This is a genomic window from Candidatus Eisenbacteria bacterium, assembly GCA_035577985.1.
Classification (GTDB): Bacteria; Desulfobacterota; Binatia; order DP-6; family DP-6; genus DATJZY01.
Map to the genome: position 1 here is coordinate 1 of DATJZY010000043.1, position 56723 is coordinate 56723.

The 56723-nt window shown below is 69.3% G+C and carries 49 protein-coding genes; 22 read left to right on the forward strand and 27 right to left on the reverse strand.

Features of this window, described 5'->3' with window-relative positions:
• The 6 genes from VMS22_07140 to VMS22_07165 form a co-directional block, all read left to right on the forward strand.
• Positions 1–237 (forward strand): DUF1993 family protein (locus VMS22_07140; protein HXJ33802.1); only part of this gene is annotated, 237 nt, incomplete at its 5' end.
• A gap of 23 nt (positions 238–260) precedes the next feature.
• On the forward strand, positions 261–503 hold the full coding sequence (locus tag VMS22_07145) for a hypothetical protein (GenBank protein ID HXJ33803.1): 243 nt from the start codon (positions 261–263) through the stop codon (positions 501–503).
• Positions 504–558: 55 nt separating this feature from the next.
• The gene (locus VMS22_07150) at positions 559–1773 is read left to right on the forward strand and encodes a cytochrome P450 (protein HXJ33804.1); all 1215 of its coding nucleotides are present in this window, start codon (positions 559–561) and stop codon (positions 1771–1773) included.
• Positions 1770–2948, forward strand: coding sequence for a lipid-transfer protein (locus VMS22_07155; protein HXJ33805.1), 1179 nt, complete (start codon positions 1770–1772; stop codon positions 2946–2948). The genes VMS22_07150 and VMS22_07155 overlap by 4 nt, the downstream gene beginning before the upstream one ends.
• 6 nt (positions 2949–2954) lie before the next feature.
• On the forward strand, positions 2955–3389 hold the full coding sequence (locus VMS22_07160) for an OB-fold domain-containing protein (GenBank protein ID HXJ33806.1): 435 nt from the start codon (positions 2955–2957) through the stop codon (positions 3387–3389).
• A 124-nt stretch (positions 3390–3513) separates the two neighbouring features.
• Positions 3514–3786, forward strand: a complete 273-nt coding sequence (locus VMS22_07165; GenBank protein HXJ33807.1) for a hypothetical protein — start codon at positions 3514–3516, stop codon at positions 3784–3786.
• A gap of 3 nt (positions 3787–3789) precedes the next feature.
• Here the strand turns inward: VMS22_07165 and VMS22_07170 are convergent, their stop codons facing one another.
• From VMS22_07170 to VMS22_07210, 9 genes are all read right to left on the reverse strand, one after another.
• Positions 3790–4974, reverse strand: coding sequence for a lipid-transfer protein (locus VMS22_07170; GenBank protein ID HXJ33808.1), 1185 nt, complete (start codon positions 4972–4974; stop codon positions 3790–3792).
• 1045 nt (positions 4975–6019) lie between these two features.
• Positions 6020–6217 carry a hypothetical protein gene (locus tag VMS22_07175; protein ID HXJ33809.1) on the reverse strand — a complete coding sequence of 66 codons (198 nt, stop codon included), beginning with the start codon at positions 6215–6217 and terminating at the stop codon, positions 6020–6022.
• Between the two features lie 254 nt (positions 6218–6471).
• The gene (locus tag VMS22_07180; GenBank protein HXJ33810.1) at positions 6472–7494 is read right to left on the reverse strand and encodes an alcohol dehydrogenase catalytic domain-containing protein; all 1023 of its coding nucleotides are present in this window, start codon (positions 7492–7494) and stop codon (positions 6472–6474) included.
• Positions 7495–7574: 80 nt separating this feature from the next.
• Complete coding sequence (gene gcvA, locus VMS22_07185; GenBank protein ID HXJ33811.1) at positions 7575–8456, reverse strand: transcriptional regulator GcvA; 882 nt, start codon at positions 8454–8456, stop codon at positions 7575–7577.
• Positions 8457–8630: 174 nt separating this feature from the next.
• Positions 8631–10268, reverse strand: coding sequence for a hypothetical protein (locus tag VMS22_07190; GenBank protein HXJ33812.1), 1638 nt, complete (start codon positions 10266–10268; stop codon positions 8631–8633).
• Between the two features lie 616 nt (positions 10269–10884).
• On the reverse strand, positions 10885–11820 hold the full coding sequence (locus VMS22_07195; protein HXJ33813.1) for a lysophospholipid acyltransferase family protein: 936 nt from the start codon (positions 11818–11820) through the stop codon (positions 10885–10887).
• Positions 11821–12141: a hypothetical protein gene (locus VMS22_07200; protein HXJ33814.1), complete on the reverse strand. Its 321-nt coding sequence runs from the start codon at positions 12139–12141 to the stop codon at positions 11821–11823. It abuts the gene before it with no gap.
• Positions 12142–12164: 23 nt separating this feature from the next.
• Positions 12165–13268: an acyl-CoA desaturase gene (locus VMS22_07205; GenBank protein ID HXJ33815.1), complete on the reverse strand. Its 1104-nt coding sequence runs from the start codon at positions 13266–13268 to the stop codon at positions 12165–12167.
• A gap of 10 nt (positions 13269–13278) precedes the next feature.
• Entirely contained in the window at positions 13279–14337 is a 1059-nt protein-coding gene (locus VMS22_07210; protein HXJ33816.1) for a ferredoxin reductase, read from the reverse strand.
• A 167-nt stretch (positions 14338–14504) separates the two neighbouring features.
• Between VMS22_07210 and fabR the strand changes: the two genes are divergently transcribed.
• From fabR to VMS22_07265, 11 genes are all read left to right on the forward strand, one after another.
• Positions 14505–15128: an HTH-type transcriptional repressor FabR gene (fabR, locus tag VMS22_07215; protein ID HXJ33817.1), complete on the forward strand. Its 624-nt coding sequence runs from the start codon at positions 14505–14507 to the stop codon at positions 15126–15128.
• A 187-nt stretch (positions 15129–15315) separates the two neighbouring features.
• Positions 15316–16020 (forward strand): nitroreductase family protein, encoded by a 705-nt coding sequence (locus VMS22_07220; protein ID HXJ33818.1) that lies wholly within the window; start codon positions 15316–15318, stop codon positions 16018–16020.
• Positions 16021–16136: 116 nt separating this feature from the next.
• The gene (locus VMS22_07225; protein HXJ33819.1) at positions 16137–16769 is read left to right on the forward strand and encodes a cytidylate kinase-like family protein; all 633 of its coding nucleotides are present in this window, start codon (positions 16137–16139) and stop codon (positions 16767–16769) included.
• Positions 16770–16954: 185 nt separating this feature from the next.
• On the forward strand, positions 16955–17662 hold the full coding sequence (locus VMS22_07230) for a PTS sugar transporter subunit IIA (protein ID HXJ33820.1): 708 nt from the start codon (positions 16955–16957) through the stop codon (positions 17660–17662).
• Positions 17663–19645 carry a proton-conducting transporter membrane subunit gene (locus VMS22_07235; GenBank protein HXJ33821.1) on the forward strand — a complete coding sequence of 661 codons (1983 nt, stop codon included), beginning with the start codon at positions 17663–17665 and terminating at the stop codon, positions 19643–19645.
• The gene (locus VMS22_07240) at positions 19642–20544 is read left to right on the forward strand and encodes an NADH-quinone oxidoreductase subunit H (protein ID HXJ33822.1); all 903 of its coding nucleotides are present in this window, start codon (positions 19642–19644) and stop codon (positions 20542–20544) included. Before VMS22_07235 ends, VMS22_07240 begins: the two co-directional genes overlap by 4 nt.
• Positions 20541–21197: a hydrogenase gene (locus tag VMS22_07245; GenBank protein ID HXJ33823.1), complete on the forward strand. Its 657-nt coding sequence runs from the start codon at positions 20541–20543 to the stop codon at positions 21195–21197. Before VMS22_07240 ends, VMS22_07245 begins: the two co-directional genes overlap by 4 nt.
• Positions 21194–22660, forward strand: a complete 1467-nt coding sequence (locus tag VMS22_07250) for a proton-conducting transporter membrane subunit (protein ID HXJ33824.1) — start codon at positions 21194–21196, stop codon at positions 22658–22660. Before VMS22_07245 ends, VMS22_07250 begins: the two co-directional genes overlap by 4 nt.
• 2 nt (positions 22661–22662) lie before the next feature.
• Entirely contained in the window at positions 22663–24135 is a 1473-nt protein-coding gene (locus tag VMS22_07255) for a hydrogenase (protein HXJ33825.1), read from the forward strand.
• Positions 24136–24144: 9 nt separating this feature from the next.
• On the forward strand, positions 24145–24927 hold the full coding sequence (nuoB, locus tag VMS22_07260) for an NADH-quinone oxidoreductase subunit NuoB (GenBank protein HXJ33826.1): 783 nt from the start codon (positions 24145–24147) through the stop codon (positions 24925–24927).
• Positions 24928–25432: 505 nt separating this feature from the next.
• On the forward strand, positions 25433–32977 hold the full coding sequence (locus tag VMS22_07265) for a nuclear transport factor 2 family protein (GenBank protein HXJ33827.1): 7545 nt from the start codon (positions 25433–25435) through the stop codon (positions 32975–32977).
• Between the two features lie 487 nt (positions 32978–33464).
• Here VMS22_07265 and VMS22_07270 read toward each other — a convergent pair whose 3' ends face one another.
• The 6 genes from VMS22_07270 to VMS22_07295 are packed head-to-tail and all read right to left on the reverse strand — an operon-like array spanning position 33465 to position 38973.
• Positions 33465–35012 (reverse strand): acetolactate synthase large subunit, encoded by a 1548-nt coding sequence (locus tag VMS22_07270; protein HXJ33828.1) that lies wholly within the window; start codon positions 35010–35012, stop codon positions 33465–33467.
• Positions 35009–35764 (reverse strand): helix-turn-helix domain-containing protein, encoded by a 756-nt coding sequence (locus VMS22_07275; GenBank protein HXJ33829.1) that lies wholly within the window; start codon positions 35762–35764, stop codon positions 35009–35011. Before VMS22_07275 ends, VMS22_07270 begins: the two co-directional genes overlap by 4 nt.
• Positions 35664–35972: an amidohydrolase family protein gene (locus VMS22_07280; protein HXJ33830.1), complete on the reverse strand. Its 309-nt coding sequence runs from the start codon at positions 35970–35972 to the stop codon at positions 35664–35666. The genes VMS22_07275 and VMS22_07280 overlap by 101 nt, the downstream gene beginning before the upstream one ends.
• The gene (locus tag VMS22_07285) at positions 35969–36883 is read right to left on the reverse strand and encodes a TIGR03564 family F420-dependent LLM class oxidoreductase (GenBank protein HXJ33831.1); all 915 of its coding nucleotides are present in this window, start codon (positions 36881–36883) and stop codon (positions 35969–35971) included. The genes VMS22_07280 and VMS22_07285 overlap by 4 nt, the downstream gene beginning before the upstream one ends.
• Positions 36884–36885: 2 nt before the next feature.
• On the reverse strand, positions 36886–37785 hold the full coding sequence (locus VMS22_07290) for a VOC family protein (GenBank protein HXJ33832.1): 900 nt from the start codon (positions 37783–37785) through the stop codon (positions 36886–36888).
• A gap of 18 nt (positions 37786–37803) precedes the next feature.
• A complete protein-coding gene (locus VMS22_07295; GenBank protein HXJ33833.1) occupies positions 37804–38973 on the reverse strand; it encodes an acyl-CoA dehydrogenase family protein in 1170 nt (389 codons plus the stop codon).
• Positions 38974–39200: 227 nt separating this feature from the next.
• On the opposite strand from VMS22_07295, the gene VMS22_07300 reads away from it, so the two are divergent.
• Positions 39201–40337: an AraC family transcriptional regulator gene (locus VMS22_07300; protein HXJ33834.1), complete on the forward strand. Its 1137-nt coding sequence runs from the start codon at positions 39201–39203 to the stop codon at positions 40335–40337.
• Between the two features lie 102 nt (positions 40338–40439).
• On the forward strand, positions 40440–40814 hold the full coding sequence (locus VMS22_07305) for a hypothetical protein (protein HXJ33835.1): 375 nt from the start codon (positions 40440–40442) through the stop codon (positions 40812–40814).
• Between the two features lie 293 nt (positions 40815–41107).
• Here the strand turns inward: VMS22_07305 and VMS22_07310 are convergent, their stop codons facing one another.
• On the reverse strand, positions 41108–41308 hold the full coding sequence (locus VMS22_07310; GenBank protein ID HXJ33836.1) for a hypothetical protein: 201 nt from the start codon (positions 41306–41308) through the stop codon (positions 41108–41110).
• 228 nt (positions 41309–41536) lie between these two features.
• On the opposite strand from VMS22_07310, the gene VMS22_07315 reads away from it, so the two are divergent.
• From VMS22_07315 to VMS22_07325, 3 genes are all read left to right on the forward strand, one after another.
• Positions 41537–41986 (forward strand): hypothetical protein, encoded by a 450-nt coding sequence (locus VMS22_07315; protein HXJ33837.1) that lies wholly within the window; start codon positions 41537–41539, stop codon positions 41984–41986.
• Positions 41987–42388: 402 nt separating this feature from the next.
• Positions 42389–43651: a DUF4056 domain-containing protein gene (locus VMS22_07320; protein HXJ33838.1), complete on the forward strand. Its 1263-nt coding sequence runs from the start codon at positions 42389–42391 to the stop codon at positions 43649–43651.
• Complete coding sequence (locus VMS22_07325; GenBank protein ID HXJ33839.1) at positions 43648–44082, forward strand: hypothetical protein; 435 nt, start codon at positions 43648–43650, stop codon at positions 44080–44082. The genes VMS22_07320 and VMS22_07325 overlap by 4 nt, the downstream gene beginning before the upstream one ends.
• Before the next feature lie 181 nt (positions 44083–44263).
• Here VMS22_07325 and VMS22_07330 read toward each other — a convergent pair whose 3' ends face one another.
• From VMS22_07330 to VMS22_07380, 11 genes are all read right to left on the reverse strand, one after another.
• Positions 44264–44401, reverse strand: coding sequence for a hypothetical protein (locus VMS22_07330; GenBank protein ID HXJ33840.1), 138 nt, complete (start codon positions 44399–44401; stop codon positions 44264–44266).
• 117 nt (positions 44402–44518) lie between these two features.
• On the reverse strand, positions 44519–45844 hold the full coding sequence (locus VMS22_07335) for a hypothetical protein (GenBank protein ID HXJ33841.1): 1326 nt from the start codon (positions 45842–45844) through the stop codon (positions 44519–44521).
• A 124-nt stretch (positions 45845–45968) separates the two neighbouring features.
• Entirely contained in the window at positions 45969–46526 is a 558-nt protein-coding gene (locus VMS22_07340; GenBank protein HXJ33842.1) for a hypothetical protein, read from the reverse strand.
• Positions 46523–48070, reverse strand: coding sequence for a 4-alpha-glucanotransferase (malQ, locus tag VMS22_07345; GenBank protein ID HXJ33843.1), 1548 nt, complete (start codon positions 48068–48070; stop codon positions 46523–46525). The genes VMS22_07340 and malQ overlap by 4 nt, the downstream gene beginning before the upstream one ends.
• Entirely contained in the window at positions 48067–49749 is a 1683-nt protein-coding gene (gene pgm, locus VMS22_07350; protein HXJ33844.1) for a phosphoglucomutase (alpha-D-glucose-1,6-bisphosphate-dependent), read from the reverse strand. Before pgm ends, malQ begins: the two co-directional genes overlap by 4 nt.
• A 2-nt stretch (positions 49750–49751) precedes the next feature.
• Positions 49752–52253 carry a glycogen/starch/alpha-glucan phosphorylase gene (locus VMS22_07355; GenBank protein HXJ33845.1) on the reverse strand — a complete coding sequence of 834 codons (2502 nt, stop codon included), beginning with the start codon at positions 52251–52253 and terminating at the stop codon, positions 49752–49754.
• A 58-nt stretch (positions 52254–52311) separates the two neighbouring features.
• Positions 52312–53340 (reverse strand): alcohol dehydrogenase AdhP, encoded by a 1029-nt coding sequence (gene adhP / locus VMS22_07360; protein ID HXJ33846.1) that lies wholly within the window; start codon positions 53338–53340, stop codon positions 52312–52314.
• Positions 53341–53416: 76 nt separating this feature from the next.
• Complete coding sequence (gene ppk2 / locus VMS22_07365) at positions 53417–54247, reverse strand: polyphosphate kinase 2 (GenBank protein ID HXJ33847.1); 831 nt, start codon at positions 54245–54247, stop codon at positions 53417–53419.
• 25 nt (positions 54248–54272) lie between these two features.
• Positions 54273–54512, reverse strand: coding sequence for a hypothetical protein (locus VMS22_07370; protein ID HXJ33848.1), 240 nt, complete (start codon positions 54510–54512; stop codon positions 54273–54275).
• Positions 54513–54520: 8 nt separating this feature from the next.
• Positions 54521–55642: an ABC transporter permease gene (locus tag VMS22_07375; GenBank protein HXJ33849.1), complete on the reverse strand. Its 1122-nt coding sequence runs from the start codon at positions 55640–55642 to the stop codon at positions 54521–54523.
• 3 nt (positions 55643–55645) lie between these two features.
• The coding region (locus VMS22_07380; protein ID HXJ33850.1) for an ABC transporter permease at positions 55646–56723 on the reverse strand (1078 nt) is incomplete at its 5' end.

Sequence of the window (56723 nt, forward strand, 5' to 3'; positions counted from 1 at the left end):
GAGGCGCGGGAGGCGTTGCAGAAGGTGACGCCCGGGGAGGTGAACGCGCTCCAAGGCAAGGACGTTGTCTTCCAGCTCCGCGACTTCAAGCTGCCGTTCACGGCCGAGGGATTCCTCTTGTCGTTCTCGCTGCCCAACTTCTACTTCCACGCCACGACGGCGTACGACATCCTGCGTATGAAGGGCGTCCCGATCGGTAAGCGCGATTACATGGGACCGATGCGGCTGAAGAGCTGACCCGGTCACGAAGGAGCGCTCGCATGAATCCGAACAAGGCACTCTGGGAGAAGGGCGACTACCCGGACCCGCCCGCCGAGCTCGTGGCGGCGTTCCGCACGTACTGCGGCCCGACGATGAACGCGTTCGAGGCCGCGGAGAAGAACGGTCGCGCGGCCGATCTACAGAAGGAGCTGGTCGCGCTCTTCGAGCACCAGAACCAGAGCCCCACGCCTGGGACCACGTCCATTCCCGCAACGTTCCTGCGCATCACGGTCAGGCGCTGAACACGCGGGCACGGCGGATTGCCGTGGGCGCCACGAATCTCTTAAGAGACGATCGATGGCGATCCCCGAGATGACCCCTTCGGCGCCGGCGCTGGACGACCCCGACTTCTACCTCGCCGATCCGCACGCGGCGTTCCGCTGGATGCGCCGGCATGCTCCCGTGTATCGGTGCGAGCGCGCGCGGCTCTGGGCGATCTCCAAGCATGCCGACATCATGCAGGTCTCGCGCGACCCGGAGACCTTCTGCTCCGCGCGAGGCATCCTGATCCACGATGATCTGCGCGGCGAGACGCCGATGCAGACGCCGCCGTCGATCATCCACATGGATCCGCCGCAGCACAATCGCTATCGCAAGCTCGTGAGCCGCGCGTTCACGCCGGGGATGGTGGCAGGTCTCGAGGGGCGCATCCGGGCGATCGCCCGAGAGAGCCTCGACGCCATCCGATCCGGCGAGACGCACGATTTCGTCGAGGCGGTCGCCGTCCCGCTGCCGATGCTCGTCATCGCCGACATGCTCGGCGTCGCGGCCGAGGATCGGGATGCCTTCAAGCGGTGGTCCGACGCGATCATCGCCGCTGCGGATACCGGGGCGTCGCCCGAGTCGATGGAGCACGTGGGCGCGCTGTTCGCGTACTTCCACGGGAGGCTCGGCGAACGCCGCGACCGGCCGCAGAACGACCTCCTCTCGGCGCTCGCGGCCGCGGAGATGGACGGCGACCGGCTCGCGGACCAGGAGGTCCTCATGTTCTGCATGACGCTGCTCGTCGCGGGGAACGAGACGACGCGCAACCTCATCTCCGGCGGCGCGAAGGCCCTGATGGACTTCCCGGACGAACGCCGTGCCCTCGTGGCGCACCCGGATCGCCTGCCGGGCGCCGTCGAGGAGATGCTGCGCTGGGTGACGCCGATCCGCAGCTTCGCGCGCACCGCGACCCGCGACACCGAGATCCGCGGTCAACGGATCGCAGCCGGCGACTACGCGCTCCTCCTGTACGCATCGGGCAACCGCGACGAGGAGGTCTTCGGCCCCACTGCCGGCGTGTTCGACGTCGGCCGCCCCGCCGACGCGATGCACGTCGCCTTCGGGTTCGGCGAGCACTTCTGCCTGGGCGCGAGCCTCGCACGGCTCGAGGCGCGCGTGCTGTTCGAGGAGCTCCTCGACCGCTTCCCCGACTTCTCGCTCGCGGGCGACATCGTGCCGCTGCGTTCGACGCTCATGAACGGCCTCGTCCGCATGCCCGTCACCTTCGGCGGACGGACGCCGAAATGAACGCGATCGGCGACAAGGCGGCCATCGCCGGCATCGGGCAGACGCCGTTCTCCCGCAGTCTCGGTCGCTCCGAGTTCGACATGGCGATCGAAGCCATCTTCGCCGCCTGCGACGATGCGGGCATCTCCCCGCGCGCGATCGACGGCGTCGTGCGCTACGACATGGAGACGACGGACGAGGAGAATCTGCTGGCCGCCCTGGGGAACCCCCTGATCCGCTACCAGGCGAGCACGAGCTGGGGCGGCGGCGGCTCGGTCAGCGTGGTCGTCCACGCGGCGGTCGCGATCACGGCCGGCATGGCCGACACGGTGCTCGTCTTCCGCTCGCGAGCCCGCGGCAAGACGTCGGTCTTCGGCAAGGACGCGGTGCAGGGAGGGCGGTACTGGGAGCGACTGCCCGAGCGGCTCGCGGGCCTCAACCAGTGGCACGTGCCGCACGGCCTCGTCAGCGCGTTCCAGGAGATGGCGATGATCACGCGTCGCCACATGATCGACTACGGCACGACGGAGGATCACCTGGCGGAAGTGGCCGTCGCGCTGCGCGCGCATGCCGAGCGCAACCCCAGCGCCGTCATGCGCCGGCCGATGACCGTCGCGGACCACCACGCCTCGCGCTACGTCGCCGAGCCACTGCGCCTGCTCGACTGCAACATCGAGACCGACGGCGCGTGCGCCCTGATCGTCACCTCGGCCGAACGGGCTCGCGACCTGCGCCAGCGTCCCGCCGTCATCCACGCCGGGGCGCTCGCGGCCGGCTCCCATCACATCCGCCTGTCGACCTTGTTCGCCCGCAATCGCGACGAGGACAGCGCCGTTCGGGTGGGGCGCCAGCTGTGGGCGAACAGCGGCCTCGCCCCGCGCGACGTCGACGCGTTCTTCTGCTACGACTTCTTCACCTCGTTCGTGATCATGGCGCTCGAGGACTACGGCTTCTGCCCCCGCGGCGAGGGAGGGCCGTTCGTGACCGGCGGCGCGCTGCGATTCGACGGCGGCCGCCTGCCGACCAACACGAACGGCGGGCAGCTCTCCGAAGCGTTCATCCACGGCGTCAACAACAACCTCGAAGCGGTGCGCCAGATCCGCGGCACCTCGACGTCGCAGGTGGCCGATTGCGAGCTGGTGCTGCTCGCCGGCGCAAACACCGACCCCACGGGGGCGGTCCTCCTCCGGAGATGAGCGGGAATGGCCGACCTGCGTAGCCAGGTGATCACGCGCGGCCGTCCACTGCCGGAGCTCACGCTCGACAATCACGAGTTCCACGAGGCGGCGCGCCGCGGCGAGCTGCGCTTCCAGCGCTGCACCGACTGCCACGCGTGGCGGCACTACCCCCGACCGTCGTGCCCGCAATGCCTGTCGCGCCGCTTCGCCTGGGAGCGCGCGAGCGGCCGCGGGCGCATCTACACCTGGACGATCGTGCACGGGCCGACGCTGCCCGCGTTCGAAGGCGATACCCCGTACAACGTCGTCGACGTGCTCCTGGACGAGGGCATCCACTTCCAGAGCCAGCTGCTCGACTGCCCCCCCGAAGACATCCACGCGGATCTGCGCGTGGAAGCCACCTTCTTGCCGGTGAGCGACGACGTGACGCTCGTCAAGTTCCGCCGCTCGGCGGAGTAGACGTCGACCAGGGACGGGAACGGCGCGGCGACGGGACTCCGTCTGCCGCGCCCATCGACGCGCCGCGAGAGGCCAATCGGGCCTTGACCACCGGAGGGCTTTGGTCGAAATCGCAGGTGGAGCGATGAAGGCACAGGCCCTAGCCGTCGTTGCGTCCCTGCTGCTGGCCGGCGGCGCCGGGCTCGCGTCCGACACCGACCCGCTGTCCACGAAGCGCCCTGATCCGCTGACTCGCGGTCGACGGGAAGCGCTGCCGCACGTCAGCCGCCCGTCGGGTCACGACGACGCCAAGATGCACGAGGAGTCGAAGCAGATCGACGAGCTGCGCGCCGTCGGCCGCCACGAGGGCGGCCGCGGGGGACGAGGGGATGGGGACGGCGAGGGCGGCGACGAGTAGCGGCTAGGCAGCGTCTCGCCGGTAGAGGGTCACGACGGCGGCGCCGCCGAGACCGAGGTTGTGCTGGAGGGCGACCTTCGCGCCTTTCACCTGCCGCGGACCGGCCTCGCCCCGAAGCTGCCACGTGAGCTCGGCGCACTGCGCGAGCCCCGTCGCGCCGATCGGGTGTCCCTTCGATATGAGGCCGCCGCTCGGATTCACCACCCAGCGGCCGCCGTACGTCGTCGCGCCCGAGTCGATGAGCTCGGCCCCTTTGCCCGCCGGGCAGAGGCCGAGGCCCTCGTACGTGATGAGCTCGTTGGTCGAGAAGCAATCGTGGAGCTCGATCACGTCGACGTTCTCCGGGCCGAGGCCCGACTGCTCGTAGGCGCGCTCCGCCACCGCGCGCGTGAGATTCGACCCGACCATCGCGATGTCGCCGTCCGAGAACGTGCTCTGGAAATCGGTCGCCATGGCCTGTCCGACGATCTCGACGGCGCGGCCAGCGAGCCCGCGCTCGCGCACGAACCGCTCGCTCGCGACGACGGCCGCCGCCGCGCCGCTCGACGTCGGGCAGCTCTGGAGGAGGGTGAGGGGCGGGTAGAGCGGCGGCGACGCCATGACCTCGTCCAGGCTGAACTCCTTCCGGAACTGCGCGCGCGGGTTGTGGACCGAGTGCTTGTGGTTCTTCACGGCGATGCGTGCGAACGACTCGGGCCTGGTGCCGTAGCGCTCCATGTGCTCGCGGCCCGCGTTGCCGAACATCTGCGCCGTGATGAGCGCGTCGCTCGCCCCGTGGCGCGTCGCCATCGACGCGAGGTGCTTGTCGAGCGGGTAGGCGCGGTCGGTGTAGAAGTTCACCTTGCCCATCTTCTCGAAGCCGATGGCGAGCGCGCAGTCGGCCATCCCGGCGGCAACGGCGTTCCGCGCCACCATCAGCGCCGTCGAGCCGGTTGCGCAGGCGTTGTTGACGTTCACGACGGGGACGCCCGTGTGGCCGAGCTCGTAGACGGCCCGCTGGCCGGCCGTCGTGTCGCCGAAGCAGTACCCGGCGGCGACGTGCTGGACGTCGGCGTACGCGACGCCCGCATCGCCGAGCGCCTGCGTGCCCGCGTCGCGCACCATGTCGGGATAGTCCCATTCCGGCCGGGACGACGGTTTCACGAAGTCGGTCATGCCGACGCCAACGACGAAGACGCGCTCACCCATGGGGGGACGTTCTCACTCAATGCGTGCGGCGATCAAGGCCCAGGCGCGCCCAGCTCCGCGAAGGGCGCCGGCCTGGAGATGTTCGAGCGGCACGGCGGTCGACGCGGGCCGCCGGCGACGCTCACGCAACCGCGGCCGACGGCGCGGGCAGCGCGTTCGCCATGCAGCACCGCGGTTTGCGCCCGGAGGCACGAGCCAGTACAGTGAACCGTCACCTTGTTTGTGCGTCCGCTGCGGCATCCTCTCCACGAAGAGCCGCTCGCCCAGGCACCGCGACATTCACGTAGACGCGGTCCGGCTATCCGGCTGGAGCACGGCTCCAACATCAGAAGGGTGGCAGCGCATGCGATTGCGAGACATCTCGCCGGAACACCGTCGGTTGCTCGCGCAGCTGGCGAGCGGAATATCGGGTCGCCTCGAGGCCGACTTCGTCGACCTTCCCGGGGGGGACGATGCCAACGTCGGAGTGGCATTGCGCGAAGGAACGCGAAACGTCGTCATCGAGCTCCCCATCGCGCTGCTGGCGCATGCCGCGGAGGATCGCGTCGAGCGCGAGCGGCTCCGTACCCGGATGAAGGCACGTCGTGACCGCATGATGGTCAAGACACCACCGGCACCCCTGCCGCAGAACATCCCTCCGATGTTCAGCGCCGGACCCCCGCGAGGCGGGTTCCGCGGTGGCCGGCGTTGATCACCACACGTTTCCTCCGTGGGGCACGGCTACGATGCCGAGCGTACGCGTCCGATCGGAAGAGCCGGTGACTCGCATGATCGCCGCGAGCTGCGACAACATGAATCACCGCCGAGCGAACTCGCCCGTCGCCTATTGCCCGCAGTGTGGTCGGGTGGTGAACGACCGGATCGGTCAAGGACGCTGCGAAGAGGAGCGACACGCAGCGGCGCGGCGCCGGCAGAGCGAGTACTGCGTCGATTGCGGGGAGCATCTGATCGTACGGCGGTGAGCCGCGCCCGCGCCTGACCCGGTGGGGACCGGTCGCTCCACCATCTCGAACTGGTGGATCGCTCGCCTTCTTGTTGGCGCGGGTCAGCGCGCCAGCGACTGTGGCGGCTTCTTCGGCTCGCGTGGCCGCGAATTGTCCGCCATGAGGAACGTCGCGCGATCGACGGTGACGAGGGCCCCACAGCGCGGGCACTTGGGCGTCATCGTGCTGCCGGTCACACCTTCCAGGTACGACAACGCCGCATCGCAGTGCGGGCAGGGGCCGAATCGACCAGTTGCCATGTGTCCTCCAATTCCATCGTAGCCTCTGACAGGCGCCGACAGCACGGAGGCCATACCGTGGAGGCGGTGGGCTCGCTCTGCATCGCGAAGATCATCGCGGTCGCGGCTAAGCCAGATACCTACGGTATGGTGGCCGGCCTCCACTGTCAACGCGCTACCGTGGATGGTGCGGCGGCGTACGACCCTGCGACCGCCCATCGCGCTTCATCGCGGCGCCGGCGATCAGCCACCGACCAACGCTGCCGGCGACGACTTCATGACCGCCGCACCACGAGCTTGATCGCCGGCTCGAGGTACGCGACTGCCGCCTCCTCCCAGTCGACGACCCGCGTCGTCACTTCCTCGGGACGCAGGCGTCTCTGCTGAATCAGTGACATCACTTCCGGCAGGAGCGCCGCCGAGTGGGCGCGTCCGACGAAGAACCGGATCCCCAACGTGTAGAGCCGCCCGAGCGGCATCGCCATGTCGCCACCGACATAGAAGCTGACGCTCTGGAGCGTGCCCTCCGGCGCCGTCGCGCGAATCGCATAGCGCAGGCCGGACGGCGTGAGCCCCGCGTCGACCACGATCGGGTAGCGGCGCTCGGGTTTCTCGAAGTCGGTACGGATGGGATGGGCACCCAGGCGCTCGGCCGACGCGAGCACTTCCGCATCGTCGCTCGCATAGTCGACGCGAGCCGCGCCGAGCGCGACGGCGGTCTGCGCGGCGTAGAGCGGCACGCTCTTCAGTCCGTGGCTGACGATCAGCACGTCGGCCCCGGGGAAGTCGGCCAGGTGCGGGGCGACGGCGCGATAGCCGTCGAGCACGTTGTCGGACACGCTGCCGAGCGCCACCGAGTCGAGGCCGGCCGGAACCGGCGCGAGCATCGCCTCCGCGTGGGGGACGCGGGCGACGTCGGCGAGCATGCCGCCGTACTCGACGCCCGAGAGCGGCTGCATGCCGTAGTCGGAGAGCACCGGGTATCTGTCGCAGTTCGCGGTGTGGCCCGCGCCACAGGATCGACAGGCGCCACACGAGACCTGGAACGCCACCACCACGCGCTGACCGACCGCGAGCCCACGGACCGCGTCCCCCAGCGCCACGATCTCCGCGACGCATTCGTGGCCGAGCGCAAACGGTCCACGCGGGGGAAACAAGCCTGCGGTGAGGAAAGGATCGATGTCGCAGCGTGCGACGGCCAGCGGGCGAACCAGGGCCTCCCCATCCCCCTCGAGCCGGGGCTCGGGGACTTCTCGCCATTCGACGGTGCCGGGAGCGATGCAAGTGAGTTGTCTCATGTGGGAGATCTTCCGGCGCCCGAGTCCCGACACAAACGATTTCCTTGCACGCGCGGTTGCGTGCGGCGCATCCGATCCGGCTACGCGAGCGCCTCGACCAGCCAGTCGCGGAACGCGGTGATGCGCGGGTCGTCGAGGCCCTCGGGTCGGCACACCAAGTGGTAGGTCGTGGGCGACGACGCGCGAAGGTCGAACGGCACGCACAGACGTCCGGCCGCCAACCGTTGCTCGCACAGGAACTGGCTGGCGAGCGCAACCCCTCGGCCGGCCTCCGCGGCGCTGAGTGCGATCGAGAGGTGATCGTAGGTGATGGCGCGCGCCGGCTCGAGATCCGCCAGCCCGGCATACGTGAGCCACCCGCGCCACGCGTCGGGCGTCTGGCTCACATGGATGAGCGTGTGCGACCGGAGCCCCGCAGGCTCGCGCAGCGGTGGATCGCCGCGGAGCAGCGCCGGGCTGCAGACCGGGAAGTACGACATGTCGACGATCGGCTCGCTGTGGAGATCGCCCCACGGGCCGGTCCCGAAACGGATCGCGACGTCGACCGGGTCGCGCGTGAAGTCCGCGTAGCGGAGCGTCGCTTCCACCTGCAGCTCGATTCCTGGGCAGGCGCGCTCGAAGTCCGCCAGGTGGGGGATCAGCCAGCTCTCGGTGAACGATTCGAGCGCGCTCACGCGGAGCGGACCGGAGCGCGGGGCGGCGACCGCCTCCTGCCCACGGCGCAGCTCCGCCAATGCACGATTCACCGACACGAGGTAGCGTCGGCCCTCGTCAGTGATCTCCAGCCCCGGGTTGAGACGCCGGAACAGCACGATGCCGAGGTGCGCTTCCAGTGCCTGGATCTGCCGGCTCAGTGCCGACGGTGACAGGCCGAGGTCGGCCGCCGCGTCCTTGAAGCTCAGCGTCTCAGCCGCGCGGGAGAAGGCGCGGAGGAACGCGACCGGCGGTAGCTCTTCGCGCATTGCGACCGACCCGCCACAGCGGGTAGCGCGCGGCGCGACTCCGACGCAAGTCTGGCTGCGGCTCAGACGAGCGGCCCGCCTGACATGGAGCGGCGCCTCGAAGATTTGTGGCTGGCAAGCGCTCCAAGTGGCCGTAGATGGTCGCCCCGTCGACCTCGATGACGGCGGCGGATCCTACTGCCCGGCGTCGGGCTCGAGCGTCAGCTTCCAGGTCAACGTGTTCGTGATGACGATCGGGCTACCGCCGGGCCCGGGCGACTCCTGCCGGTCGACCTTCTGCCCTTCCGAGGTCGTCGGTATCGTGGGATCCGTGCGTCCCAGCGGGAGCTCGTGAGGGAATCGGTAGTAGTCCCAGCTCTCCCAGACGTGAAGGGATCCCCGAGAAGTTTCCTCGTATCCCAGGCACGTGACGCCGTGGCCCTCGGTGTCCTTGTACACGTCGCCATTCGGCGGGACGCTCTGGCCCCCGGCCCGAGAGACGAAAAATTTGCTCTGGTCCGGCGAGATGCCGATCACGATGGCCGACGGGAAGGTGCCATCGATCTGGTCCTGCTCGGTCCCCGTAACCGTGCAGTTGGGGAACTCTTGGACGTAGAGATTGTCGACCGATGCAGAGCCGGTCCAGGTGGTCTCGAACACCCGGGACAGGCAGTCGACGCAGGGAGGGTCTCCGATGACGTGCGGCATGATCTGCCATGTCTGCGTCCTGCGCAGCCGGGTGCGCCACGTGACGTGCGCGCCGGCCTCGTAGTAGTCGGCATCCACGTCGTACGCCCACTCCTGTGTGACGGTCCCGCTCCACAGACCCGAGCAGCGCCGCACCTTGGATGGGTCGAACACCTCGGGATCGCCGCCCAGGAGCTGGGCCTGTCGTGCCATCTGCACCACCTTCTGGACCTGGTAGGTATTGCCGTAGTCCAGGCACGTCCCGGTCGCCTCCGCCCAGCAATTCGAAACCGATCCGACCAGGGCGTTACCGACCGTCTGGTTCTCGCCCTGGAATCCCTCCTCGTTGAGCAGAATCTGGTTCGTCCGCGACCACGCGAGCACCTTCGGAATTCGGCTCGTGGCGTAGTCGCAGTCCTGCTGCATGCGCGGCAGATCGGGGGCGATGAAGAGGTCGTAGTAGGCGTGGAGCAGCTCCGCGAGCCGCGTGGCGTAGAACGGATCGTGCGGGTCGAGCGACGCGATCAGCTGCTCGAGCTGGGACTCCGTGATGGCCTGCGGCGGCGGATCGATCGGGGGAGGACAGAGCTCGACGCAGATGTTGGCTCCCGCGCCAGAGAAGTGGATCACGTGGAGGAGGATGCGCCCCCCATCCAGCGCAGCCGGATAGCGGTGGAGGTCGTCGCCGTCACCTTCGTAGGTGAAGCCCGCGATGTTGGCGGAGGGGCTGAGCTGCGGGGGGGCGATGCTCAGGTCCGCGAATTCGTATAGCCGCAGCCCCGACGGCTGCAGGTCGACCCCGAGCAGGGATGCACTGGGCAGATCCCCGCCCGAGATGGAGACGATCGGCGTCATGGTGATCGGGGTCTCGGCGAGCAGGGCGCCCGAAGGGATCGTGAGCGTGTAGACGGTGCCGTCCGCTCCCGTGGCCGTCAGGGTTCCGCCCCCGGGTGGAAACGTCTTGGTCGCGGCCCGGGCTTCGTCGACGCTGATGACCACTGCGGCCCCCCCTGCGAGGGTCGTCGTGGTGGTGCTGCTCGTCGTGGTCGCAGTCGCCTCGCACGCGACGTCCGCGAACCGTTGCGTACACTTGTCGAGGCGGCGCAGGAGTCGCTGGCACCGCCCCGGCTTCGAGGTCGTCCCCATGCAGTGGCGCGCGAGGCGTTTGCAGGTACGGTGACACGATTGGCGGGTCGCCGCCTGGGATTCGGAGGCTGAGAGGGCCAGCGCCAGAATCAACGGCATCGCGGCTGCGACCCGGCCGCGTGCAACCCGTTCCAATGCCGTCCGTCTCTCGCGTATCGTCGTTTCCGTCGGAGTGGATTCAAAGTGTGGGTGATCGACTGTCGCTGGCGGCTCGATCCGCCTCGCCCGGTATCGGGGTACTTCGCTGCTCGTCATGGAGATCGCCCCCCTGAAAAGGAGGGCGTGAAGGGGGATCTTACGGTGTGAAACGTCGCCGGATTGGTGCAGCGCCGGCCGCTCGGCACGCCGATCTGGACAGCTATCGACGTGTCACGTCATCGCTGACGGAGGCGGCTCGACGCGTTCGCGCACCGGCACCAGAGCCGGCACCGACTGGCGTACACCGCCCCAGCAACCCGATGATGCCGTTACGACTGCGCGGCGCGTCTGGGGGAAAAAAGAGCGGGCGACCGGGGTCGAACCGGCGGCGTCCAGCTTGGGAAGCCTTCTCGGCCCTTGCGGGGAAATGGCTGCATCGTCCCCCACGATCCCGCCCCGATCACGGTGACGTTCGGCGTCACGGGTGCGATTCCTCTTCCGCGCCACGAGGTGAGGATCCGGAGCACGACGGCGATGCACCCGACGTGGTCCGGGCAGCCATGGCGCGCACCCCGAGCGCGTGGCCGGTGAAAGAGCCCAGGTCGCGTCGATCGGCGACTCCGCCGTCTTCCGGACGCAGAGCCTGGAGCAAGGCCGTGCGTACCCGCTCCTTGAGCCGATGGCGATCCTCGTACGTGAGCCCGGCGGTCGCGATGGGGTCGAGTATCTCGACCACCACACGCCCACCGGGGATGGAGAGGTATCCGTGGGCCGGCATCACCTGCGCCGCGTTGTGGACGGCGACGGGAACGACAGGGATCTGCTGCTCGATGGCGAACACGAAGGCGCCCGCCTTGAACGGGAGCATCTGTCCGGCGGGGGCACGGGTGCCCTCGGGAAAGATCACCACCGACACCGACCTCCCGAGCTTTGCGGCGGCCTCGTCGAGCGTCCGTTTCGCGAGTGCCGGGTTGTCGCGGTCGATCGGGATCATGCCGAGCGCCCGCATCGCCGCTCCGAGCACCGGCTCGTCGAACAGCTCCCGCTTGGCGGCGTAGCGTGCCGTCGGAAGCGCCGCCATGAGCGCCGTGATGTCGGCGTGGCTCCGGTGATCGGGCGTGAAGACGTAGGCCTGCGTCGCATCGAGCTTGTCGAGACCGGTCACTTCGACCCGGACGCCGATGAGCCGGTTCGTGAGCCTGGCCGACGCGGAGAAGATCCGCAGGCCAAGCCCCCGGTTCGGGCGGACCCGCTCGACCCAGACGATCAACGAGCTCGCGGTGAAGATGTGGGCGCGCCAGATGAGCCGGTTGAGCGGGATACGCCACCCCCGGTAGCGTGCCTCCCCCGCCGCGTGCGGGTCGTCCCCCGTGGTGAACGGGTTCTTCACGAGACCTGCCGACTCTCGTTCCATCTACTTCGGGCGTCTCCTGTCCGTCTCGCTCAGCTGCTTCTGGACGTCGACCTGCTCTTCGATTGCCTCGAACACCGAGGAGGCGAGCTCACCGACCTCGCGGTTGATGCGCCGGATCGCGTCGTAGACGACGCCGATCGTGGCTTCGTTTGCCTGCTTGCGCTCGTCGGCGTCCTCGGTCCGCAGCAAGCCGCGCTTCGCGAGCGCATCGAGCGGCATGCCGGCGATGACCTTGTGTATCTGCTCCACGGTGGTCGCCCCTTTGTCGACGGCCTCCTGGATCAGGTCCTTGATGGCTTCGATGCGGGAGAGAATCGGCATGGTGGCACTCCTCCTCTGGGGGGCTAGGCGGCACAGGCGTGGGTTGCTCTCGAGTGCGTCGTGGGCAGGCTGTAGCGGAAGATCCGCCGGATCACGCTCGCGAACTGCCGGGTGAACGGCCCGGTGTTGTAGTGCTGCCCGTAGCGGGCGCAGATCTCACGGACCTTCTCGGCCATGTCGGCGTATCGCACGGCCGGCACGTCGGGAAAGAGGTGGTGTTCGATCTGGAGACTCAAGTTGCCGGACAAGAAATGGAATGCCGGTCCCCCGTCCAGGTTGCTCGAGCCCTTGAGCTGGCGGAGGTACCACTGGCCCCTGGTCTCACCCGCGAGCACCGCCTCGTCGAACGTCTCGACGTCGGCGGTGAAGTGTCCGCAGAAGATGATCGCGAAGGCCCACACGTTCCGCACCAGGTTCGCGGTCAGGTTGCCCAATAGCACGGGCGGTGCGGCGGGACCTGCGATCGCCGGGAAGAAGACGTAGTCTTTCAGCAACTGCCGCGCGCCCTTCTTCACGATCGCTCCGAGCTCCTGCCGGAGGCGGTGCCACGGCTTCTCGCCTCTCAGCGCCTGGTCGAATTCCAGATCGTGAAGCGCGACGCCCCACTGGAACAAGAGCGCCAACGCCGCCGCGGCGAGCGGCTGCAACACGTGCGCAGGCTGCCACGGGTGCGCGTCGGTGAGCCGCAGAATTCCGTAGCCCAGGTCGCGGTCCTTCCCTTCGACGTTGGTGTAGGTGTGGTGCATGTAGTTGTGCGAGTGGCGCCAGGCGTCGCCCGGGCATGCCGTGTCCCACTCGTAGCGCCGGCCGTCGAGCGCGGGATCGCGCATCCAGTCGTACTGGCCGTGCATGACGTTGTGGCCGAGCTCCATGTTCTCCACGATCTTCGAGAACGACAGCAGCGTCGTGCCCGCGAGCCAGGCCGGGGGCAGCCAGCCGAAGATCAGCAACCCACGACCCCCGATCTCGCCATAGCGCACGAAGGCTTGCACGCCGTGGACGTAGTCGGCCTCGCGCGCGCCGACGCTCGCCATGGTGTCGCGGCGCAGCGCATCGAGTTCGGCGCCGAAGGCGGCGACCTCGTCGGGGCTGAGTGGCCGGCTCCTGCACGTCGGGTTCGTAGTCATCGGCGACTCCTCACAGGTCGAGCGTCACGGGCCCGACGGGCTCCGTGACGCATAGGCGGATGTCGCGACCGGGGGCGTCGTCGACCGCGCCCGTCGACAGATCGCGGACGGGGCCCTCGACCTTGCGACAGCGGCAGGTTCGACAAATGCCCATGCGGCAGCCGTATGCAGGTCGCAGCCCGGCGCACTCAGCCGCCTCGAGCAGCGTCGAACCGCCGGCGACGGCCACTACGCCCGAGCGCGCATAGGTGACCGTGTGGGCCGTGCCCGCGACGGTCGGCGCCTTGCGGCCGAAGCGCTCGACCCGCAGCCAAGCCGACCGATCGGCCGCAGCGAACGTGGCGCCCACGGCTTCGAGCAGCGGTTCCGGCCCGCACGCGTACGCGAGCCGCTCGCTCCAGTCGGGGACGATCCGCGCGAGCGTCGTCGCGTCGCAGGGCGCATGCGACCGCCCGCCCGTCACGTAATCGATGCGTAGCGCCGGGCTCACGACCGCGAGCGCATCGAGCGCGGTGCGGAACACGAAGTCGCGGTCGCCGTGGGCGTAGTACAAGAGCGCCACGTCGGTGTTGCTTTCGCGCGCGAGGACATCGTGCACGAGGCCGTACAGCGGCGTGATGCCGATGCCCCCGGCGATCAGGAGCAGCTTTCCGGGTAGCACCTCGGGCAGGACGAAATCGCCCTGCGCCGGACCCAGCTCGACCACCGCGCCGACCCGCAGGCGATCGTGCAGGAAGCTCGAGACGATCCCGCCGGGTCGGCGTCTTATGGTGAGCTCCAGCGTCGTCGCCGACGGCGGGCCGGTCAGGGTATAGCACCGCTCGTGCACGACCCCGTCGATGCGGACGCGCAGCGGTACGAATTGTCCGGGACGAAAGCCCTGCCAGCGCGAGTTCGGCTGCAGGACGAAGGTCGACGTGTCGGGTGATTCGCGGCGCACCTCGAGGAGGCGCGCCTTCGTTGCGACGACACTCCAGAGCGGGTTCACGTGGGCGAGCACGAAGTCGACCCAATGGCGGTCGATCAGGTGCAGGGACGTCTCGTGTGTTTGGCTGTTCGGGCTGGCCACCGCGCGTCTCTTTGATGTACGGACGCCCGCATACTGCCGCTTGGAGTTTCTGTCAACGAGTGTACACTGAAATTTTTGGTTTTACACCGTGTGGTGTGATTAAGCCTATTGGTTCAAGTACTTCCAACGGAGTACGAGTGTAGCTCGAATCGGTCCCCCTGACCCCCATGAGCACTCGGGACGAACGGAAGCAGCAGACGCGGCGCAGCCTGCTGAACGCGGCGCTCGAGCTCAGCCTCGAGGGCAAGGGATTCTCCGGCGTCGGCCTGCGCGAGGTCGCCCGCGCCGCCGGCGTCGTACCCACCGCGTTCTACCGTCACTTTCGCGATCTGGACGAACTGGGGCTCGCACTGGTGGACGACGTATGTTTCCAGCTGCGACGGCTCATGCGCGAGGCGCGCGCGACCGCGCGTGCGCTGCCGGACGTCGCGATTCGCGATTCGGTGCGGGGGTATCTCGGGTACGTACGCACGCACGCGCGGGCGTTCGAATTCCTGCTACGCGAACGCAGCGGTGGGTCGCCCGTCCTGCGCGAGGCCATCGCCAAGGAGATCCGCTACTTCGTCCATGAGCTCACCACCGACCTGCGGCCGCTCGAACCCTTCGCGAAATTCAGCGCCTCGGACCTGGAGATGGTCGCGGACCTCGTGGTCACGACCGTCGTGAGTTTGTCCCTCGAGATACTGAGCCTGCCCCCGGGCCACTCGCGGCTCGAAGAAGACGCCGTCGCGCGCGGGGTCAAACAACTGCGTCTCATCTTTCTCGGTACGCGGGCTTGGCGGACCGACTAGCGCATCGTCGCCCGGCCCGGGAGATCAGTTCTCGCTGGACGCGAACGGGTCGATGCACCCTACGACAAGCCGCACCGTCGCGCACCCGATGGCAGGAGCCACCGCCTCGGGGCACACGGCCGGCCCTGTGTAGTAGACTTCGCGACGGCGGGCGGCGACATCTCGATCGACGCCGGGGGATCTGACGATGGACGACACGAAGGACGCCTGCGGATTCCCGCTGGCGATGCCGATCGAAGAGGCGATGCGGACGCAGCGCTCGATCCGCCGATTCAAGCCCGATCCGGTGGACGACGAGCTGCTCCTCCACTTGATCGAGCTCGCGACGAAGGCCCCGGCCGGTGGCGGACGCCGATACGCCGAGTTCATCATCGTGCGGGACCGGAACGTCAAAGCACAGCTGGCGCGCCTGAACCGGGTCGCGTGGTCGAGCTATGGCAACCTCTGGCGTTGGTTCGCGCGCCACGACGAAGAGACGCTCCGGGCGCTGAAGGCGGTCGACTATCTCGTCGACCACTACGAGGAGGTCCCCGCCATCATCGTCGCCTGCGTCCGGTGGAACACCTATGGACCGATCGTCAGCGGCCTGCGCCTCCCCTTCCCTCCCTTCATGGCGAGCATCTACTACGGCTCGATCTTCCCTGCCGTCCAGAACCTCCTGCTCGCCGCACGCGCTGCGGGCCTCGGCGCCTCTCTCACGGTCATGCCGTTGTGGAGCACCTTCCTCGCCCGGCGCGCGCTCGGCATGCCGCTCTGGTCGTCGCCCGTCGCGGTGATTCCGGTGGGCTGGCCACGGGGGCGGTACGGCCCGACGACACGACCACCGGTTTCGGAGTACGTCCACTACGACACCTACGGCAACCGATCCCGTCCCACCGTGGGGGATTCGTAGCGGAGCAACCAGCGGGGCCGGCTGTGCACCTCGGCCGCGAATGCGATAGGATCCCTCCCCTGCCGACCGATCGACTCATCCCCAGCGTCGCCCGCCGTCTGTCGGCATGGGCCGACGTGCAGGATCGTCTGCGCGAGCGTCCGCCGCGCGAGCCGAGGCCCACGCTCACGATCGCCCGCCAGTTCGGCTGCGAGGGGTATCCGTTGGCCGAGTGGCTGAAGGAGACCCTCGACGCCCGCACGGGCGCAGCCTGGACGATCTTCGACAAGGCGCTGATCGAACAGGTGAGCCGTGAGACCCACCTCTCGGAGCAGCTCTTCGCAAATCTCGGGGACGAGTCGCGCGTTCTCGACGCGCTGGCGTCGACCATTCCGGGCTGGCGAACACACGCGGAGCGCTTCGAGCTGCTCGCACGCCAGATCGTGCGCATCGCGCGGACGGGTAATGCCATCATCGTCGGGCGCGGCGCCGCGGTGCTCACGCAGGCGCTGCCGAACTGCTTCCACTTCCGGCTCGAGGCGACGTACGAGCATCGCGTGGCCTCGATTCAGGAGCGCCTTGGGCTCGACCGCCAGGCCGCCGATGCGCTCGTCCGCGAGAACGAGCAGCGGCGCGAGCGCTTTCTCGACGAGATGCTCCACTGCTCGATCGCCAACACCCGCTACTACCACGCGGTCTACGACACCACCCGGAGCCCGATCGAGCGCGTCGGCGCGAGCATCTGCGCGCTGCTTCCCTTCCTCGGGTAGCCCGCACCGGGCCGCAGCCGTCGAGCCGGTCAGCGGCGCCCATCGAGGTGATCGCGCCCGCCGAAGCCCGCGGTCGACCGCTGGTCAACCATCTGGAGCTCCGTGGGACACAGCAGGACAAATGTGGACGTTGTCGTTGACAAGTCCACGGTCGTCCAATACTGGCAGCAACCGGGAATCCGCTGGTGCAACTCGGCGTCCGCGACGTGTCGAAGCTGCTGAACGTCTCCGAGAAGACGATCTATCGCTGGATCAGCCAGGGCGTCCTGCCGGCCTACCGCATCAACGACCAGTACCGCTTCAACCGCGCGGAGCTCCTCGAGTGGGCGACGTCGCGAAAAATGAACGTCTCGGCCGAAGTGTTCGACGAGCCCGAGAGCAACGCGGCGCCCATTCCGGGGCTCGTCGAGTCGCTTCAGGCGGGCGGGATCGTCTACCGGCTCGGCGGCACGGACAAGGAATCCGTCCTGCGCGCCCTCGTCGAGAACATGCGCCTGCCCGAGGAGGTCGATCGCGACTTCCTGCTCCGCGTGCTGCTCGCCCGCGAGGCGCTGCAATCGACGGGCATCGGCGACGGCATCGCCATCCCGCACGTGCGGAATCCCATCGTCCTCCACGTGTCGCGGCCGATGATCACGCTGTGCTTCCTCGAGAAGCCGATCGACTTCGGCGCCCTGGATGGCAAGCCCGTGCACGTGCTGTTCTCGCTCGTGAGCCCAACGGTGCGGGCGCATCTCCGACTGCTCTCGCGATTGTCGTTCGCGCTCCACGACCCCGTGTTCAAGAAGGCCATCACGCAGCAGGCGTCGCGCGACGAGATCCTCGAGGCCGCGCGGCGCGTCGAGGAGAACCTCGACCACGCATCGGCCGACGGCAAGAAGGGGAAGCGTTGAGTGGCGATCCTGCTTGCAGCCCTCGGCGCTCCGCTCCTCGGCGGGCTCGGTGCGCTGCTGGTGCGGGGCTCGTGGCGGTGGGCGACCGCGTTCGGTGTCGGGGGTGTAGTCCTCGGGAGCCTCGTCGCGCTCGTTCCCACGGTCGCCGCCTTACTCGGGGCGCCGGTGCTGGCACTCAGCCTGCCGTGGGACGTCCCATTCGGCGCGTTCGCCGTCGGACTCGATGCGTTGTCGGCACTCTTCGTCCTCCCTGTTCTGGTCCTCTCCACCGTCGCCGCCGTATACGGGGGCGGGTACCTGCGCGCGCACCACGGCGACGACGAGTCTCCCGGCACGTCGTGGTTCTTCTTCGGCTTGCTCGTCGCGAGCATGGAACTGGTGCTCGTCGCGAGGAACGCCGTCCTCTTCCTCGTCGCGTGGGAGATCATGGCGCTCGCCTCGTTCTTCCTCGTGACGGCCGACGATCGGGACGCGAGCGTTCGCGAAGCGGGCTTCACCTACCTCGTGGCGACGCATCTCGGCACGGCGTTCCTGATCGCGATGTTCGTGCTCCTCGGCGGCGGCGCGGATCCCATGAACTTCGACCACTTCCCCCACGTGACAAACGTCGGAGCGATCGTGCTTCTCGCCCTCGTCGGCTTCGGCACCAAGGCGGGCTTCATGCCACTGCACGTCTGGTTGCCCGAAGCGCACCCGGCGGCCCCGTCGTACGTGTCCGCGGTGATGTCCGGCGTGATGATCAAGACCGGCATCTACGGTCTCGTCCGCGTGCTGACGCTCGTCGGGCCGCTGCCGGGGTGGTGCGGGTGGCTGCTCGTCGCCGTCGGCGCCGCGTCGGGCGTGCTCGGCATCCTCTCCGCGCTCGCGCAGCAGGATGTGAAGCGCATCCTCGCGTACAGCAGCATCGAGAACGTCGGCATCATCACGCTGGCGCTCGGGCTCGGTCTCGTCGGCCTGCGCGCCGGGGCCAACGACGTCGCCGTGCTGAGCTTCGCGGCCGCGTTCCTCCACGTGCTGAACCACGCGGTCACGAAGGGGCTCTTGTTCCTCGGTGTGGGTGCCGTCGTGCAGCAGACGGGCACGCGACGGCTCGATACGCTGGGTGGGTTGCTCCGCCGGCTGCCTCGGACGGGCCTCGCGTGCTTCGTCGGCAGCGCGGCGATCGCGGGGCTGCCGCCGTTCGGTGCGTTCGCGAGCGAGTTCCTGCTCTACGTCGCCGCGTATCGTGCGATATTGGCGCTCAGCGGCGCGCGCGCGCTGCCCGCGGCCGCGACGATCGGGGCGCTCGCCCTCATCGGCGGGCTCGCGGCGGCATGCTTCGCGAAGCTCTTCGGCATCGCGTTTCTCGGCGAGCCGCGGAGCGAGCAAGCGGATCGGGCCCGGGAGCCCGGCCGCGCGATGCAGAGCGGGGTCGTCGTGCTGGCCGCCGGCTGCATCATCCTCGGTGTGGCGTCGCCGCTCGTCGTGCGGAGTCTCGAGCCGGTTCTCACGCAAGTAACGGCGCTGCCGCACGACGCGGTCGACGGCGAGCTCGTCGTCGCGGTGACCGCGCTCTCGGCCGTCGTCGCGTCGTGCGTGGCCTTCGCGATCGTGGCGGGGGGCCTGGCGGCGTTGCGTCGCCGGCTCCTGGCGGGACGCGCCGTCACCGCGGGACCCACGTGGGACTGCGGATACGCCGCCCCGTCGCCGCGCATGCAGTACACGGGGTCGTCGTTCAGCCAGCCGCTCACGACGGTCTTCGCGCGCGTGCTGCGCGTGGAATCGGGCGGCGCGGCCCCGAAGGGCTTCTTCCCGGCGCGGGCGTCGTTCGCGAGCGCGACCCCGGACGTCGCTCGTGAGGGCCTCTATCGCCCCGTGTTCGGCGGCGTCAGGCGCGCGCTCGGGAGCTTGCGCTGGCTCCAGCACGGCGAGGTGCAGCTCTACGTGCTCTATGTCGCGCTCACACTGATCGCGCTCCTCGTGTGGAAGATCGGACCGGGATGAGCGCGCTGCACACGCTCCTCGGTCTCGCGCTCGCGCCGCTGCTGCTCGGCGTGATCAACCGCACGAAGGCGACGATCGGCGGGCGCATCGGGCAACCGTTGCTGCAGCCGTACCACGATCTCGTGAAGCTCCTCCGCAAGGGCGCCGTCTACAGCCACACGACGACATGGGTGTTTCGTTCGGGTCCCCTGGTGGGGCTCGCCGCCGTGCTGATCGCGTTCGGGTTGCTGCCGTTCGCGGGCGCGCCGGCGCTCTGGTCGTTCCCGGGCGACCTCGTCCTGCTCGTTTATCTCCTCGGTGTGATGCGGTTCGTGACCGTCGTCGCCGCGCTCGACACGGGATCGAGCTTCGAAGGCATGGGTGCCAGCCGTGAGGTGACCTTCGCCGCGCTGGCGGAGCCTGCCGTCCTCCTCGGCCTGGCGGCGCTCGCGCGCACGACGGGCACGCTGTCGCTGTCGGCGATGTTCGCCGGCGTGACCACCATGGCATGGATCCACGCCGCGCCGGCGCTCGCGCTCGTCGCCGCGGCGTTCGTGATCGTGTTCCTCGCCGAGAATGGTCGCATTCCGATCGACGATCCCACCACGCATCTCGAGCTCACGATGATCCACGAGGTCATGGTGCTCGACCACGGCGGGCCCGATCTCGCTTTCATCCTCTACGGTGCGGCGCTGAAGCTCTGGCTCCTCGGAAGCCTGCTCGTCGGCGTGGTCGTGCCCGTCCATACGGGGCGCCCGTGGCTCGACACCATGAGCGCCGTCGTCGCGATGTTCGTTCTCGCCGTCGCCACCGGGCTCGTGGAGTCGTCGATGGCGCGGTTGCGCCTGGTGCACGTGCCCCAGCTCCTCGTCGCGGCCGGGGTGCTGGCGACCCTCGCGCTCGTGCTGGTGCTGCGGTGACCACCGCCGTCGACGCGATCCTGGTCGGCGTGATCCTCACGAGCTTCGTGCTGCTCGGCTCGAGCCGCTTCGGGTCCTGCATCCGGGTCGTGGCCCTTCAGGGGGTGCTGCTCGGCGTGTTGACGCTCGCGGCGCGGCAGGACGAGGCGTCGCTTCGAACGACGCTGCTCGCCCTCGCGAGCACTGGGCTGAAGGGCATCGCGTTCCCGTGGTTGCTCGCGCGCGCGCTCCGCGATGCCGAGGTGCGCCGCGAGGTCGAGCCGCTCGTCGGCTATGGGCCATCGGTTCTGATGGGGCTCATGGGGCTCGTCGGCGCGCTCTGGCTCGCGAGCCGCCTTCGGCCGCCGGGTGCTTCGGTCTTGCCATCGCTCGTCGTGCCGGTGGCGCTCTTCACGATGTTCGCCGGCCTGTTTCTCATCGTCGGGCGCCGCCAGGCCCTGATGCAAGTGCTCGGCTACCTCGTGATGGAGAACGGCATCTACGTCTTCGGCGTCGGAGTCGTGCAGGGAACGCCCGTGCTGGTCGAGCTCGGCGTGCTGCTCGACGTGTTCGTCGGCGTGTTCGTCATGGGCATCGCGATGTTCCACATCAGCCGCGAGTTCGATCATATCGATACGGAGCGTTTGCGGGCGCTGAAGGACTGGACGCCGTGATCCTGGCGCTGCTGCTGTCGCCGCTGATTGCGGGCGCATTCGCCTACGTTCTGCGTCCCGACGGCCCGCGGCGAATGCTGCTGGTGGCGACGGCCGTCGGACACGCGTTGCTCACGGGCGCGACCTGGGTGCACGATCCGGCACCCGCATGGGGAGGTTGGCTCGCGCTCGACGCCATGGGCCAGCTCATCCTCAGCATCACGAGTGGGCTCTTCCTCGCGTGCGCCGTCTACGCCGCGGGCTACCTCGGCCGCGAAGGTCATGGCACCCGCACCGACATCGGTGAGGGCTTCCTCTTCGACAACGCGCCCGAGGCGACCTTCACGGCGTGCCTCCTCTTCTTCCTCGCGGCCATGACGCTCGTGACCGTGAGCCAGCGCTTCGGACTGCTCTGGGTCGCGATCGAGGCGACCACGCTCGTGAGTGCGCCCTTGATCTATTTCCACCGCCACCATCGATCCCTCGAAGCGACCTGGAAGTACCTCCTCATCTGCTCGGTCGGAATCGCGATCGCGCTGCTCGGGAACTTCTTCCTCGCGGTCGCGGCTGCGGGTGGTGGAACGCCGCTGCCGCTCGTCGTGCAGGATCTCGTGGGCGGCGCGTCGGGCATCGACAAGACCTGGCTCCAGGCGGCGATGATCCTTTTCCTCGTCGGCTACGGAACCAAGATGGGACTCGCGCCGCTCCACACCTGGTTGCCCGACGCGCACAGCGAGGCGCCGTCGGTCGTGTCGGCGCTCCTCTCGGGGGCGCTCCTCAACTGCGCGTTCCTCGGCATACTCCGCGTGCAGCAGGTCTGCGCCGCGGCGGGCATCGCCGCCTTCGGCCAGGAGCTCCTCGTCGGGTTCGGGCTCCTGTCGATGGCCGTGGCGACCGTGTTCATCCCCGGCCAGAGCGACTACAAGCGTATGCTCGCCTACTCGAGCGTCGAGCACATGGGCGTGCTCGCGCTCGGGGTCGGTGTGGGCGGCATCGGTACCTTTGGCGCGCTTCTCCATGCCGTCGGCCATTCGGCGACCAAGGCGATGCTCTTTCTCACGGCGGGAAACATCCTCACGGCCTACCGGTCGAAGTCGATCCGCGAGGTGCGGGGCGTGCTGCGCGTCCTCCCCGTCACGGGTGGGCTCTGGATGCTCGGGCTCTTCGCAATCACCGGCTCGCCACCGTTCGGTCCCTTCTTGAGCGAGTTCACGATCCTGCGAGCGATGCTCGTTCAGGGCCACTCCGCGGTCGCATTGGGGTTCCTGGCGATGCTCGCCGTGATCTTCGTCGGCATGGCGGGCATCGTCCTCGAGATGGCGCAGGGCGAGCCGGGAATGGACACGGCCGACCGCCCGCGTCGCGAGCCGCTGTCGGCCGTGATGCCGGCGATCGCGCTCGCGGTCGTCGTCCTCGTGATCGGAGTGTACGTGCCGCCGCCGTTGCGGAGCGCGCTCGAACGAGCCGCGCACGCGTTGGATTGAGCATGGCAGACGGGACGTCACTCATCCTGCGCAACAGCGAGCCCGCGCGGGCGGGCGACGTGCCGGTGCTCGACGTCGAGGCCTTCACGACGGGCGTGCTCGATCGAGTGGACCGGGGCGGTCGCGTGGTGACGCTCTTCGGCCACGCGCTCGCCGGAGAGTCCGTGAGGCTCGTGGCGGTGGTCGCCGATGGCGAGGCGGGGACACTGGCGCTGACCGCCACCGACGTCCGCGGCGTCTACCCCGCGCTCACGCCGCGCTGTCCGCAGGTCCACCGCTTCGAGTGCGAGGTCGCCGAGCAGCACGGCGTCCAACCGCTCGGGCATCCCTGGTTGAAACCGGTGCGCGGTGTCGAGCCGTCGACCGGCGCGGCGTTCTTCGCGGTCGGTGGTGACGAGGTGCACGAGGTGGCCGTCGGGCCGGTGCATGCCGGCGTGATCGAGCCCGGCCACTTCCGCTTCCAGTGCCATGGCGAGACCGTGATGCATCTCGAGATCGCGCTCGGCTACCAGCATCGTGGCGTCGAGCGCGCGCTCGTCGGGGGGCCGACGCCGCGCACCATCCACTACATGGAGACGCTCGCCGGCGACACGTCGGTCGGGCATGCGATGGCCCATTGCCAGGCGCTGGAGGCGCTTGCCGGATGTCGCGTGTCGGCACGCAGCGAGGTGCTGCGTGGCATCGCGCTCGAGATCGAGCGCCTCGCCAATCACACGGGTGACCTGGGCGCGCTCGCGGGCGACGTTGGCTACTTGCCCACGGCGTCGTACTGCGGCCGCATTCGCGGCGACTTCCTCAACATGAGCGCGCTCCTCTGCGGGAGTCGCTTCGGGCGTGGGATGGTGCGTCCGGGCGGGGTCGGCTTCGACGTCGACGCCACCCGCGCAGCCGAGCTGGTGGCGCGGCTCGAGAAGGCCGTCGCCGACGTCGGTGAGGCGACACAGCTCCTCTGGGACGAGCCGTCCGTGCAGGCACGCTTCGAGGAGGTCGGGGCGCTCCTGCCCGAAACCGCCGAAGCCCTGGGCATCGTGGGCGTCGCGGCGCGCGCGTGCGGTATCTCGCGCGACGTCCGGCACGAGCTCCCCTCGGGCATCTTCCGCTTCGCCCACATTCCCGTGTCGACGTGGCACACGGGCGACGTCTTCGCGCGTGCCTACGTCCGTTGGCTCGAAATTCAACGCTCGGCCGCGTTCGTCCGGGAGCAGCTGACGGCGCTTCCCGACGGCCCGCTCCGCGCTCCGGTTGGTCGGCTCGCCGCCGACGCGCTCGTCGTGTCGCTGGTCGAAGGGTGGCGCGGCGAGATCTGTCACGTCATCCTCACCGACGCGGAGGGCCGCTTCGCGCGCTACAAGGTCGTCGACCCGTCGTTTCACAACTGGATGGGGCTCGCGATGGCGCTGCGCAACCAGCAGATCTCCGACTTCCCGCTCTGCAACAAGAGCTTCAACCTCTCGTACTGTGGCCACGATTTGTAGAGGAGCCCGATGCTGAAGGCACTTCGCGCGCGCGTGCACCAGGGACGGCGGACGATCTCGTATCCCGACGACGCGCCCGCGCTCCCGGACCGCTTTCGAGGGCTCCCGCGCCTGGACGCCGAACGATGCGGGCCCGACTGCGCGCGCTGCATCGACGCCTGCCCGACCGGCGCGCTCGTGAAGCGCGACGGGCGGCTCGGCCTCGATCTCGGCCGGTGCCTCTTCTGCACCGATTGCGTGGAGGCATGTCCCGAGGGGGCGATCGCCTACGGAGGCGAGTACCGCATGGCGGCGAGGACGCGCGAGGAGCTCGTGCTCGACGGCCCCGCGCTCCCGCTCGTCGCGGCACTCGACGCGGAGACGCGCCGGCTCTTCGGCCGCTCGCTCAAGCTCCGGCAGGTGAGTGCCGGCGGCTGCAACGGCTGCGAGGCCGACGTGAACGTGCTCAACACCGTCGTCTTCGATCTCGGGCGACTCGGCATTCAGTTCGTAGCATCCCCACGCCACGCTGACGGCCTGCTCATCACCGGCCCCGTTACCGAGAACATGCGGCTCGCGCTCCGGAAGACGTACGATGCGGTGCCGGGTCCGAAGATCGTGATCGCCGTCGGCGCATGTGCAATTTCGGGTGGTCCGTACGTCGACCATCCAGAGGTGCACAACGGCGCACACCGAGTCCTGCCCGTGGACCTCTACGTTCCTGGATGCCCACCGCACCCCTACACGATCCTTCATGGTCTGCTTGGCCTCCTGGGACGCATCGACCAGCGCCCCGGTGGCCCTCGCACTTGAGGACGCGCTCGGCCAGATGGCCGATGCAGCCACGGCCGAGACTCTCCACTGGGGAGAGAAAACGCGATCGCAGCTTGGCGGCCATCGATCTCACGGCCGCCGACCTACGCGACATCGACGAGGCCGCCTCGAAGATCCGGATCGAAGGGGCGCGCTACCCGGAGCAACTCAACCGGCTGGTCGGTCGCTGAAAGGCAGCGCGACCACTTCTGATGTCCAGTCTCGGAGACTGGGTGTCGAATCGAACTGGCGTGCGTCGGAGAAGAACCCTCCGGACGCGACATGGACTTCCGTTTCGCCCATTTTCGCTGCTCGACCGGGACCGCTACGGCACCAAGATCGGACGTGTCGACGAAGAACGTCGTGAAGCTCGAGATGTACGACCGCCCGCGGGAACTCGAGCGCGCGATCGGGCGGTTCGTCGACCAGTGCCCTGCCCGTCGGCGGCACTCAGCCCCCCGCTGTTCGCACCCCCTGCTTTCCATATAGTCCTGCAGGTCCGGTCATGACCTGCCCTCTCTGCCAGCACGAGAACCGCTCCGGCGCCAAGTTCTGCGAGGAATGCGCGGCGCCATTGCCGCGCCCCTGTGCGAGCTGCGGTGCCCACCTACGCGCCGCCGCGAAGTTCTGTGACGAGTGCGGCACCGCGACCGGCGCGGCGCCGGTGCCCACGCCCGGCGCCAATGCCGACGGGACGCGCAAGGTGGTCACCGTCGTGTTCGCGGACCTCGCCGGCTCGACCGCCCTGCACGAACGGCTCGACGCCGAGTCGGCCCGCCTCTTCATGGAAGGCTACTACCGCGCGATGCGCGGCGCCGTGGAGCAGAACGGCGGCCGGGTGGCCAAGCTGCTCGGCGACGGTGTCATGGCGGTCTTCGGCCTTCCGCAGGTGGCCGAGGACGATGCCATTCGCGCCGTGCGCGCCGCCGTCGACATGCAGCGCGTGTTCCGCGCGCTCGCCGAACGGCACAGCAATCTCGTCGGCAAGGTCGGCCTGCGCGTCGCGGTCAACACCGGCGAAGTCGTCGCCAAGGACGAAACCGAGCTGATCGGCGACCCGGTCAACGTCGCGGCGCGCCTCCAGGACCAGGCGCGCGACGGCGACGTCGTGATCGGCGAATCCACGCGGCGCCTCGTCGCCACCCTCGTGACCCTGGAATCGCTCGGAAGCCTGATCCTCAAGGGCCGCGACGAACCCGTGCGCGCCTACCGCGTCGTGTCGCTGGAGAAGCCGGCGATCGCGACGACCGCGGCGTTCGTCGGCCGCGACGACGAGGTCGGGCGGCTCGGCGCCGTGTACGACGCCGCGGTCGCGACTCCGGCTGCGCGGCTCGCCGTGCTGCTGGGCTCCCCCGGGCTCGGCAAGTCGCGCCTCATCGACGAGTTCGCGCGCCGCCACGCGGAGACGGCGAAGATCCTCGTCGCGCACTGCGATGCCGCCGGCGGCGCCACGTTCGCGCCGCTCGCCAAGGCCATCCGGGCGGTCCTCGGCCTCGACGACGGCGCCACCGGCGAGCCGGCCCGCGCCGCGATCGCCGCCGCCCTCCCGTCCACCACCGACGACGCCGAGCGAGCACGCGTTGCCGGGGGCGTGGCGGCGCTCCTCGGCGGGTCACCCACGTCGCCCGAGGAGACGTTCTTCGTCGTGCGGCGGTTCCTTTCGGGTCTCGCCGCCGCGAGCCCCGTGATCCTGGTGATCGACGACCTGCACTGGGCGGAGCCGCTCCTCCTCGACCTGGTGGAGCACCTGGTGCAGTGGGGCGCCGGCGTGCCGCTCTTCGTGCTGGTCGGCGCGCGGCCGGAGCTGCGCGATCTCCGTTCCACGCTCGCGACGCCCGGCGGCCTCGTCGCCGACGTGGTGACGCTCGGCGGTCTCGACGCCGGCGCGGCGATGCGGCTCGCGGCGAACGTGATCGGAGCCGTAGACCTGCCGTCGGCGGTCGCGGTCAAGGTGCTCGCCGCGAGCGAGGGCAACCCGCTCTTCGTGGGCGAGCTGGTGCGCATGCTGGTGCAGGAAGGCGCGCTCACGAAGGAGGGCAACCGCTGGACGATCGGCGCCGGGCTGGCCGCGCTGGAGATGCCCCCCACCATCCACGCGCTGCTCGCCGCACGCATCGAGCGCTTGCGGCCCGAAGACCGGACCGTGCTCGAGCGCGCCGCGGTCGTCGGCCGCCACTTCTCGCGGAGCGCCGTCGCGGCGCTGCTGGGGCGCAACGGCAGCGAGCTCGACACGCGCCTCGAGTCGCTCCGCCGGAGCGAGCTCATCGAGCGCGACACGGGCTGGCTCCTCGGCGAGCCAGCGTTGCGCTTCCATCATGTTCTGATCCGCGACGCGGCGTATCGGCGCCTGCTCAAGGGGACGCGCGCCGAGCTGCACGAGCGGCTCGCCGACTGGATCGAGGCGCGGGTCGGCGACGCGCCCGAGCACGACGAGACGATCGGCTGGCACCTGGAGCAGGCACACCAGCACCTCCGTGAGCTGGGCTCGCTCGACGAGCGCAGCCACCGTCTCGGCGAGCGGGCGTCGCAACGGCTGGCCGCCGCCGGCCGGCGGGCGCTCGCCCGCGACGATGTCCCGCTCGCGGCGAGCCTCCTCGGGCGCGCCATCGATCGGCTCGCGCCGGACGCTCCCGAGCGAGCCGACCTGGCGCTCGACTGGTGCGAGGCCCTCTTGTCCGCCAGCGACGTGGGCCCGGCCGGAGCTGCCATCGACGAGCTCGGCCGCGGCGCCGGCGACTCCGCCCGGCTGCGCGCCTGGCACACGTGCTTCTCGGGCCAGCTCACCGTGCTCACCGCGCCGGAGGCGCTGCAGGCGACCGCCGATCGCGTCGGCGCCGCGGCGCGGGATCTGGCGGCGGTCGGTGATGCCGCCGGCGAAGCGAAGGCGCACTTCGTCCATGCGCAGGCGCTCGCGCGCCTCGGGAAGGTCGGCGCCTGCGAGGCGGCGCTCGATCTGGCGCTCGCCGCCGCCCGTCGTGCGGGCGATCGGCGCCGCGCGAATGCGGTCCTGGCGGGGGCACCGCTCGCGGCGCTCTGGGGACCGAGCCCGGTGACGCGCGCGAGCGGCCGCTGCCTCGACGTGGTGCGCGTGCTGCGGATCACGCAGGGGGCGCCGGCGGTCGAGGCCGTGGCGCTGAGTTGTCAGGGCGTGCTCGAGGCGCTCCGCGGGCGTACCGACGCGGCCCGGCGCATGATCGGGTCGGCGCGCTCGATGGTGGAGGAGCTCGGCATCGCGCACCGGCTCTTCGAGGCCGACGCGTTCGCCGGGCGGATCGATCTCCTCGAGGGCGACGCGGCGGCCGCCGAGCGCTCGCTCCGTGTCGCATACGATGGACTGCGCGACCTCGGGCTCGGGATCGACGCGGCCCGCGCGGCGGCGTTGCTCGCGCGCGCGCTCCTCGCGCAAGGGCGGATCGCCGAAGCGGAGGCGCTCTCGCGCGAGAGCGAGGCGCTCGCCGGCGACGATCTCCAGGCCGCGATCGCCTGGCGCGGAGCGCGCGCCGAGGCGTTGGCGAAGCGCGGCGACCACGACGACGCCATCTCGCTGGCGCAGGCCGCCGTGACCATCGCCGCCGCGACCGACGCGCTCCTCGATCACGCCGACGCGCGCGTGGCGCTCGCGGCGGCGCTGCGCGCGGCCGGACGTGGCGCCGAGGCCGACGGCGAGGAGCGTCGGGCGATCGAGCTCTGGGTGGCGAAGGGCGCGACGGTGCTCGCCGAGCGCGTGCGGAAGGAGGGAGCGGAGGTACCGCCGCTTCCCGGGGAATCCAAGTCCCGCGTCGGGCCTGCGCCGGCAGCGCGCCGGGACGTGCGCTCGAACGCCGCGACCGCGTGGCAGGCCCGCTTCGATGCTGCCCTGGCGGAGCGCGATTTCGACGCGCTCCTGGCGCTCCTGAGCGAGGACTACCAGGAGACCGATCACCCGACCGGGTCCTGCTACGGACGCGCGGAGGCGTTGGGCTCGCTCCAGCGCCTGTTCCGCTCGCGCGATCCGGTCTACCGCGAGGAGCCGTTCGCGACGCTCGGCGACGCCTTGTGCCTGCGGCGAAGGCTGGTGCGGGCGAGCGGCGCAGCCGGCAGGCGCTACGACGTCGGCGCATACGAGAACGAGGCGATCTCGCTGGTGGAGGTCGACGATCGCGGCCTGGCGCGGCGTCAGGAGGTCTTTGCCGTCAATCAACTCGGCGACGCTGTCGAGCGCTTGTACGAGCGCCACGCCGAGCTGCTGCCCGACGGCCCGGCGCGCGACCGCACGGCGGCGACGGCGCGCGCGATGGGTACGACGAGCCGTGCGGTGAGCGGTCTCGATCGCTGGGCGGCCGTGCTCGCCACCGACTTCGAGTCGATCGATCACCGGCGGCTCGGAACCTGGTCGGTCCGGGGCGCCGCCGCGTTCCTCGAACACCTCCGCGCCCTGCGGGAGGTCGCCAGCGAGATCGTGTTCCGGCACCTCGCGGTTCTGGCGGTCGAGCCGAACGCCATGCTCGTCGAGAACATGCACTCCGGCAACGAGCGCCTCGGCGGCGGCGCCTACGAGCGGCTCTTTCTCGTGTGCTTCGCCACCGACGTCGAGGGGCGGCTCGCGCGTGCGGAGTGGTTCGACGCCGATGACGGAGCCGAGGCGCTCGCGCGCTTCGATGCGCTGGTCGCCGGTGCGGTGCCGAAGCGATCCGCCCGCCTCGTGCGTGCGAATGCCGCCGTGCGCAACGCGGAGCACCTCTGCGCCGCAGTCGAGACGCGCGACGAGGCGGCCCTGCTCGCCACCCACGCCGAGCCGATTGAAGTGATCCACCACCCGACCGGCGCGACGTATGGAGCGCCCGAGCTGCTCGCCATGTTTCGCGGGCTCTGGCGGGCTCGGAACGCCAGGTTCGCGCAGGAACCCCTCGGGACGCTCGGCGACTCGCTCGCGCTCCTGCGCCGTTCGTATACCCACGACGGCGTCGACTCGAAGTTCGGCTCCGTCGGACCCGTCGAGGCCGACTACTTCGTGGTCTTCGAGGTGGACCAGCGCGGACAGATGAAGCGGAGCGAAGTCTTCGCCGACGACCGCCTCGGCGAAGCCGTCGTGCGCCTCTACGAACGCTACGCCGAGCTGCTGCCTCCCGGCCCGGCACGAACCCGCGCCGCCGGCACGGCCCGCGCGGTCGCGGCGTTCCATCGCTCCGGCTCCGATCGAGATGGCTTCCTGGCCGCGTTCGCGCCGGGGATCGTCGCCATCGATCACCGCACCGTCGGGTTCGGGGAGTTGCACGGCCGGGACGCTCTGGTCATCGCGATACGCGCGTTCCACGACCTCTCGGACGACATCGGGATACGCTACGACGACGTGCTCGCGCTCTCGGAGCACGCGGCCCTCATCCGCGCGACCCAGTTCGGACGCGCCCGCGCGAGCGGCGGCACGTGGGAGCGCCCGATGTGCACGCTGCGCGTCCACGACGCCGAGGGCCTCGTCGTACGCTGGGAGATCTTCGAAGCCGAGCAAGAGGCCCAGGCGCTCGCACGCTACGACGCGCTCGCCGGGAGCGCCGACCAGGTGTCGTCGGTGTCGGAGCACCCGTTCGCCAACGCCGCGTCGCGCGCGTGGTTGGCCGTCATCGATGCCTGGGGACGGCGCGACGCCGATGGCTTCGCAGCGCTCCAGTCGCACCTGCTCCGCTATCGAGACCATCGGCGCCTGTTGCATCTCGATCTCGATCGCGAGCAGTTCCTCGACTTCACCCGCCCGACGCTCGACATGGCGGTGGGCGGCTCCGTCGAGCTGCTCGCGACGCGCGGCGAGCGACTCGCGCTCAAGCGCTTCACCATGGACATGGCCGAGGATGCGGTCGGCCCGAGCGCGATCGACTCGCTCCTCTTGATCGAGACGGACGAGCGCGGCGACATCGTCGCGTACGATCGATTCGACCCGGACGACGTCGACGCCGCCTGGGCCGAGCTCGGCGCGCGCTGGGTCGCGGGTGAGGCGGCGGCGCACGGGACCACGGCCGGTGCCCTTCGCTCCATGGGCGACGCGGTCGCGAGGCGCGACTGGGATGCCTACGCCGCGACCTTCGCCCCGGACGTCGGTTTCCACGATCACCGCCTGCTCGGCTGGGGGACGACGCTCGGCGACGCGGCGACGCTCGTGCGAGCGCAACAAGCACTGGTCGAGCTCGCTCCCGACGTCCGCTACCGCCTCGATCACCTCCGCCTCTCGGGCCGCATCCATCTGTACCAGGGAGCGCAGGTGGGCACGCGTGACGGTGGCCCGTTCGAGTCGCCGTTCATCAGCGTCGGGGAGCACGACGAGGCGGGCCGGCTGGTGCACTGGGACATGTACGACGTCGACCAGCTCGACCAGGCCCGCGCGCGCTTCGAGGCTCTCGCGGCCGCGGATCCGCTGGCGGAGATCGTCAGTCCCAACGCGGCAGTCTCGATGCTGGAACGCTGGCAGGCGGCGTTCGACGCAGCCGTCGCGTCGGACGATTGGGACGCCATGCGTGACGTCTGCACGCCGGGGATGATCTTCGACGACCGGCGCCGCCTGGCACTGCTCTCGGGCGACCGGGACCTGATGATCGCGTCCGCTCGCGAGCGGGTACGAAACGGTGGCCGAGTCGAAAACCGGCTCGTGGGAATGGCTGGGGATCGCGTCGCCGTCACGCGCGCGCTCTGGTCCGGCGGTCCCCCCGAGGGCCGCTGGGAGGTCGAATATCTCGGTGTCGTCGAGATCGACGAGGCGGGGAGGATCGTGGCCATGATCTTCTTCGATCTCGCCGACGCCCGCGCCGCGCAGCGCGAGGCGTGGGCGCGCTGGGCGGCGATCGATCCCGCCGCGGCGCCGTGGGTGGCGGTCATCGGGGCTGCCGTCGAAAGCTTCGACGCGCAGGACTGGAAGCGTCTGAGGACGCTCTTCGCCGACGACGTCATCGTCGACGATCACCGCCGGACCGGCTTCGGCCGGATCGAAGGCGCCGACGCGTACCTTTCGACCGTCGCGGTATTGTGGGATCTCGCGCCCGACCAGCGCGTGGAACTCGGCTGGTTCTGGCCGGCGGTCGAGCGCCATGGGGTGATCACCAGGGGCCGCCGCTTCGGCTCCCTTGCCGACGGCGGCGCCTTCGAGAGCGAGTATCTTTGGCTCAGCACCGCGACGGGCGGCCGGATCACGCGCCTCGACCTGTTCGAGGGCGAAGACCTCGATAGGGCAAAAGCCCGCCTGGAGGAGCTGCGGCCCGATCCCCTGCGCATCCCGCCGAACGCGGTGACGCGCACCTGGGACCGTTGGTGGGGTGCCGTGGCGGCCAACGATCGTGACGCCATTCGCGGGCTGTACGCCCCCACCTATCGGTTCGATGATCGGCGGCGCTTGTTCCGCATGTCCGCGGATCTCGGCCAGACGTTGACCGGGGACCACCTCATCGTGGACGACGGGTGGCGGCCGGTGCGCACGCTGCTCGCGACCGCGGGCGATCGCCTCGCGCTGCAGCACATTCTGTGGACGACGGGCGAAGCCGGCGCCACCTCGGAGATCGAAACGCTGATGGTGAGCGAGGTCGATCGCGACGGTCGCTTCGTCCACGGCGCCGCATTCGATCCCGACGACCGTGCCGCCGCGAGCGCGGAGCTCTTCGAGCGTTACGTCGCGAGCGGCGACGACGGGGTCCCGTCGAACGTCATCGCGATCACACGCGCGTGGAACGCTCACGACCTCGAGCGGCTGCGCGCGCTGCTCCCGGCCGATTTCTACCTCGACGACCGCCGCCGCACCGGCGTCGGCCGCCTCGAGGGCGTCGACGCCTACATCGACTCGCTCGCCGCGGTGTGGGACCTGAGCCGCGACCTCAGGATCGAGATGCTCCGCCTCATCGGCACGGCGCCGCACGGCATCCTCTGGGTCAACCGCTGGTCCGGCACCAACGCCGAGGGCGGCAACTTCGACGCCGTCTACGTCTGCATCGGGCTCCTCCGGGGCGACGAGTCCGCCGGTATGGAGATCTTCGAGCTCGACGACTTCGAGCTGGCCCGCGCGCGGTTCGCGGAGCTCTCCGCCGGTCCGAAATTCTGATCCGCGCGCCTTAGACCGGCCGCTCGCCGGCGACCGTCGAGCGATAGAGCTCGCGCCGATGGCCGTCGTAGTCGTCGAACGCTCCGCGATCTGCGATCGCGTCGGTTTCCACGAGTTTCACTGCTCAACCGGCACCACGGCTGGGCAACGCCGGACGGCGCGAAAACCACCCGCGCAATTGCACGAACCTCGGCAGCACGGCACCACGGTCTTCGTCGACGATCGACTCGTGCCGTATGCCGATCAGTGGCCCTAGCTGGCGGCCGTACCACGGATCGCGCGCGCGACAATCGAAGCGATCGCCGAGGATGCAACCGCACGCGGACAGATCGTCGGCCTACGCATCGCGCCGACTGGTGAGGATGGAGCCGAGGCGCCGTGGGAGACGCCGCCGTCCAAGCGCCGGCGCTCCGTCCCGATTACGGCTCGCTGCCCAGCGAGGTTCGTGCCGTGCTCGTCCAATCTCCTGTTCCGCCTGGCGCGGGATTCACGCCAGCACCGCCTCGATCAGGTGCGGGCCGGGTTCGGCGTACGCGCGCTCCAATGCGCGCACCAGCCCGTCCGCGTCGTTCGCCCGGATTCCGGGGACGCCCATTCCGGCGGCGAGCTGCACCCAGTCGATGTCCGGGCCGGTCAATTCCGTCAGGCTGCGCGCCGCTCGCCCGGTGCGGGACACCCCTGCGCGCTGCAGCTCGATCTGCAGGATGCGGTAGGCGCGGTTCGCACAGACAATGGTCGTCACGTCGAGCGACTCGCGGGCCTGCGTCCACAGCGCCTGCATCGTATACAGTCCGCTGCCATCGGCCTGGAACGCGACGACGCGTCGGTCGGGGCACGCGATCGCCGCGCCAGTCGCACACGGCAACCCCTGGCCGATGGCGCCGCCGGTCAACGTGAGCCAGCTGTGCGGCGCCGCGGATGCGAGGGCCGGGTACAGAAACACCGACGCCGTCGCGCCTTCGTCGACCAGGATCGCGTGCTCCGGCATCGTCGCCGCCACAGCCGCGGCGAGCGCAGCACCATCGAGCTTGCCGGACGGTCTCGGCGGCAGCTCGAATGGAGCCAGCGATCCGCGATCGACCGGCGCACCGAGCCCGGTCGCGACGGACGCAAGCGCAGCCACGACGTCCTCTTCTGCGGTCGCGAGACACACCACCTCGACGTCCTCGGGCAGCATCCGGCTTCGCGCGCCGGGCCACCCGAACAAGGCGACCGGCGGCGGCGCGCCCACGACCACGACGCACGTCGTTCGGCCGAGCGTGTGGGCCACCTGCTCCGGAAAGTACGGGAAGCGCTCGGCGGATGGCGTGCCGGCGCCGCGCTCCATGCGTCCCGGGAACGTTTCGACGAACAGCCGGCAACCGCTCGCCGCGACGATCCGCGCCGCGTGCGAGAGCGGGACAGCCGCGCACGCCGGGCCGCCGACGTAGAGGGCCGTCGACGCTCCTCGGCGAAGGCGCTCTACGGCGGCCGCGGCACGCAACCCATCCGGTGGCGGCGGCGCAGTCGACTTCGACACGCGGGCCGGTGCGCCGGCGGCTGCGCTCTGCAGGTCCGCCGGCACGATGAGGGTGGCGACGTTCCCAGGCGGAGCCGTCGCCGCCGCGAGCGCGTCGGCGCAGTCGGCGGCCACGGCGCCCGCGCTCCTGCTGGTGCGGACCCATGCCGACATCGGCGCTGCCAGCGCTTCGATGTCGCATTCCAGGGCGGAATCGGCGCCGAGGTGCCAGGTCGCATGCTCCCCCACCACGTTCAGCACCGGCGAGCGGGCGCGGCGCGCGTTGTGTAGATTGGCGAGCCCGTTGGCGAGGCCCGGGCCGAGGTGGAGCAACGTCATCGCCGGTCGTCCTGCCATGCGGGCGAAGCCGTCCGCGGCGCCGGTGCAGACGCCCTCGAAGAGACCGAGCACGGCGCGGATACCCGGGACGGCGTCGAGGGCAGCCACCAGCGGCATCTCGCTCGTTCCTGGATTCGCGAAGCACGTGTCGACGCCGAAGGCGCGTGCCGTGACGACCAGGCTCTCCGCGGCGTTCATCGCCTGCCTCCACGATCGGTGGTGTTCATCTCGCGCGCCAGGGCCGTGAGCGCGCGACGGAGCAGGCCGAACGAACGGCGAACGTCGGCCTGCCCGGGATCGATGTGCTGGGCGACGAACGCGCCGTCGGCGACCACGAGGACGAGTCGCGCGAACTCGTCAGCGATCCCGTGCACGTCTCGCAGGTTCAACGGCTCGAGCATGACGACCATCATCTTCCGGATGCGCTCGAGCGCGAGGTCCCTCACGCGTCGGATGACGGTGAGCGACGCGGCATCGACGTCGCGCCGCTCCAGTGCAATGAGCAGCAAGAGCCGAAGGAACTCCGGGTGCGACTCCAGCGACGCGTCCACGGCCTCGAAGAGCGCTGCGATCCGCTGGGCTGGGTCCTTCGGGAGGCCATCGATGCGCGGAAGCGCATCGAACCAGCGCCGAGCGCCTTCTTCGACCACCGCCGCGAGCAGTGTTTCCTTGCTGTCGAAGTGCCAGTAGATCGAGCCCGACGGCAACCCCGAGCGCTGGCTCACCGCCGCGATGCTGGTGCCCGCGAACCCGCGCTCGGCCATTAGCGTTGCGGCGGCATCGACGATCCTCCGGCGCGACTCGGCCCCGAGCTCTTGCCGTCGGGACAGTTTCCGCACGGCGTTTGCCTCACTCACGTCGATACCCTCCGACGCGGTCGCGGAGCGTCGGCAGGAGCGAGAGCGCGTTGTCACGCTCGATTGCGCGGCGGGCGGCTTCGTCGAAAGCATCGTACCGTGCCAGCCCTGTGACGCTCAGATGGGTGACCGGCTCGGGTGCAAACGGGACGTCGGACCCGAAGAGGATCTGTGTCGGCGGAACAAGCTCGCAGAGCGAGCGCAGCGCATGCGGGTTGGCCGAGAGCGCCGGCGCCGGCACCGACAGGTAGTCCGGCGGCAGGATGTGATGATGGACGCCGATGCGGTATGGCGCGGTCACTGATTCTTCTCCGCGCAGAGCCCGCGGAGGAACGCGCGCGTGCGCTCGAATTCCCCGGGCGTCGCGCACAGAGCATTGACACGCAGGTCGGTCGCGCCGGCGATCTCGAACGCCGCAATGCGCCTTCGCACTTCGTCTTCCGTCCCCACCGCGAGAAGCCCCTCGGGGCCGGCGAGACCTTCGCGTGCAAGGGTGGCGCGATACGCGGGGAGAACGCCGTAGAGCTTGAGCCGCTCTGCGGCCACGGCGCGTGCGCGGTCGGGAGCGTCGGTCACGCATACCGGAATTCCGGCGAGGATTCTCGGCGATGAGCGACCGGCACGAGCCGCTGCTTCCCCGAGGCGCGGCGCGACGTAGTCGGTCACGGTGCGCGGTCCCACCATCCAGAGCGTCACCCCGTCGGCTTCCTGGCCCGCCAGGTCGAGCATCTTCTCGCCGAGTGCGGCCACGAGGATGGGGCATGGTGGCGCTTCGATCGAGAGGCGGCCGCGGACGACGACCTCCTTGCCTTCGAGCGACACGGCGTCGCCAGCGAGCAGGCCCTTCAAGGCGAGCAACGTCTCCCTCACGCGCGTGAAGGCTCGCGCGTAGCGTTCGCCGAACATGCCCTCGACGAGGACCTGATGAGAGGCGCCGATGCCGAGGACGAGGCGACCGCCCGTCGCCGCTTGCGCCGTGAGCGCCTGCGCCGCGAGCGTGATCGGGTGGCGTCCGTAGACGGGCACGATGGACGTGCCGAGCTCGATGCCCGGCGCGTCGGCCGCCACGGCCGCGAGCGCCGTCAGCGCATCGGGGCCGCTGATCTGCGAGAGCCAGAAGCTCGCAAAGCCGTCCGCGGCGGCGCGCCGCGCTTCGTCACGGATCGACTCCAGGCGCGTGTGATGGCCGCCGCCGTTCCAGCCGATCCGCACGATCAGGCTCCGCGCGACGGCAGCGTGGCGGGCATGTGATGGCCCCAGACGCTCATCCGATCGTAGCGATCCACCTTCCACGTCGCGTCGTCGATCTTGCGACCGCCCCAGCCGAACTCGACGTCGAAGCCGGACGGCGTCCGCGCGTAGAACGAGAACATGCGATCGTTCGGGTGCACGCCGAGCGTGTTCGCGATCTCGATGCCGGCCTTGAGACAACGGTCGTACGCGTGGCCGACGTCGTCCATGGCACCCACCTCGAGCATGAAGTGATGCACCCGCTTCGGCATCGGCGCAGCGGCGAACGCCACCGTATGGTGCCGCGAATTCGCGTGGAGGAACGTGATGAGCAGCGAGAACCCGGGCGCCATCTCGACCTCGATCCGATCGGAGAGCCGCATGCCGAGGAGCTCGCAGTAGAACCGCTCGGTCGCCTGCGGATCCATGGCGGCGAACACCACGTGGCCGAGGCCCTCGTCACCGGTGACGAACCCGGAGGGGACGAGCGAGGACCGGAAGGGATCTGGCGCCCGCTCGGGCCCGTGGAACAGCTCGATCGGCACGCCGTTCGGATCCTCGACGCGCAGCACGCGCTTCACGCGGCGTGCGCGCGCGACGTCGTCGCCCGGGTCCTTCGCCGGGAATCCGGCCTGGTTCAGCGTTTCGGACAAGCGGCGCAGCGTCGCCTCGTCGTCAACCTCGAACCCGGCGTACGCGAGATCGTCGGCAGAGCCCGGATGGACGACGATGCGCTGCGCCTGGTCGTCGATCCGGAAGGCGACGCTGCCGTCCGATCGTCGGTCGGACACGACGAGGCCCAGTGCGTCGACCGCGAACCGCTCCCAGGCGGCGACGTCGCCGACCTCGAAGCCGAGGTATCCGAGGCGTGAGATTGCCTCCATCGATCGTCTCCTTCGTCCCTAGAGGAAGAGCTCGGGCGGCGTGCCGCCCGGATGGAGCTCGGCGTAGCCGAACACCTGCGACGCCTTGTCCGGGTTGTTGAGCGCGTGTGCCCGCATCGCGTGGACGTCGCGGAAGTAGCGTTGCATCGGGTTGTCGAGAAAGAGGGCCCGCCCCCCGCTCGCTTCGAAGAGCAGGTCCACCGCCCGCACTCCCCGGAGCACGATGTTGGCGGCGCTCCATCGCGCCCGCGCACGCGCCGACAGCGGGATGGTTTCACCAGCCTCGGCCTGCGCGCACATCCGATTCCAGGTGTCCTGCACGTCGGCTTCGGCCGCGGCGATCTCGACGGCCGCTTCGGACAAGCGTCGCTGCGCGAAGGGGTCATCGGCGACCTTCGAGCCGTCGTACGCCGCCACCTTCGCCTGCATGTACGAGCGATACGCGTCGAGCGCACCCCGTGCCGCGCCGATCGCCGGCACGGCGATGGCGAACGCGAACAGACAACCGAACGGCAAGCGGAAGAGCGGTGCCGTGTTCACGGCCTGGCCGGGATTCTGGAACATGTATGCGTCGGCGAACCGATGCGTGCGATGCTCGGGGACAAAGGCGCCGTCGACGACGATGTCCTTGCTGCCCGTGCCCGCGAGGCCCGCGACGTGCCAGTTGTCGATGATGCGATAATCCGACCGCGGCAGCAGGAACGTCCGCATGTCGGGGATCGGGCCGTCGCCCGGAGCGATGCCCCCGAGGAACACCCACTGGCAGTGGTCGCAGCCGCTCGAGAACGACCAGCGGCCGGAGAGCCGGAAGCCGCCGTCCACGCGCTCGACCTTGCCGGTCGGCGCGTACGACGAGCTGATGAGGACGCTGGTGTCCTTCCCCCAGACGTCGCGCTGGGCTTGCTCCGGGAAGAGCCCGAGCTGCCAGTTATGGATCCCGACGACGCTGAGAAACCAGGCGCTCGACGGGCACGCGGCGGCCACCGCCGCGACGGCCTCGAAGAACGTGAGCGGGCTCAGCTCGAACCCGCCCCATCGGCGCGGCTGCAGCGCGCGCAGAAGGCCGGATCGCTGATAGCTCTCGAGGGTCTCATCGGGGAGCCGGCGCAGGGACTCGCATTCCGCCGCTCGGCCTCCAATGGCCTGCAACAACTGACGGGCGCTTCGAAGACACGTCTGGTCGTCCATTTTTTCCTCTCGGTCGATCGTTCTAGATCGAACGACCGAGAATTGGCAGGTACGCCGAGCGAAGTCAAGAGGCAGACCGGGTGGTCGGACCATGTCGAGCAGCAGTCCGGAGTTTGCAGAACTGAGACGTCGACTGGGGAAACCGAGATCAAGAGTCGGAATCGGAGCGAACTGGATGAGCTTTCGGACAAGCATGGCTTTTGCTGAATAGGAGTGACCACCGCCCGATGACGTCCGCCGCCCTCACTCGCGCCGGCACGATCTCGCCCATCGTCTCCTTCCTTGATCGTGCCGGGATTTCGGTAGACCGCGTTCTCGCGAGGGCCCAATTGCCCGCCTGGATCACCGCGGAGAGCGAGGCGTTAATCCCGGCGACCAGCACCGTGCGTCTCTTCGAGGCAGCATTACAGGACACGGACATTCCGAACCTCGGGCTGACCGCGGGTGAGGAGTGTACCATCGACGCCTTGGGCGTCTTCGGCCGTCTAATCCGCAGCGCGCCGACCCTAGGCGCCGCGCTGAAGACGGCCGTCCGGTTTCATAGGATGATCACTTCGAATCGGCCGCTGTGGCTCCGTCCACGGGGGGACCGAGTGGAGTTCTGCATGACCGTTGAGGACCGTTTCGATCCGCGGGACGGCGCCTGGCAGCAGGACAATCACTTCTGCCTCGGGCTGATAATCTCGGTCGTGCGGGGCGCGGCGGGCCCGAGCTGGCGCCCCGCCGAGGTGCACCTCCAGACCGATGAGGCTCCCGGACTGCGAGACGCCGAGTCGCTCGCCTCCGCCCGTGTCGCATTCCGGCAGCCCGAAACGATGGTCGCCATTCCCCGTGCGCTGCTCGCCACGCGGCTCCCGCCCTTTCCGCCGGCCGAGATACCGACGGACGTCGAGGACTGGAAGGCGTCCGTGCCGGCCCCCGACTTCGTCGGGTCCATAAGACAGGCGGTCGAGACGCTGTCCTACGGAGAGAACTATCCGAGCGTCCGGCAGACCGCGGACTTCGTCGGCATGAGTGTTCGTACGCTCCAGCGCGGTCTCGCAGCGGGCGGGGTCAGCCACGAGGTCCTCGTCGCCCAGACGCGGTTCGCGACCGCCGCCGCCGTGCTCGAGCGGACGCAGGCCAAGATCCTGGACCTCGCGCTCGACCTCGGGTACTCCGACCACGCCAACTTCACTCGCGCTTTCCGGCGATGGGCGGGATGCTCGCCGCAGGAGTATCGATCGACCCGCGAGCGGTGGCGGCACGTCGGGAATCGCGCGCGAGCGGCACGGAAGCCGCGCCCCCTGACCGTTCGGACGTGCACGGGCACGAGCGGACCGCGCTCGCCACTCGCTGCGCCAGCTCACCCACGGCATGGCTGAGCGCGGCCACGATTTTGCCATTGGCGCGTCGCGTTCATGGCTGTGGGGTCGAGGTGCGGTGCATCGCGCGCTCCTGCGGCATACAAGTGTGAGGCGCATCCCATGACAGAAACGCCAGAGAGCCTCGTGCGGAACGGCCAGGGCGAAATTCTTCCGGCGCAAGTCCCGAACCCGTCCATGGCGCAGCTGGAGCCGGTGAAGCGGCTGATGCTCGCCGTGCTCGAATGCGCCGTGAACGACTTCCAGACGTATACCACCGTGCCGACCGGACGCGGCAGGCGGCTCTTTACCGAGGTCGACGCATGGTTCCGTTCTTCGACAGACGGCCCGTTCGATTTCGAGACGATTTGCCAGGCGACTGACCTCGATCCCGATTTCATCCGGAAGGGTCTGCGCTCCTCGTACGCAGCATGGTGTCGGCAGCCGTCGATCAGCATGGCACCAAAGGCCAAGATCGCGGCCTCCTCCGCTCGCTAGTCGAGGCCACGCGAACGGTTTCCGTCGGACTGGCGGCTTTGCCCGTCGACGCCAGGCCTCGACGCGCGTCATCAGCTCGGTCACGCGGATACCGCGCGCCGGAAGCGCTCTAGTGACAGTGTTTCGCGAAACTGGCGCGAATGGACAAGAGCGGGAGGCGGTCAACCACGTAATCCACAGCATAGGTCCGCACGCACAGCGCCCTGCGGGAGATACGGTGAGTATGGCGAGGTGGATTGAAGTGCTGAGCGGCGAAGACGCGAGAGAACATGCCGAACCGGCGTGCACAGTCGTTACGAGCCGCTCGGGTCGGTCGGGTCGACGTCGAGAAGCGCGTCGAGCGGCTGGCCCGATCGGTCGCGGAGATTGAGGTCGCGCTCCGCCGTGCGGAGGCGAGGATCGAAGCAGACGCCCGGGGGCGGATCCAGATGCTTCGCAAGGAAGCGCACGAGCAGCTCGCCCGACTGAGCGACCACCAGCGCGAGGCGACCCACCTCCTGTGGCAGCTCTCGACCGCCGCGGAAGGGTCGTGGGGCGACCTCAAGCAGGCTGCCGACCGGGCGCTGACCGAAGCGCTTACCGTCGCGGATTCGATGCTCGAACGCTTCCGACGCGCCGTCCCCCAGTGAACCACCGCCACGAGCGCGCTGTTTGGAGTGCTACACCGTATGTGCTCGCGATGGCGGTCGCCGACAGCAATACCTCGAGCGGAGGCTAAACCTATGGATACCGCAATCGTCAGTGCAACGGCCGCCGTCTTCGGGTCGCTCGTCGGGGGCTCCGCCACCGTCGCTACCGCCTGGGTCACGCAGAAGACGCTCAGTAGACGTGAGCTGATGGGCGCCGAGATCCGCCAGCGTGAAACGCTCTACGGAGAGTTCATTCGCGAATGCTCCAAACTCGTCGTGGACTCGTTGGAGCGTACATTGGACCAGCCGGAGACGTTGTCGTCCGCGTATGAGCTGGTCAATCGCATCCGGCTCTCCGCATCCGACGCGGTTCTCGCAGAGGCGGAACACGTGTTGAGACAGATCACGGAGCAGTATTTCTCGCCCAATCTTTCGGTCGAAGAACTTCGCGCGCTTGTTCGGTCGGGGAGTGGGGCCGATCCCTTGAAGTCCTTCGGCGAGGCGTGCCGCGTCGAACTCAAGTCGATGCGCGCCAAAGTCTAGCTGGCCGATGGCGGAAGGTGAAAAGATGCGCGGCCGAATCGCCGGCACGCGCGGCGACGTAGGGGGGCCGACGAAGGCGGGACGACCCATGCCGAACCGGCGTGCAAGGTCGTCGCGAGCCGCCCGCGTCGGTCGGCTTGACGTCGAAAAGCGCGTCGACCCCTACCGAGCGGGAGGAGATCGTGCGTGCGCTCGAGCAGGCGAACTGGGTCCTGTCCGGCCCGCGGGGAGCGGCCGCGCGTCTCGGCATGAAGCGGACGACGTTGCAGTCGCTGATGAAGCGACTCGGGATCGTGAAGCCCGACCGAAGCCGCCGCTCCGCGATCCCGACGCCACCGCTCCCAGTGCTGATCGCGGTTTCGCTGGAACTCGTGCCCGCCATCCGTTATGCGCTCGGTGGGGATGATCGGGCGGGTTCGCCCGCATGCATGCGCGCTGCTCGCACTGACGGCGTTCGTCGGCTGCGTCCATGCGCCGTCGTGGATGGTGCGGCGTGCGGTGACGGGGGAGGACGTGGCACGCGTCCTCGACGAGCCGGCCGCCACGGAGCGGCCCCTCACGCCGTCCGACATCCCCGCGATCCCGGTGCGGAACGGGCTGCGTCCGTGCTGCGCGTTCGGGATGAGGCTCGGCGCGAGCATCGGACCCGTCCCCGTCCCTTTCTTCACGCTGAGCAACATCATCGGCCTCGATCAGGTCGGTCCCCATACGTACGACGCCGAGCCGTTCTCGGCCTCGGCATCGTCGAAACTGGACGCCTTCATGCGCGAGAACGACGCGCTCCTCTACACGTGCCGCGGCGGCTTCATCGACCTCGCGCACGTACGCGACAACGCCGACTGGACGCTGTTCTGGTCCGCGGCCATCGCGCGAGCGTCGCTCACCGGCGCGACGATCGAGCTGCCGAGCGAGGGCGGTGCGCGTCGCGTCCACCTGCACCCGCTCCCGCCGGACCTGGTCGGGCGCTACGGCCTTCGGCGCGTGGCCATCACCGTGGCGCAGTGGCTCGCCTTCGAGCTGTCGGTCTGGCACGAGATTGCGACCACCTACGGCTGGTCGGCGATCGAGCTCTACCCGGAGTACCTCTCCGCATTCTCGCCCGAAGACCTCTACTCGAACCTGCTCGGGATCAAGATCGCCGGCGGACTCCTCATAAACGCGGGCGAGGAGGAGACCGACGTACTGTACGATCGGCACATGGACGAGTGGCTCCGGGCGACGCTCGCGTATCTCCAGCCGGTGAGCGCCGACGCCGGTGCGGAGGCGATGCGGCTCATCGACGGCGTCTGGTGGGACTCGCACGCCCGTCTGCCCGACCCACGCCTCGTGCTCCGCCGCTATACGGACGCTGGGGCGCAGCTGACGCCGTGGGTCGTGTCGCGCGCCTACGCATCACCGGCGATGCAGGCGTGGGTCGACCGCCACTGCGCCGGCGCCGAGCACCCGCTGACGCTCCGGCGCGGCTCCGCGATGGACGGGCACGAGGTCAAGGACATCGCCACGCTGGAGATCGACGTCCACGTGCCCGATCCTTTTCCCTTCCCGCGGCTGGGGTCGACCCGGATCACGCAGGAGGACTTCCCGGTCGTGCTCCAGGCGGTTCGCCGCTACGGGATCGACCGGCTCGGGCCAAACGCCCTCCGTCCGGAACGGACCGCCGAGTGACGCGCCCGAGACTCACGCTCGCGGCGGTGCTCGCCTGCGCCTGCACGCCGACCGTCCACCACCTGGCTCCCTATCGCAGCGACCCCACGGCGGCGGAGGCGCTCGAGCGGCGGGCGGAGACCCGCTGCACGCACCTGCGTGGCGTGATCCCGCCACATCACTTCACGACGGACGGCTGCTCGATGTGGCCCGACGACGGATGGGTATGGTGCTGCGTCGAGCACGACATGGCGTACTGGTGCGGCGGCACGAGCGCGGAGCGCAAGCGCGCCGACGCGACGTTCCGCGACTGCGTGTCAGCCGTGCACGGCGCGCCCATCGCGTGGCTCATGTACGCGGGCGTCCGCATGGGTGGAGCGCCGTGGGAGCCGTTCCCGTGGCGTTGGGGCTACGGCTGGGACTACTGCCTCGGCGACAATGGACGCCGGTAGGCCGGGCCGACGGCGTCTCATGTGAGGACCGGACAGGCGGAGATCGTCAGGTCAGCCGAAGCGAGCCGATCGCGTCCCGCAGGACGGTCACGCTGCGCTGCAACGATGCCCGCTCGACGTCGTCGAGTGCCGGGGGAATCGTCGCGAGCGCGCCGCCCGAGGGTTGACGCCGACAGTGGATTCAGACGACGTAGCGCGCGTGGAGATGCCGGCGGAACTCCTCGCGCTCCACCGGCGCCCCCGTCCCGCTGATGGCTTCGAGCTTCGCCAGCCCGGCGGCGAGGTCGGCATCGCCGAGCACGTAGCGCCATGCCGGCACTGCACACGAGTGCGATGGCGCCGATGGCGTGCGCGACCACGTCCACGTCGTGGAGTCGGAACAGCGAAGCGAGCATTGCGTCAACCGCCTCGACGTGCGAGCTGCTCGGTGCGCCGCTCACACGTCGAGCACGCTCGTCGATACGTGGTCCCAGTACGTGACCTCGCCCTCGTGCCACTTGACGAAGCGCGCGGTCCCATCCTGCGAGACCACGATCGCGAGCGCGTCGTGCACGAAGTTGCAGAGCCGGTAGGCCGAGCGGTGGCGGGTCCCGTCGCTCTCGACCGACTCGCGCACTTTCGCCGTGCCGTCAGCGTCGAGCGCGCGCGCGACGCAGCGCACCGGCGGCAGATCGCCCCCGATCTCGGCGCCGAACCCGATCAGTTCGAACCGTTTGTTGAGCACGACGGCGCCGTCCACCGTCGCCAGCACCGCGACCTGGTGCGCCAGCTCGAAGATGGCCTCGTCGATCTGCGCGACGTCGCCGTCGGTGCTGCTCACGTACTCCTCCCAGCCGACCCTGCGACGCTCCGGGTGCGTCGGCTGCGCGGCGGCAAGTGCGTTGATCAGCGCGACGATGAGCGTGCGGAATCGTCGGCTCGGCTCCTCGGATGCGAAGCCGTACTTGGGCCGGACCCGGCCGTCGAGCTTCGCGATCGAGCCGTCGCCCTCCGGCGGCAGGAACAGGATCGCGCCGCCGTGGTGGCTGTTGCGCATGAGGCCGATGACGCTCCTCACGGAATGCTGCACGATCAGGCGCGTCACGTCCGGATCGACCTCCGCCCACGGCGTCGTCGCGCGGTCGCGCGCCTCGTGGTGCAGCGCGAGCACCTCGTCGCGCCACCCGGCGAACGTCGCCGGTAGCCACGTCGAGTCGAAGACGTCGAGCGACGGCTGCACAATCCGGCCGCCGACCAGCGCTGCAAGCGTCACGAGCCCCTTGCACACTGCGATCCGGCCGGGTGCGGTCACGCGAACGACGAGGTTCGCCGGCAAACGCTGGAAGCTCTGCCGTCCGCCGTAGATCGCCTGCACCCAGCGCGGTCCGGTCGTCACCATACCCCACAGCATCAAGCCGCGCGGCTCGATCCGAGCGCCGATCAGCGCGCGGTGGAAGTCGACCGCGGGCGCGAGCCGACGTAGCTCGTGGTGCGAGAAGGGACGCGGCTCGTCGAAGAGCAGCCGGTGCACGCCGTGCGGCGGTCCGGCGGGCGCCGGAAAGGTCGCGGGGTTCGCAACGATCAGGCGGAAGCGGACCACGCGCTCCTCCTCCCGCAGGAGGCTCGCCTGGTAGCAGGTGGAGAGGATGGTCTCGACGACGTCGGGCGGTGGCAGCTCGTCGTGGTCGTGCGCCGCGTCGCAGTAGTCGTCGCTCAACGCCGAGCCGTCGTGCCACGTGCGAACCAGCACCTCCGCGAGGTCGGCCGGATACGAATGGGTCACGCGCGCCCCCGTGCCTTGTAGAGGTTCACGACCGCAAGCGGCTGATCACCCCACTTCGGCGAGCTGTGCGTCTTTCTGGTAGATCTGCTGGTCCGCACGATCGCACCGTCGCGGAGATCAGCCCCTATTTCGTCTGGACCGAGATGATGTAGTCGGCGATCAGCGCCACCACACCGCGCGCCGCCGCCCCCTGCGAACTCGTGCCTGCCTGGGTGCTGCCCGCCTGGGCGTGGCGGATCTGTTCCCATACCTCGGCGTGGGGGGACGTGAGGTCGACGTGCTCGACAACGGCGATCCACTCGTGGGCGGGAAAGAGGCCGTTGTTCCGTGCGACGTAGCGCCGGAGGTCCACCTTCCCATCGGTCCGGCGATAGACCGCCGAGCCGGGTCCGCCGCCTGGTCCGTGGCATGGCGTGCAGTACTTGTCGTACCAGACACGCCCGGCGGCGACGTGTGCCTGGTCGATCGCGTTCTCGGCGGCATTCTTGGCCGACGCGACCGGCAAGCCGGCGATCAGGATGCCGATCGCCGCCGCGGACAGGCGACACCCCAGCCCGGCCATTCGAGTCCTCGGGTTTCTCTCGATGTAGCGCGCGAGCGTGCCGTCGTTCAGGAGATCACGGGTGATGTTGTCGAGCCAGAGGCCCTGGCGGAGGTCGTGGAGCAATCCAGTCGCTCTCATGATGTCACCTCAAGTCGGTTCGATCTCCGCGTGAGTTCCCGCAGCCCTTCGAAGGTTTCCGGTGATAACGTCGTTTCGGTGCAGCGCCAACGCCAGTTACCCGCCGCATGACCGGGTACGTTCATACGCGCGTCGCTCCCTAGGTTGAGCAGATCCTGTAGCGGCGTCATCGCCAGCACCGCCGCAGACGACCACGCCAACTCCAACAATGCCGGCGCGACCTCACGACTATCGCCCGCGGGCCGCTTCAGGTAGGCCCACACGCGCTGCCGCGCTTCGTCCGGTAGGGCTTCGAACCACCCGCGCGTCGTGTTGTTGTCATGCGTGCCGGTGTACACCACCGAGTTGGCAACGTAGTTGTGCGGCAGGTAGGGATTGTCCGCGCGACCATCGAAACCAAACTGCAGAACGCGCATTCCCGGGATCTGAAACTGGTCGCGAAGCGCACGCACATCCGGCGTGATCACACCCAAGTCTTCGGCGATTAACGGGAGGGTACCCAACTCCTTCTGGACCGCGCTGAAGAAGTCGGCGCCCGGACCGGGGACCCAATGGCCCGCTCGGGCTGTGAGCGCTGCGGACGGGACGTGCCACGCTGCGGCGAAGGCACGGAAGTGATCCAGACGGATCGCATCGACATGCTCCAGCAAGGCGCGCAGGCGATCGATGCACCAGCGATAGCCGGTGCGCCGCAGGGCGTCCCAGTCGTAGACGGGATTGCCCCACAGCTGCCCCTCCGCGCTGAAATCGTCGGGCGGCACACCGGCGACAAAACGCGGGCGGCTCCGGTCGTCCAGCAGGAACAGCTCCGGGTGCGTCCACACGTCGCTGGAGTCGGCAGAAACGAAAAACGGCAGGTCGCCCATCAAGCGCACGCCCTTGCCACGGGCATAGTCCTTGAGGCGGTTGCCCTGACGGAACAACAAGAACTGAGCGAAACAGACCTGGTCGATTCGCTCCGAGAGTTCCTGGCGGGCTCGATCCAACGCCGCCGGGACACGCTCTACCAGCGCCGACGGCCAATCGAGATAATACGCATCGTTGTGCTTTGCCTTCACTGCGCGAAATAGCGCGTAATCTTCTAGCCAGTGCGCCTGCGCGTGACGGAACTCATCAGAAGCGACCTGTAGATCCCGGCGGCCTACGTGCTTGAAGTTCGCCCAAGCCGTTTCGAGCAGCTGGTGCTTGAACGGGATGACGACGTCGTAGTCGACGGCCACCGCCGAAAACGAACGGGAATCGAACTCGCCGGCCCGCACCAAGCCGTCCTCGATGAGAGCCTGTGGGCTGATCAAGACCCCGTTGCCCGCAAAGGACGACGACGATTGGTACGGGGAGTTGCCGTACCCCGTAGGACCGAGGGGCAGCGCCTGCCACCAGCTTTGCCCGGCGTCGTGGAGGCGGTCGATCCAGGCCCACGCGGACGGTCCGACATCGCCAACGCCATACGGCGAGGGCAGCGAGGTGACGTGTAGCAACACGCCCGAGGCACGGTAGCCGTCTGGGACCGGCGGAACGTTCGTCAGGCGGCCGTCCTCGCTCATGGTCGTGCTCCTCGCGATCCGCGGCTCGGCGCAGAGGTCCCTAACGCCGTGCTCACGATCGCTCGGGCTTCGGTCACGATGACATCGAGGTGGGCATGGTCCCTGAAGCTCTCCGCGTAGATCTTGTAGATGTCCTCCGTGCCCGACGGCCGCGCCGCGAACCAGCCGTTCGCTGCCACGACCTTGAGGCCGCCGATCGGCGCGTCGTTCCCCGGCGCGGTGGTGGTGCGAGCGACGATCGGCTCACCGGCCAGCGTCGTGGTCGTGACCGCGGCCGGCGAGAGCGCCGCGAGCCGCGCCTTCTGCTCGGGGGTCGCCGGGGCATCGATGCGCGCGTAGCACGGCTCGCCCAGCTCGGCCGTTAGCGCCCGGTAGTGCGCGCCCGGGTCCTTGCCGGTGCGCGCCGTGATCTCGGCCGCGAGCAGGTTCGGCACGAGGCCGTCCTTGTCCGTCGTCCACACCCCGCCGTCGCGCCGGAGGAAGGTGGCCCCGGCGCTCTCCTCGCCGCCGAAGCCGATCGTCCCGCGCACGAGGCCGTCGACGAACCACTTGAACCCGACCGGCACCTCGACGAGCTGCCGCCCGAGGCGCACCGCCACCCGGTCGATCATGCTGCTGCTCACGACCGTCTTGCCGACGGCGACCGCGTCCGACCAGCGCGGGCGATGTCGGAAGAGATAGTCGATCGCGACGCTGAGGTAATGGTTCGGCTCCACGAGGCCGGCGCTCCGGCTGACGACACCGTGGCGATCGGCGTCAGTGTCGTTGGCGCAGGCGACGTCGAAACGGTCCTTCAGGCCGACCAGACGCGCCATCGCGTACGGCGAAGACGGGTCCATGCGGATCTTCCCGTCCCAGTCGACGGTCATGAAGCGGAACGTCGGGTCGACGGCGTCGTTCACGACCGTGAGGTCGAGTCCGTACCGCTCCGCGATCGCGTGCCAGTAGTCGACGCTGGCGCCGCCAAGAGGATCGACGCCGATGTGCACGCCGCTCGCGCGGATCGTTTCGACGTCGACGACCGAGGCGAGATCGGCGACGTAGGCGTCGCGGTACTCGAATGCGTGCGTGGTCGGCGCCGTGCGCGCGCGGTCGACCGGTATCCGGGCGACTTGGCGCACCCCGTCCGCGAGGAGCGCGTTGGCACGCTCCTCGATCCAGCGCGTCACGTGGGTGTCGGCCGGCCCGCCGTGCGGCGGGTCGTACTTGAAGCCGCCGTACTCCGGTGGGTTGTGCGACGGCGTGATGACGATGCCGTCTGCGATCCCGCTCCGGCGCCCGCGGTTGTATCCCAGCACCGCGTGCGACACGACCGGCGTCGGCGTGTATCCGTTCCGGGCATCGACCATGACGTCGACGCCGTTCGCCGCCAGCACCTCGAGTGCGGTCGCGAACGCGGGCTTCGAGAGCGCATGCGTATCGAAGCCGAGGAAGAGCGGCCCGTCGATGCGCTCCTGCTTCCGATGGAGGCAGATCGCCTGCGTGATCGCGACGATGTGGTCCTCGTTGAAGGTGCCGTCGAGCGAGGAGCCGCGATGGCCCGAGGTCCCGAACACCACCTGCTGCGCCGGCACCGACGCATCCGGGCGCTGGGTGTAGTAGGCATCGATCAGCCTCGTGACGTTCACGAGAACGGACGGCGGCGCCGGCTCTCCGGCGATCGGGCTGATCGCGGCCATGGTTACGTCACGATGCAGGGCTTCGCGTTCCAGATCCCGGCGGCGTACTCGGCGATCGTCCGGTCGCTCGAGAACCTGCCCGACGCCGCCACGTTGAGGATCGCCTTCCGCGCCCAGCCGTCCCGGTCGGCGTAGAGCGCGCCGAGCTGCCCGCTCGCCTCGAGGTAGGCGCGCAGGTCGGCGAGATGCATGTAGTAGTCGCCGTGCGTGAGGAGCGCCTCGCGGATCGGCTCGAACGCTCCCACCTCGTTCTGGCTGAACTGATTGGAGAAGATGAGATCGAGCGCGGCCCGCGTCTCCTGCTCGTGCTCGTAGTGCCATCGCGGGTTGTACCAGCCGCGGCTCTCCGCCACCTGCTCCGCGGTCAGGCCGAAGAGGAAGAAGTTCTCCTCGCCCGCCTCCGCTGCCATCTCGATGGTCGCGCCGTCCCGCGTGCCGATGGTGAGCGCGCCGTTCATCATGAACTTCATGTTGCTCGTGCCGCTCGCCTCGTAGCCGGCCGTCGAGATCTGGTTCGACACGTCGCTCGCAGGGATGAGCCGCTCGGCGAGCGTCACGGAATAGTCGGGCAGGAAGACGACCTTGAGCCGATTCCTCAGCGCGGGATCCGCGTCGATCGTCCCCGCGAGGCCGTTCAGGAACTTGATGATGATCTTCGCGAGGTGGTAGGCCGGCGCCGCCTTCCCCGCGAAGAAGAACGTCCGCGGGACCATGTCGAGCCGGGGGTTCGCGCGGAGGCGGTCGTAGAGCACGACGATGCGGAGCGCGTTCAGGAGTTGGCGCTTGTACTCGTGGATGCGCTTCACGTGGCAGTCGAAGATCGTGTCCGGGTCGACGGCCTGGCCGGTCGTGGAGCGAACCCAGTCGGCGAACCGCACCTTGGCGTCGCGCTTGGCTCGCCGGAACGCGTCGCGAAGGCCGGCGTCGTCGGCGAGCGGCGCGAGCCGCGTCAGCTCGCCGAGGTCGGTCACCCAGCCCGCACCGATCGCGTCGGTGATCACGCTGGCGAGCGCCGGGTTCGCGAGCCGCAGCCAGCGCCGCGGCGTCACGCCGTTCGTCTTGTTGCTGAAGCGTTCGGGGAAGAGCTCCGCGAGGTCGCGGACGGTCGTCGTGCGCAGCAGCTCCGAATGGATCGCCGACACGCCGTTCGTGCTGTGCGAGCCGACGATCGCGAGGTTCGCCATCCGGATCTTGCGCTCCGAGCCCTCCTCGACGAGCGCCGCGCGCTGGACGCGTCCCTCGTCACCCGGGAAGCGCCCGCGGACGTCGTCGACGAGCCGCCGGTTGATCTCGAGGATGATCTCGACGTTGCGTGGAACCAGAATCGCGAACCAGTCGAGCGGCCACTTCTCGAGGGCCTCGGGCAGGAGCGTGTGGTTGGTATAGGCGATCGTCCGGCGCGTCAGGTCCCAGGCCTCGTCCCAGGGCAGGTGCGCGTCGTCGAGGAGGATGCGCATCAGCTCGGGCACCGCCATCGCCGGATGGGTGTCGTTCAGCTGGATCGCGACGTGATCCGGCAACGCGCTCCAGTCCGCGTTCCCCCGCCGGAAGCGGCGGACCAGGTCGGCGAGCGCGCAGGCGACCAGGAAGTACTCCTGCACGAAGCGAAGCCCCTGGCCCATCGTCGTCGAGTCGTCCGGATAGAGGACGCGGGTCAGCGACTCGGCCCCGAGACTCTCGGCGAGCGCGCCGACGAAGTCGCCGTGGCTGAACTGCGCGAAGTCGAAGTAGTCCCGCGCCGCCGCGGCCCAGAGGCGGAGCGTGTTGATCGTCTTCCCGCCATAGCCGACGACGGGACGGTCGAACGGCATGCCGATCAGCGTCGACGGTCGGCCCGGGATCGGCTGGAGGGCGCCGGCGCGAACCTCGAACGAGCAGTTGAGGTTCACCTCGACGCATTCGTCCGGGCGCGCCACCTCCCACGGGTCGGGACGACGGAGCCAGTTGTCTGGCTGCTCCCGCTGCCAACCGTCCTCGATCGTCTGCCGGAACATCCCGTAGTCGTAGCGAAGGCCGTAGCCCATGGCGGGCAGCTGCATGGTGGCCATCGAGTCGAGGAAGCAGGCCGCGAGCCGCCCGAGGCCCCCGTTGCCGAGCCCGGCGTCGGGCTCCTGCTCCAGCAGCCCGAGCCAGTCGAGCCCCTGCTCCGCCGAGACGCGCCGGGCGATGGGGTCGAGCAGCAGGTTCATGACGTTGTTCGCGAGCGAGCGCCCGATGAGGAACTCGAGCGACAGGTAGTAGACCCGCTTCGGGTTCTCGCGTTCGTAGGTCTGCTCGGTGCGGATCCAGCGCTGCGACAGGACGTCGCGCACCGAGCGCGCGACCGCCTCGAACCGCTCGCGCGCCCCGGCCGACGCGACGTCCCGGACGCTGTCGAACAGGAGATGGCGCTCGTACAGCGCATCGGACGTGCCCGAGAATTGGACGGGGCCGCAGCCGTACTGCGCGAGCAGGTCCGCCGTCGCGGGCGTGGCGTCGCGAGGAAGATCGGTCGGATGACTCATGCGCTTCTGCTGGCCCTTCGCCTGGTCGCTTTTCCCCCTCGCCATCGAGCCCCTCCGTCTACATCAACCTGAGCACGATCCGACCGTCGACGTTCCCTGCTCTGAGGTCGGACAGCGCCCGGTTGATCTCTGCGAGGGGCGCCCCGTGAACGTGAGCACGCACCTTGCCCGCGGCTGCGAATTGGATCGCTTCGGCGAGGTCCTCCCGCGTCCCGACGATCGAGCCACGGATCGTGATTCGCTTCAGCACGACGTCGAAGATCGGCGTCGGGAAATCTCCAGGTGGCAGGCCGACCAGGCTCACTGTGCCCTTGCGCCGCACCATCCGAAGCGCCTGGGCGAAGGCGGCCGGCGACACGGCCGTCACGAGCACGCCGTGCGCGCCGCCGCCCGTCTGCGTGACGACCTGCTGCGCGGCATCCGGTGCCCTCACGCTGACGGTCACGTCGGCGCCGAGCGAGCGGGCGAGGGCCAGCTTCTCCTCGGTTACGTCCAGAGCTACGACGTGCAGGCCCATCGCCTTGGCGTACTGCACGGCCAGATGGCCGAGCCCGCCGATCCCGGAGATCGCGAGCCACTGGCCCGGCCTGGTATCCGTCTCCTTGATGCCCTTGTAGGTGGTGACGCCCGCACAGAGGATCGGCGCCATCGCGACGAAGTCGGGACGGTCGGGGAGCCGCGCGACGTACGCCGCCGATCCGACTACGTACTCCGCGAAGGCGCCGTTCACGCTGTAGCCGCTGTTGTGCTGCGCCTCGCAGAGCGTCTCCCAGCCGGTGATGCAGTACTCGCACGTGCCGCACGCGTCGTGGAGCCACGCGACGCCGACGGGGTCTCCTTCCTTGATCCCGCCGACGCCGGAGCCGACGGCCGCCACGACCCCCGCCCCTTCGTGACCCGGAACGAACGGCAGCGTCGGTTTCACCGGCCAGTCGCCGTCCGCCGCGTGGAGGTCCGTGTGGCAAACGCCGCACGCGGCGACTTTAACCAGGACCTCGCCGGGTTCCGGCGTCGGGATCGGGACGTCCTCGATCGTGAGCGGCGCACCGAAGGCGCGTACCACCGCCGCTTTCATCGTCATCGCCATGTGACGCTCTCCGTATGTGGTCGGCGCGGCGCGTGGCTTGTCATCGCGCGCCAACGAGCCCCGGCAGGGCCGCCGTTCAGAACTTCTCCGGGACGAACTTATACGGGTAGTCGGGCTCACGGTAGCCGTGCGCCTTCTGGCGCTTCGGCAGCTCGATCGCGTCGCGCGGCAGCTTCTTGTACGGGATCCGGCTCAAGAGGTGCGTGATGACGTTCAGGCGCGCGCGCCGCTTGTCGTCCGAGCGGACGACGTACCAGGGCGCCCACGCCGTGTCGGTCGCCTGGAACATCTCGTCGCGTGCGCGCGAGTAGTCGTACCAGCGTCGGTAGGATTCGAGGTCCATCGGCGAGAGCTTCCAGATCTTGCGGCCGTCGTGGATGCGCGCCTCGAGGCGGCGCGTCTGCTCCTCCATGCCGACCTCGAGCCAGTACTTGAGGAGGACGATCCCCTCGTCGACCATGATCTTCTCGAAGGCCGGCGCGAGCTCGAGGAACCGCTTCGTCTCCTCCTCGGAGCAGAAGCCCATCACGCGCTCGACTCCGGCGCGGTTGTACCAGCTGCGGTCCCAGATCACGACCTCACCCGCCGCGGGGACGTGGTTCACGTACCGCCTGAGGTACATCTGGCTCTTCTCGCGCTCGGTCGGCGTGGGCAGCGCGACGACGCGAAACACGCGCGGGCTCACCCGCTCGGTGATCGCCTTGATCGTCCCGCCCTTGCCGGCGCCGTCGCGGCCCTCGAAGACGATGCAGATCTTGAGCCCCTTGTGCTTGACCCATTCCTGCAGCTTCACGAGATCGACGTGCAGCTTGGCGAGACGCTTCTCGTAGTCCCTGCGGCCGAGCCGTTCCGATCTTTCCTTCCGGGCGCGGCCGCCGTCTTTGGACGCCTTCTCTCGTGATGCCATCTCGGTCCTCCTAAGCGCGCGGGCTTCAGCGGTCTTCCTGGCGCGCCGCCACCGCGGCGACGTTCCCGGGCGCGGCGCCGCTCAGCTCGCCGAGGAACGCCTCGAGCGCGGCGTGTACGGACGGACACACCGTACTCCGGTCGAGGTGCGCGCCGAGGCCGCGCCGTTCGACCTGCACGCGGACCGGCCGATTCGCCCGCGCGAACTTGAACGCGATGCCTTCCATCACGTCGCCGCGAAGCGATGCGCGGCGGCTCTCCGCCATCTCCGTGCTCACACCATCGTGCCGATCGTGGCGCGAAAACGCGCCAGCGCGTAGCCGAACAGCGCTGCGCCAATGCCGAAGAGGACGACGAACTGCCGCCACACCACATCCAGCCCCGCCCCGCGATAGAGGATCGCCTGCGCCAGCATCACGAAATGCGTCGTGGGAGCGGCCAGCATCACCGTCTGCACGAAGCTCGGCATGCTCTCGCGCGGCGTGATTCCGCCGGACAACATCAACAGGGGGATCAGGGTGATCATGAACAGCAGCCCGAACTGTGGCATCGAGCGCGCGATCGTGCCGAGGAACATGCCGAGCGACGTCGTCGCGAAGAGGTTCAGCGCTGCGCCGACGAGGAACAATGCGACCGACCCCTCGACCGGCATCGCGAGCACGCCTCGGATGACGAACGCGAGCGACAGGCCGCAGACCACGAGGACCACGAGGCCGTTCGCCCACACCTTGCTGGTCATGATCTCGAACGGCGTGACGGGCATCACGAGCAGATGCTCGACGGTGCCATGCTCGCGCTCGCGGATGAGTGCCGCGCCGGTGAGCACGACGGAGAGCATGGTCACCTGGTTGATCAGCTCCATGATGCCGCCGAACCAGGTCTTCGTGAGCTGCGGGTTGAAGCGCACCCGCTCGGCCAGGTCGACCGGGAGCGACATCCTGGACCGGTGGCGCTCGGCGAACGCCTGCACCTCGGTCGCGACGATCTCCTGGACGTAGACGCTGCCCGTGTACGCCTGCGACATGCGGGTCGCATCGACGTTGAGCTGCATCGTCGGCCGACGCCCGGCCAGGAGATCGCGCTGGAAATCCGGCGGGATGTCCAGCGCGAACGTGTCGTCCCCGACGTCCATCCTCGCGTCCATCTCCTGCTGCGTGATGAACGACGGCGGCGTGAAGTACGGCAGGTAGAAGGCGCCCGAGATGCGCGTCGAGAGCGGCGACCAGTCCTCGTCCACGATGCCGATCGACGCACGATTGAGCGTCTCCGGCATCACCGTGGCGGCGGCGTAGACCGCGAAGGTGAAGCCCCAGAAGATCAGGAACAGCATCACGGGGTCGCGCGCGAGACTGCGCAGCTCCTTGACGCCCAGGTGAAGGATGTTCGACGCGCGCACGACTCACTTCTCCTGCTTCTGGAGCAGCGCCCCGGTGAGCGCGAGCAGCACGGGCACGGTGATCAGCAGCGGAACGAACGACAGCCGCAGGGGGTAGAAGCCGAGCGCCTTCGAGAACGTGCCGCGGGCGATGGTGAGGTAGTGGGTGGTCGGGAAGACGGCCCCGATGATCGCACCGAATCCCTGGAGCGAGGACACGGGGTTGATCATTCCGGAGAACTGTGAGGCGGGCAGGAACGTCATGATCGCCGTCCCGAAGATGGCCGCGACCTGGCTGCGAACGAACGTCGAGATCAGCAGCCCGATCGCCGTGGCGGTGCCGACGTAGATGAGCGTCGCGACCACCAGCGTCACGAAGCTGCCCTTCAGCGGCACGCCGAACACGGTGATCGCGAGCAGCACCATCGTGACGAAGTTGATCATCGCGAGCACGACATAGGGCAGCTGCTTCCCGAGCAGGAACTCGAGCCGCGTCGTCGGCGTGACGTAGAAATTGACGATGGAGCCCATCTCCTTCTCGCGCACGACGCTGAGCGCGGCGAGCATCGCCGGGATGAACATCAGCAGCAGCGGGATCACCGCCGGCACCATCGCGACGATGCTCTTGACGTCGGGGTTGTAGCGATAGCGCAGCGCGATCTGGAACTGGTCCGCCGGATTCGACACGCCGAGCTCGCGTGTCTTCTCCCGCAGCCACTCCGCGTGGATCTCCCGCATGTAGCCGCGGATCGTCTCGCCGCGGTTCGGCATCGCCCCGTCGATCCAGGCGGCGACCTGCACCGGCCGGCGCCGGGCGACGTCGCGACCGAAGCCGGGCGGCAGCTCGATCGCCAGGCTGAGCTCGCCGGATCGCATGCGGCGATCCAGATCGTCGTAGTCGGTGATCGGCGCGAGCTCCGTGAAGTAGCGGTTCGAGCCGAACAGGTTGAGCGCGTAGTCCCGGCTGATCGTCGTGTCGTCGCGGTCGAGCACGGCGAAGGTGAGATGCTCGACGTCGAGCGTGATCCCGTACCCCATGATGAACATGAGGATGACGGTGCCGAGCCCGGCCATGGTGAGGCGAACGGGATCGCGGCGCAGC

Coding starts and splice junctions, on each gene's coding strand:
- VMS22_07145 (HXJ33803.1), top strand. CDS start 261: ATGAATCCGAACAAGGCACTCTGGGAGAAGGGCGACTACCCGGACCCG.
- VMS22_07150 (HXJ33804.1), top strand. CDS start 559: ATGGCGATCCCCGAGATGACCCCTTCGGCGCCGGCGCTGGACGACCCC.
- VMS22_07155 (HXJ33805.1), top strand. CDS start 1,770: ATGAACGCGATCGGCGACAAGGCGGCCATCGCCGGCATCGGGCAGACG.
- VMS22_07160 (HXJ33806.1), top strand. CDS start 2,955: ATGGCCGACCTGCGTAGCCAGGTGATCACGCGCGGCCGTCCACTGCCG.
- VMS22_07165 (HXJ33807.1), top strand. CDS start 3,514: ATGAAGGCACAGGCCCTAGCCGTCGTTGCGTCCCTGCTGCTGGCCGGC.
- VMS22_07170 (HXJ33808.1), bottom strand. CDS start 4,974: ATGGGTGAGCGCGTCTTCGTCGTTGGCGTCGGCATGACCGACTTCGTG.
- VMS22_07175 (HXJ33809.1), bottom strand. CDS start 6,217: ATGGCAACTGGTCGATTCGGCCCCTGCCCGCACTGCGATGCGGCGTTG.
- VMS22_07180 (HXJ33810.1), bottom strand. CDS start 7,494: ATGAGACAACTCACTTGCATCGCTCCCGGCACCGTCGAATGGCGAGAA.
- gcvA (HXJ33811.1), bottom strand. CDS start 8,456: ATGCGCGAAGAGCTACCGCCGGTCGCGTTCCTCCGCGCCTTCTCCCGC.
- VMS22_07190 (HXJ33812.1), bottom strand. CDS start 10,268: ATGGGGACGACCTCGAAGCCGGGGCGGTGCCAGCGACTCCTGCGCCGC.
- VMS22_07195 (HXJ33813.1), bottom strand. CDS start 11,820: ATGGAACGAGAGTCGGCAGGTCTCGTGAAGAACCCGTTCACCACGGGG.
- VMS22_07200 (HXJ33814.1), bottom strand. CDS start 12,141: ATGCCGATTCTCTCCCGCATCGAAGCCATCAAGGACCTGATCCAGGAG.
- VMS22_07205 (HXJ33815.1), bottom strand. CDS start 13,268: ATGACTACGAACCCGACGTGCAGGAGCCGGCCACTCAGCCCCGACGAG.
- fabR (HXJ33817.1), top strand. CDS start 14,505: ATGAGCACTCGGGACGAACGGAAGCAGCAGACGCGGCGCAGCCTGCTG.
- VMS22_07220 (HXJ33818.1), top strand. CDS start 15,316: ATGGACGACACGAAGGACGCCTGCGGATTCCCGCTGGCGATGCCGATC.
- VMS22_07240 (HXJ33822.1), top strand. CDS start 19,642: ATGAGCGCGCTGCACACGCTCCTCGGTCTCGCGCTCGCGCCGCTGCTG.
- VMS22_07255 (HXJ33825.1), top strand. CDS start 22,663: ATGGCAGACGGGACGTCACTCATCCTGCGCAACAGCGAGCCCGCGCGG.
- nuoB (HXJ33826.1), top strand. CDS start 24,145: ATGCTGAAGGCACTTCGCGCGCGCGTGCACCAGGGACGGCGGACGATC.
- VMS22_07265 (HXJ33827.1), top strand. CDS start 25,433: ATGACCTGCCCTCTCTGCCAGCACGAGAACCGCTCCGGCGCCAAGTTC.
- VMS22_07270 (HXJ33828.1), bottom strand. CDS start 35,012: ATGAACGCCGCGGAGAGCCTGGTCGTCACGGCACGCGCCTTCGGCGTC.
- VMS22_07275 (HXJ33829.1), bottom strand. CDS start 35,764: ATGCTTTCGACGAAGCCGCCCGCCGCGCAATCGAGCGTGACAACGCGC.
- VMS22_07290 (HXJ33832.1), bottom strand. CDS start 37,785: ATGGAGGCAATCTCACGCCTCGGATACCTCGGCTTCGAGGTCGGCGAC.
- VMS22_07295 (HXJ33833.1), bottom strand. CDS start 38,973: ATGGACGACCAGACGTGTCTTCGAAGCGCCCGTCAGTTGTTGCAGGCC.
- VMS22_07300 (HXJ33834.1), top strand. CDS start 39,201: ATGACGTCCGCCGCCCTCACTCGCGCCGGCACGATCTCGCCCATCGTC.
- VMS22_07305 (HXJ33835.1), top strand. CDS start 40,440: ATGACAGAAACGCCAGAGAGCCTCGTGCGGAACGGCCAGGGCGAAATT.
- VMS22_07315 (HXJ33837.1), top strand. CDS start 41,537: ATGGATACCGCAATCGTCAGTGCAACGGCCGCCGTCTTCGGGTCGCTC.
- VMS22_07320 (HXJ33838.1), top strand. CDS start 42,389: ATGATCGGGCGGGTTCGCCCGCATGCATGCGCGCTGCTCGCACTGACG.
- VMS22_07340 (HXJ33842.1), bottom strand. CDS start 46,526: ATGAGAGCGACTGGATTGCTCCACGACCTCCGCCAGGGCCTCTGGCTC.
- malQ (HXJ33843.1), bottom strand. CDS start 48,070: ATGAGCGAGGACGGCCGCCTGACGAACGTTCCGCCGGTCCCAGACGGC.
- pgm (HXJ33844.1), bottom strand. CDS start 49,749: ATGGCCGCGATCAGCCCGATCGCCGGAGAGCCGGCGCCGCCGTCCGTT.
- VMS22_07355 (HXJ33845.1), bottom strand. CDS start 52,253: ATGAGTCATCCGACCGATCTTCCTCGCGACGCCACGCCCGCGACGGCG.
- adhP (HXJ33846.1), bottom strand. CDS start 53,340: ATGGCGATGACGATGAAAGCGGCGGTGGTACGCGCCTTCGGTGCGCCG.
- ppk2 (HXJ33847.1), bottom strand. CDS start 54,247: ATGGCATCACGAGAGAAGGCGTCCAAAGACGGCGGCCGCGCCCGGAAG.
- VMS22_07370 (HXJ33848.1), bottom strand. CDS start 54,512: ATGGCGGAGAGCCGCCGCGCATCGCTTCGCGGCGACGTGATGGAAGGC.